Origin of the sequence: Pseudonocardia sp. NPDC049154, assembly GCF_040648315.1 — a bacterium.
GTDB lineage: Bacteria > Actinomycetota > Actinomycetes > Mycobacteriales > Pseudonocardiaceae > Pseudonocardia.
This window is the reverse complement of record NZ_JBEZDN010000009.1, coordinates 1-55,694: the sequence shown is the minus strand read 5'-3', so window position 1 is coordinate 55,694 and position 55,694 is coordinate 1. Positions and strand designations below refer to the sequence as shown.

The 55,694-nt window shown below is 71.1% G+C and carries 56 protein-coding genes and 2 pseudogenes (1 of these 58 running past the window's edge); 17 read left to right on the top strand and 41 right to left on the bottom strand.

Annotated elements, in window-relative coordinates:
• The 3 genes in view from AB0B41_RS07565 to AB0B41_RS07555 are tightly spaced (at most 32 nt apart) and all read right to left on the bottom strand, a layout consistent with a single transcriptional unit that may run on beyond the window.
• Window positions 1-346: the start of an NAD(P)-dependent oxidoreductase gene (locus tag AB0B41_RS07565; RefSeq protein ID WP_358200124.1), read on the bottom strand. It extends 515 nt beyond the left edge of the window; the window shows 346 of its 861 coding nt (coding positions 1-346); the start codon lies at window positions 344-346; its stop codon lies beyond the left edge, outside the window.
• Window positions 343-2,514 (bottom strand): 3-hydroxyacyl-CoA dehydrogenase NAD-binding domain-containing protein, encoded by a 2,172-nt coding sequence (locus tag AB0B41_RS07560; RefSeq protein WP_358200122.1) that lies wholly within the window; start codon window positions 2,512-2,514, stop codon window positions 343-345. The genes AB0B41_RS07565 and AB0B41_RS07560 overlap by 4 nt, the downstream gene beginning before the upstream one ends.
• 32 nt (window positions 2,515-2,546) lie before the next feature.
• A complete protein-coding gene (locus AB0B41_RS07555) occupies window positions 2,547-3,773 on the bottom strand; it encodes an acetyl-CoA C-acetyltransferase (RefSeq protein WP_358200120.1) in 1,227 nt (408 codons plus the stop codon).
• Between the two features lie 126 nt (window positions 3,774-3,899).
• On the opposite strand from AB0B41_RS07555, the gene AB0B41_RS07550 reads away from it, so the two are divergent.
• Window positions 3,900-5,075, top strand: a complete 1,176-nt coding sequence (locus AB0B41_RS07550) for a TetR family transcriptional regulator (RefSeq protein WP_358200118.1) — start codon at window positions 3,900-3,902, stop codon at window positions 5,073-5,075.
• 10 nt (window positions 5,076-5,085) lie between these two features.
• Here AB0B41_RS07550 and AB0B41_RS07545 read toward each other — a convergent pair whose 3' ends face one another.
• Together AB0B41_RS07545 and AB0B41_RS07540 are read right to left on the bottom strand one after the other, a co-directional pair.
• Window positions 5,086-6,312 (bottom strand): FAD-dependent oxidoreductase, encoded by a 1,227-nt coding sequence (locus tag AB0B41_RS07545; RefSeq protein WP_358200116.1) that lies wholly within the window; start codon window positions 6,310-6,312, stop codon window positions 5,086-5,088.
• An 86-nt stretch (window positions 6,313-6,398) separates the two neighbouring features.
• Window positions 6,399-6,584, bottom strand: coding sequence for a hypothetical protein (locus AB0B41_RS07540; protein ID WP_358200114.1), 186 nt, complete (start codon window positions 6,582-6,584; stop codon window positions 6,399-6,401).
• Between the two features lie 206 nt (window positions 6,585-6,790).
• Between AB0B41_RS07540 and AB0B41_RS07535 the strand changes: the two are divergent.
• From AB0B41_RS07535 to AB0B41_RS07515, 5 genes and pseudogenes are all read left to right on the top strand, one after another.
• Window positions 6,791-7,090: pseudogene (locus tag AB0B41_RS07535) on the top strand (wax ester/triacylglycerol synthase domain-containing protein); the annotation flags it as partial.
• 62 nt (window positions 7,091-7,152) lie between these two features.
• Entirely contained in the window at window positions 7,153-7,860 is a 708-nt protein-coding gene (locus AB0B41_RS07530) for a WS/DGAT domain-containing protein (protein WP_358200112.1), read from the top strand.
• Between the two features lie 170 nt (window positions 7,861-8,030).
• Entirely contained in the window at window positions 8,031-8,825 is a 795-nt protein-coding gene (locus AB0B41_RS07525) for a coniferyl-alcohol dehydrogenase (RefSeq protein ID WP_358200110.1), read from the top strand.
• Between the two features lie 259 nt (window positions 8,826-9,084).
• A complete protein-coding gene (locus AB0B41_RS07520; RefSeq protein ID WP_358200108.1) occupies window positions 9,085-9,849 on the top strand; it encodes an enoyl-CoA hydratase/isomerase family protein in 765 nt (254 codons plus the stop codon).
• A gap of 94 nt (window positions 9,850-9,943) precedes the next feature.
• A complete protein-coding gene (locus tag AB0B41_RS07515; protein ID WP_358200106.1) occupies window positions 9,944-10,594 on the top strand; it encodes a PaaI family thioesterase in 651 nt (216 codons plus the stop codon).
• 38 nt (window positions 10,595-10,632) lie between these two features.
• Here AB0B41_RS07515 and AB0B41_RS07510 read toward each other — a convergent pair whose 3' ends face one another.
• The 3 genes from AB0B41_RS07510 to AB0B41_RS07500 form a co-directional block, all read right to left on the bottom strand.
• Window positions 10,633-11,400: a LuxR C-terminal-related transcriptional regulator gene (locus tag AB0B41_RS07510; protein WP_358200104.1), complete on the bottom strand. Its 768-nt coding sequence runs from the start codon at window positions 11,398-11,400 to the stop codon at window positions 10,633-10,635.
• Between the two features lie 132 nt (window positions 11,401-11,532).
• Window positions 11,533-11,763, bottom strand: coding sequence for a hypothetical protein (locus tag AB0B41_RS07505; RefSeq protein WP_358200102.1), 231 nt, complete (start codon window positions 11,761-11,763; stop codon window positions 11,533-11,535).
• 19 nt (window positions 11,764-11,782) lie between these two features.
• Window positions 11,783-12,235, bottom strand: a complete 453-nt coding sequence (locus tag AB0B41_RS07500) for a hypothetical protein (protein WP_358200100.1) — start codon at window positions 12,233-12,235, stop codon at window positions 11,783-11,785.
• A 92-nt stretch (window positions 12,236-12,327) separates the two neighbouring features.
• Here AB0B41_RS07500 and AB0B41_RS07495 point away from each other — a divergent pair, with 92 nt between their 5' ends.
• Window positions 12,328-13,122, top strand: coding sequence for an enoyl-CoA hydratase/isomerase family protein (locus tag AB0B41_RS07495; protein ID WP_358200098.1), 795 nt, complete (start codon window positions 12,328-12,330; stop codon window positions 13,120-13,122).
• 74 nt (window positions 13,123-13,196) lie between these two features.
• Window positions 13,197-13,793, top strand: coding sequence for a TetR/AcrR family transcriptional regulator (locus AB0B41_RS07490; RefSeq protein ID WP_358200096.1), 597 nt, complete (start codon window positions 13,197-13,199; stop codon window positions 13,791-13,793).
• Here the strand turns inward: AB0B41_RS07490 and AB0B41_RS07485 are convergent.
• Entirely contained in the window at window positions 13,777-14,616 is an 840-nt protein-coding gene (locus tag AB0B41_RS07485) for a hotdog fold thioesterase (RefSeq protein WP_358200094.1), read from the bottom strand. The genes AB0B41_RS07490 and AB0B41_RS07485 overlap by 17 nt on opposite strands.
• Window positions 14,617-14,853: 237 nt before the next feature.
• On the opposite strand from AB0B41_RS07485, the gene AB0B41_RS07480 reads away from it, so the two are divergent.
• A complete protein-coding gene (locus AB0B41_RS07480; protein WP_358200092.1) occupies window positions 14,854-15,348 on the top strand; it encodes a nuclear transport factor 2 family protein in 495 nt (164 codons plus the stop codon).
• Window positions 15,349-15,394: 46 nt separating this feature from the next.
• Here the strand turns inward: AB0B41_RS07480 and AB0B41_RS07475 are convergent, their stop codons facing one another.
• From AB0B41_RS07475 to AB0B41_RS07445, 7 genes are all read right to left on the bottom strand, one after another.
• Window positions 15,395-16,369: an alcohol dehydrogenase catalytic domain-containing protein gene (locus AB0B41_RS07475; RefSeq protein WP_358200090.1), complete on the bottom strand. Its 975-nt coding sequence runs from the start codon at window positions 16,367-16,369 to the stop codon at window positions 15,395-15,397.
• Between the two features lie 170 nt (window positions 16,370-16,539).
• A complete protein-coding gene (locus tag AB0B41_RS07470) occupies window positions 16,540-17,052 on the bottom strand; it encodes a hypothetical protein (RefSeq protein WP_358200088.1) in 513 nt (170 codons plus the stop codon).
• A gap of 8 nt (window positions 17,053-17,060) precedes the next feature.
• Entirely contained in the window at window positions 17,061-18,203 is a 1,143-nt protein-coding gene (locus tag AB0B41_RS07465) for a phosphotransferase family protein (protein ID WP_358200086.1), read from the bottom strand.
• 70 nt (window positions 18,204-18,273) lie between these two features.
• Window positions 18,274-19,437: an ABC transporter substrate-binding protein gene (locus AB0B41_RS07460; RefSeq protein ID WP_358200084.1), complete on the bottom strand. Its 1,164-nt coding sequence runs from the start codon at window positions 19,435-19,437 to the stop codon at window positions 18,274-18,276.
• Between the two features lie 162 nt (window positions 19,438-19,599).
• Window positions 19,600-20,061 (bottom strand): Zn-ribbon domain-containing OB-fold protein, encoded by a 462-nt coding sequence (locus tag AB0B41_RS07455; RefSeq protein ID WP_358200082.1) that lies wholly within the window; start codon window positions 20,059-20,061, stop codon window positions 19,600-19,602.
• Window positions 20,058-21,230 (bottom strand): acetyl-CoA acetyltransferase, encoded by a 1,173-nt coding sequence (locus AB0B41_RS07450; protein WP_358200080.1) that lies wholly within the window; start codon window positions 21,228-21,230, stop codon window positions 20,058-20,060. The genes AB0B41_RS07455 and AB0B41_RS07450 overlap by 4 nt, the downstream gene beginning before the upstream one ends.
• Window positions 21,231-21,262: 32 nt before the next feature.
• On the bottom strand, window positions 21,263-22,912 hold the full coding sequence (locus AB0B41_RS07445; protein WP_358200078.1) for a class I adenylate-forming enzyme family protein: 1,650 nt from the start codon (window positions 22,910-22,912) through the stop codon (window positions 21,263-21,265).
• A 174-nt stretch (window positions 22,913-23,086) separates the two neighbouring features.
• Here AB0B41_RS07445 and AB0B41_RS07440 point away from each other — a divergent pair, with 174 nt between their 5' ends.
• Window positions 23,087-24,247 carry an acyl-CoA dehydrogenase family protein gene (locus AB0B41_RS07440; RefSeq protein ID WP_358200076.1) on the top strand — a complete coding sequence of 387 codons (1,161 nt, stop codon included), beginning with the start codon at window positions 23,087-23,089 and terminating at the stop codon, window positions 24,245-24,247.
• Between the two features lie 29 nt (window positions 24,248-24,276).
• Complete coding sequence (locus AB0B41_RS07435) at window positions 24,277-25,221, top strand: SDR family NAD(P)-dependent oxidoreductase (protein ID WP_358200074.1); 945 nt, start codon at window positions 24,277-24,279, stop codon at window positions 25,219-25,221.
• A gap of 71 nt (window positions 25,222-25,292) precedes the next feature.
• Here the strand turns inward: AB0B41_RS07435 and AB0B41_RS07430 are convergent, their stop codons facing one another.
• Genes AB0B41_RS07430 through AB0B41_RS07420 form a run of 3 tightly spaced genes read right to left on the bottom strand, consistent with a single transcriptional unit; the run spans window position 25,293 to window position 28,800 of the window.
• Window positions 25,293-26,012, bottom strand: coding sequence for an ABC transporter ATP-binding protein (locus AB0B41_RS07430; protein WP_358200072.1), 720 nt, complete (start codon window positions 26,010-26,012; stop codon window positions 25,293-25,295).
• On the bottom strand, window positions 26,009-27,940 hold the full coding sequence (locus tag AB0B41_RS07425) for an ATP-binding cassette domain-containing protein (protein ID WP_358200070.1): 1,932 nt from the start codon (window positions 27,938-27,940) through the stop codon (window positions 26,009-26,011). The genes AB0B41_RS07430 and AB0B41_RS07425 overlap by 4 nt, the downstream gene beginning before the upstream one ends.
• A complete protein-coding gene (locus tag AB0B41_RS07420) occupies window positions 27,937-28,800 on the bottom strand; it encodes a branched-chain amino acid ABC transporter permease (protein ID WP_358200068.1) in 864 nt (287 codons plus the stop codon). Before AB0B41_RS07420 ends, AB0B41_RS07425 begins: the two co-directional genes overlap by 4 nt.
• Window positions 28,801-29,016: 216 nt before the next feature.
• On the opposite strand from AB0B41_RS07420, the gene AB0B41_RS07415 reads away from it, so the two are divergent.
• Window positions 29,017-30,222 (top strand): TetR/AcrR family transcriptional regulator, encoded by a 1,206-nt coding sequence (locus AB0B41_RS07415; RefSeq protein WP_358200066.1) that lies wholly within the window; start codon window positions 29,017-29,019, stop codon window positions 30,220-30,222.
• Here AB0B41_RS07415 and AB0B41_RS07410 read toward each other — a convergent pair.
• From AB0B41_RS07410 to AB0B41_RS07370, 9 genes are all read right to left on the bottom strand, one after another.
• Entirely contained in the window at window positions 30,203-31,726 is a 1,524-nt protein-coding gene (locus AB0B41_RS07410) for an AMP-binding protein (RefSeq protein ID WP_358200064.1), read from the bottom strand. The two genes, AB0B41_RS07415 and AB0B41_RS07410, sit on opposite strands and share 20 nt — an antisense overlap.
• 68 nt (window positions 31,727-31,794) lie before the next feature.
• Window positions 31,795-32,958: a TetR family transcriptional regulator gene (locus AB0B41_RS07405; RefSeq protein WP_358200062.1), complete on the bottom strand. Its 1,164-nt coding sequence runs from the start codon at window positions 32,956-32,958 to the stop codon at window positions 31,795-31,797.
• Window positions 32,959-32,990: 32 nt separating this feature from the next.
• On the bottom strand, window positions 32,991-33,602 hold the full coding sequence (locus tag AB0B41_RS07400; protein ID WP_358200060.1) for an SDR family NAD(P)-dependent oxidoreductase: 612 nt from the start codon (window positions 33,600-33,602) through the stop codon (window positions 32,991-32,993).
• A gap of 66 nt (window positions 33,603-33,668) precedes the next feature.
• On the bottom strand, window positions 33,669-34,874 hold the full coding sequence (locus tag AB0B41_RS07395) for a cytochrome P450 (protein WP_358200058.1): 1,206 nt from the start codon (window positions 34,872-34,874) through the stop codon (window positions 33,669-33,671).
• 159 nt (window positions 34,875-35,033) lie between these two features.
• Entirely contained in the window at window positions 35,034-35,861 is an 828-nt protein-coding gene (locus AB0B41_RS07390; RefSeq protein ID WP_358200056.1) for a sugar phosphate isomerase/epimerase family protein, read from the bottom strand.
• On the bottom strand, window positions 35,858-36,964 hold the full coding sequence (locus tag AB0B41_RS07385) for an NAD-dependent epimerase/dehydratase family protein (RefSeq protein WP_358200054.1): 1,107 nt from the start codon (window positions 36,962-36,964) through the stop codon (window positions 35,858-35,860). The genes AB0B41_RS07390 and AB0B41_RS07385 overlap by 4 nt, the downstream gene beginning before the upstream one ends.
• 46 nt (window positions 36,965-37,010) lie before the next feature.
• Window positions 37,011-38,255, bottom strand: coding sequence for a cytochrome P450 (locus AB0B41_RS07380; protein WP_358200052.1), 1,245 nt, complete (start codon window positions 38,253-38,255; stop codon window positions 37,011-37,013).
• Window positions 38,256-38,264: 9 nt separating this feature from the next.
• Entirely contained in the window at window positions 38,265-38,726 is a 462-nt protein-coding gene (locus AB0B41_RS07375; protein ID WP_358200050.1) for a nuclear transport factor 2 family protein, read from the bottom strand.
• Between the two features lie 7 nt (window positions 38,727-38,733).
• The gene (locus tag AB0B41_RS07370; RefSeq protein WP_358200048.1) at window positions 38,734-39,309 is read right to left on the bottom strand and encodes a hypothetical protein; all 576 of its coding nucleotides are present in this window, start codon (window positions 39,307-39,309) and stop codon (window positions 38,734-38,736) included.
• 205 nt (window positions 39,310-39,514) lie between these two features.
• On the opposite strand from AB0B41_RS07370, the gene AB0B41_RS07365 reads away from it, so the two are divergent.
• The gene (locus tag AB0B41_RS07365) at window positions 39,515-39,991 is read left to right on the top strand and encodes a MarR family transcriptional regulator (protein WP_358200046.1); all 477 of its coding nucleotides are present in this window, start codon (window positions 39,515-39,517) and stop codon (window positions 39,989-39,991) included.
• Window position 39,992: 1 nt separating this feature from the next.
• Here AB0B41_RS07365 and AB0B41_RS07360 read toward each other — a convergent pair whose 3' ends face one another.
• From AB0B41_RS07360 to AB0B41_RS07335, 6 genes are all read right to left on the bottom strand, one after another.
• A complete protein-coding gene (locus tag AB0B41_RS07360; protein ID WP_358200044.1) occupies window positions 39,993-40,856 on the bottom strand; it encodes an enoyl-CoA hydratase/isomerase family protein in 864 nt (287 codons plus the stop codon).
• Complete coding sequence (locus tag AB0B41_RS07355; RefSeq protein WP_358200042.1) at window positions 40,856-41,563, bottom strand: enoyl-CoA hydratase/isomerase family protein; 708 nt, start codon at window positions 41,561-41,563, stop codon at window positions 40,856-40,858. Before AB0B41_RS07355 ends, AB0B41_RS07360 begins: the two co-directional genes overlap by 1 nt.
• A 5-nt stretch (window positions 41,564-41,568) precedes the next feature.
• Window positions 41,569-42,501, bottom strand: coding sequence for an enoyl-CoA hydratase/isomerase family protein (locus tag AB0B41_RS07350; protein WP_358200040.1), 933 nt, complete (start codon window positions 42,499-42,501; stop codon window positions 41,569-41,571).
• On the bottom strand, window positions 42,498-43,739 hold the full coding sequence (locus AB0B41_RS07345; protein ID WP_358200038.1) for a CoA transferase: 1,242 nt from the start codon (window positions 43,737-43,739) through the stop codon (window positions 42,498-42,500). Before AB0B41_RS07345 ends, AB0B41_RS07350 begins: the two co-directional genes overlap by 4 nt.
• Entirely contained in the window at window positions 43,736-45,913 is a 2,178-nt protein-coding gene (locus AB0B41_RS07340) for an acetate--CoA ligase family protein (protein ID WP_358200036.1), read from the bottom strand. Before AB0B41_RS07340 ends, AB0B41_RS07345 begins: the two co-directional genes overlap by 4 nt.
• A 66-nt stretch (window positions 45,914-45,979) precedes the next feature.
• Window positions 45,980-47,212 (bottom strand): cytochrome P450, encoded by a 1,233-nt coding sequence (locus AB0B41_RS07335; protein WP_358200034.1) that lies wholly within the window; start codon window positions 47,210-47,212, stop codon window positions 45,980-45,982.
• 173 nt (window positions 47,213-47,385) lie between these two features.
• Between AB0B41_RS07335 and AB0B41_RS07330 the strand changes: the two genes are divergently transcribed.
• From AB0B41_RS07330 to AB0B41_RS07320, 3 genes are read left to right on the top strand one after another with little or no spacing between them, the layout of a single operon-like run.
• Window positions 47,386-47,916 carry a VOC family protein gene (locus AB0B41_RS07330; protein ID WP_358200032.1) on the top strand — a complete coding sequence of 177 codons (531 nt, stop codon included), beginning with the start codon at window positions 47,386-47,388 and terminating at the stop codon, window positions 47,914-47,916.
• Window positions 47,913-48,329: a hypothetical protein gene (locus AB0B41_RS07325; protein WP_358200030.1), complete on the top strand. Its 417-nt coding sequence runs from the start codon at window positions 47,913-47,915 to the stop codon at window positions 48,327-48,329. The genes AB0B41_RS07330 and AB0B41_RS07325 overlap by 4 nt, the downstream gene beginning before the upstream one ends.
• A complete protein-coding gene (locus tag AB0B41_RS07320) occupies window positions 48,302-48,895 on the top strand; it encodes a ferredoxin (RefSeq protein ID WP_358200028.1) in 594 nt (197 codons plus the stop codon). The genes AB0B41_RS07325 and AB0B41_RS07320 overlap by 28 nt, the downstream gene beginning before the upstream one ends.
• Before the next feature lie 252 nt (window positions 48,896-49,147).
• On the opposite strand, the gene AB0B41_RS07315 is transcribed toward AB0B41_RS07320, so the two are convergent.
• From AB0B41_RS07315 to AB0B41_RS07285, 7 genes are all read right to left on the bottom strand, one after another.
• Window positions 49,148-49,429 (bottom strand): hypothetical protein, encoded by a 282-nt coding sequence (locus AB0B41_RS07315; protein ID WP_358200026.1) that lies wholly within the window; start codon window positions 49,427-49,429, stop codon window positions 49,148-49,150.
• A gap of 226 nt (window positions 49,430-49,655) precedes the next feature.
• Complete coding sequence (locus tag AB0B41_RS07310) at window positions 49,656-50,225, bottom strand: hypothetical protein (protein ID WP_358200024.1); 570 nt, start codon at window positions 50,223-50,225, stop codon at window positions 49,656-49,658.
• A complete protein-coding gene (locus tag AB0B41_RS07305; protein ID WP_358200022.1) occupies window positions 50,222-50,620 on the bottom strand; it encodes a hypothetical protein in 399 nt (132 codons plus the stop codon). Before AB0B41_RS07305 ends, AB0B41_RS07310 begins: the two co-directional genes overlap by 4 nt.
• Entirely contained in the window at window positions 50,617-51,420 is an 804-nt protein-coding gene (locus tag AB0B41_RS07300) for an SDR family oxidoreductase (protein ID WP_358200020.1), read from the bottom strand. The genes AB0B41_RS07305 and AB0B41_RS07300 overlap by 4 nt, the downstream gene beginning before the upstream one ends.
• A 68-nt stretch (window positions 51,421-51,488) precedes the next feature.
• A complete protein-coding gene (locus AB0B41_RS07295) occupies window positions 51,489-52,754 on the bottom strand; it encodes a cytochrome P450 (RefSeq protein WP_358200018.1) in 1,266 nt (421 codons plus the stop codon).
• Between the two features lie 51 nt (window positions 52,755-52,805).
• Window positions 52,806-53,795: an NADP-dependent oxidoreductase gene (locus tag AB0B41_RS07290; RefSeq protein WP_358200015.1), complete on the bottom strand. Its 990-nt coding sequence runs from the start codon at window positions 53,793-53,795 to the stop codon at window positions 52,806-52,808.
• A gap of 78 nt (window positions 53,796-53,873) precedes the next feature.
• The gene (locus tag AB0B41_RS07285) at window positions 53,874-54,335 is read right to left on the bottom strand and encodes a MaoC family dehydratase (protein WP_358200013.1); all 462 of its coding nucleotides are present in this window, start codon (window positions 54,333-54,335) and stop codon (window positions 53,874-53,876) included.
• Window positions 54,336-54,450: 115 nt separating this feature from the next.
• Here AB0B41_RS07285 and AB0B41_RS07280 point away from each other — a divergent pair.
• Window positions 54,451-55,599, top strand: a pseudogene (locus tag AB0B41_RS07280) (2-oxoacid:acceptor oxidoreductase family protein); the annotation flags it as partial.
• Window positions 55,600-55,694: the final 95 nt, after the last annotated feature.

The window sequence follows — 55,694 nt, the reverse complement described above, 5'->3', positions numbered from 1 at the left end:
TCATCGGCAGCTTGCCGAGCGGGGCCAGCGCGATGGCAGAGGCGTTGTTGACCACGATGTCGAGCCCGCCGAAGGTGTCGACGGTCCTCTGGACCGCGCCGGCGACGGACTCCTCGTCCCGGACGTCGCCGACGATGGCGAGGCCCTGGCCGCCCGCGGCCTGGATCTCCTCGACGGCGGTGTGCACCGTGCCGGGCAGTCGGGGGTCGGGGGTGTCCGTCTTGGCCAGGATCGCGATGTTCGCGCCGTCCTGTGCGGCCCGCACGGCGATGGCCAGGCCGATCCCGCGGCTCCCGCCGGACATCAGAATCGTCCGGCCTGCCAGCGGCTTGTCGGTGGCGCTCATGCGTAGGTCTCCCCTCGGTCTGCCTTCTCCACGAGCGACAGCGGCGGGTCGAAACGCTCGCCGTAACGCTCGGCGAGCTGCCGCGCGCGGGCGACGAACCCGGGCAGGCCGCCCTCGTACTGGTTGATGTACTGCAGGACCCCGCCCGTCCAGGCCGGGAACCCGATGCCCAGGATCGAGCCGACGTTGGCGTCGGCGACCGACCGGAGCACCCCCTCGTCGAGACAGCGGACGGTGTCCAGCGCCTCGGCGAAGAGCATGCGCTCCTGCATGTCGACGAACGGCACCTCGCTGGTCGGCCCGAAGTGCTCGACGAGCCCCGGCCACAGACCCGCCTTGCGGCCGTCGGCGTACTCGTAGAAGCCCGCGCCGCTCGAGCGGCCCCCGCGACCGAAGTCGTCGATCATCGCATCGATGACGGCGTGCGCCGGGTGCGCGGGCTTCTCGATGCCCACCGCCCGGTAGCCTTCGATGGTCTCCTGACGGATCTTGCGGCACAGGGTGAGGGTGAGCTCGTCGACCAGGGCGAGAGCGCCGACCGGGTAGCCCGCCTGGGTGGCCGCCTGCTCCACCGACGCCGGGTGCGCGCCCTCACCGACCATCGACACAGCCTCGTTGACGAACTCCAGGATGACCCGGCTGGTGAAGAAGCCCCGGCTGTCGTTCACGACGATCGGCGTCTTCGCGATCTGCCGGGCGACGTCGACGGCCTTCGCGAGCGTGGCGTCGCTGGTCTTCTCCCCGACGACGATCTCCAAGAGGGCCATCTTGTCGACCGGCGAGAAGAAGTGGAGCCCGACGAAGTTCTCCGGCGCGGGCAGCCCCTCGGCCAGCCCGGTGATCGGCAGCGTCGAGGTGTTGGAGGCGATCAGCGCGTCGGGCGCGAGGTGCGGCAGCACCTCGGCCAGCACCCGCTTCTTGAGCTCGGGGTCCTCGAACACGGCCTCGATGACGAGGTCGGCGCCCGCGGCGTCGGCGACATCGGCGCTCGGGTGGATCCGGGCGAGCAGGGCGTCGCGCTTCTCGGGCGTGCTGCGGCCCTTCGCGACGGCCTTGTCCAGGATCGCGGCACTGTAGGCCTTGCCCTTCTCGGCGGCCTCGATCGACACGTCCTTGAGGACGACCTCGAGGCCCGCCTTGGCGCTGACGTAGGCGATCCCCGCGCCCATCATCCCGGCGCCGAGCACGACCAGCTTGCGGGCGGTGTGCGGCGGGTAGCCCTCCGGCCTGCTCGCGCCACGGTTGATCGCCTGCATGTCGAAGAACATCGACTTGATGATGTTCGCCGACACCTGACCGCAGATCAGGTCCGCGCAGTAGCGAGACTCGATGATCAGGGCGTTGTCGAGGTCCACCTGAGCGCCCTCGACCGCCGCGGCGAGCAGCGCCTGTGGGGCGGGCGAGGGGGCACCGCGGGACTGCTTGCGCAGGACGGCGGGCAGGCTCGGCAGGACTGCGGCGAGCTTCGGCGACGACGGGTCACCGCCCGGGATCCGGAACCCCTTCACGTCCCAGGGCTGGGTGGGCGACGGGTTGGTCGCGATCCATCGTCGGGCGGCGGCGAGCAGCTCGTCAGTGCTCGTGACGACCTCGTCGACCAGTCCCTTCTCCGCCGCCTCGGCGGGTCGGAACTTCTTCCCGGTCAGCAGGACGTCTTGCAGGGCGGGGATCAGTCCGAGCATGCGGACCGTCCGGGTGGTGCCACCCCCGCCGGGCAGCAGGCCCAGCGTGACCTCGGGAAGACCCACGGACACCCCCGGACCGTCGAGTGCCACGCGGTGATGGCAGGCGAGCGCGATCTCGTAGCCGCCGCCGAGCGCCGCCCCCGCGATCGCGGCGACCACCGGCTTGCCGAAGGTCTCCAGGCGGCGCAGCTCGGACTTGACGCTGTCGAGCATCGCGCGGACGTCGTCGAGCTGTTCGGCTGTCGCACGCATCATCATGCCCAGGTCGCCACCCGCGAAGAAGGTCTTCTTCGCCGAGGTGACGATCACGCCGGAGATCGCCTCGCGTTCGGCGTAGAGGTGGTCCACCACGGCGGGCAGCTCGCGGCGGAACCGCTCGTTCATTGTGTTGGCGGACTGGTCTGGGTCGTCCATCGTCAAGGTGACGACGCCGTCCCCGTCGAGGTCCCAGCCGAACATCGGGTGCTCATGGGCGGTGCTCATGATCGGTGAACTCCTGTCTCCGCTGGTCCGGTTCAGATGCGCTCGATGAGCGTGGCCACGCCCATGCCGCCGCCGATGCAGAGCGTCACGACCGCCCGACGCTGCTGGCGGCGCTCGAGCTCGTCGAGCATGGTCCCGACGAGCATCGCCCCGGTGGCGCCGAGCGGGTGCCCCATGGCGATCGCGCCGCCGTTGACGTTGACCTTCTCCGCGGGCAGCTCGAGTTCCTTCGCGTACTTGAGCGCGACCGCGGCGAACGCCTCGTTGATCTCGAACAGGTCGATGTCGTCCACGGTAAGGCCCGCGGTGGCCAGGAGCTTGCGAGTGGCCGGGATCGGCCCGGTGAGCATGATCGTCGAGTCCGCGCCCGAGGTCGCGGTGGCCACGACGCGTCCGCGCGGGGTCAGCCCGAGCTCGGCGCCCGCCTGCTCCGTGCCGATCAGCACGAGCGCCGCCCCGTCGACGATGCCCGACGAGTTCCCGGCGTGGTGGACGTGGTCGATCCGCTCGATCCAGTGGTAGCGCTGCAACGCCACAGCGTCGAAGCCACCCTGCTTGCCCATGGTCGCGAACGACGGCTTGAGACTTCCGAGGGACTCCAGTGTGGAGTCGGGTCGCATCAGCTCGTCGCGGTCGAGCACGATGGATCCGTTCAGGTCTCGCACCGGGACGATCGACTTCTCGAAGTAGCCACCCGACCACGCTGCAGCAGCCCGCTGCTGGCTTTGCAGCGCATACGAGTCGACCGTCTCCCGGTCGAAGCCCTCGATCGTGGCGATGAGGTCCGCGCTCACGCCCTGCGGGATGAACGACGTCGAGAGGTTGGTGGCGGGGTCGTTCATCCAGGCGCCGCCATCGCTGCCGAGCGGCAGCCGTGACATGGACTCGACGCCGCCGGCGAGAACCATCTGGTCCCAGCCCGAGCGCACCTTCTGAGCAGCCGTGTTGACAGCCTCCAAGCCTGATCCGCAGAACCGGTTGATCTGCAGGCCGGAGACCGTGTCGGGCAGGCCCGCGGCCAGCGCGGCCGTCCGGGGCAGCACTGAGCCCTGGTCCCCGACCGGGGACACGATGCCCAGCACGATGTCGTCGATGATCGCCGGATCCAGTTCGGGATGACGGGCCCGGAGCTCGTCGATGAGCCCCACGACGAGCGAGACCGGCTTGATGGTGTGCAGGGAGCCCGAGCTCTTACCGCGACCACGCGGGGTGCGGATCGCGTCGTAGATCAGCGCTTCCGAGGCAGGTGCGGACATCATTGCTCCGTCCAGGCGGGTACGCGGTGCGAGGCACCGCAAGACGGGGGATACGGTAATCTAGGGAACGTTCACTAGGCAAGTTCGGACACGCCGTCCCGGGAGTGCCGCCGCTCCCACGACCCTTCCGTGGAGGCCCGTGTGACTCAGGCCCGCATCTCGACCAGGCGACGGTCCCCAGAGCGGCGAGTCGAGCTCGCAGCAGCAGCAGCCGAGCTCTTCTTCCGGCGGGGCTACCACCGGGTGTCGGTGGCGGACGTGGCCGCCGCCGTCGGGGTCACGGCGCCCGCGGTATACCGGCACCACGCGGGCAAGCAGGCTCTGCTCGCCGCCGCGGTACACAGTGGGCTCGATGTCGCCGAGGCCGCGCTCGAGGAGGGCGGCGACCTCGACCGGGTACTGGAGAACCTCGCAGGTGCCGCGTTGGAGCGCCGGGACGTGTGGGTGTTGCTCTCACGCGAGCTCCGCTTCCTCGCACCAGAGTCCCGCGACGAGGTCCAGCGGCGGGTCGACGGAGTGGCCCACGTCCTCGACGAGGCGGTGGTGGCCGAGCGGCCGGCCGCACCGGCTGGCGACCGTCGCCTGCTGGTGACGGCCGCGCTCGCGGTCCTCTCCGCCCCGTCGCTGTGGCAAGCGCAGCTGCCCCGGGCCGAGTACCGCCGCGAGCTCGCGCGGGTCGCGGCCGCCGTGTGTCGGGCCGAGCTGTCCCAACAGGTCCCAGAGGCGCCAGCGCGGCCCGCGCGGCGCCGGGCCCGACACCGCGGCGAGGAGCTTCTGGAGGTCGCCATCGAGCTGTTCCACGAGCGCAGCTACGACGCGGTGAGCCTCGACGACATCGGCGCGGTCGTGGGCATCGCCGGTCCGAGCATCTACCACCATTTCCCGACGAAGGCGGACATCCTCGTCGCGGCGTTCAGCCGCGCCACGGAGTCGCTCTCGCGGAGTGGGAGCGCGCCGGCCCCGGTCGACGCCCGGTCCGTCCTGGCGGAACGGGTCGCCGACTACACCGCGCTCGGCATCGACCAGCGCGCGCTGTTCGGTGTGTACGTCTCGGAGGCCATCCACCTGCCGCCCGAGGCGGGCAGGCGGATCAACGCCGCCCTGCGCGCGGACTTCGAGGACTGGGTGTCGGCCCTGCGGGCGTGCACCCCGGCGCTGGACGCGGACCAGTGCACATTGCGGGTCGGCGCTGCCCGGTCCATCGTGAACGACCTGGTGCGCCTGGGCCGGTTCCACGCCCGCCCGGCCATCTCCGCGGAGATCAGGCAGCTCGCCCTCGTCGCGATGTCGTCGCCGGCCGGGTGAGGCCGCCCGGTCAGCGCGCGGCGCGGGCGCGGGCGAACTCGAGCGCCTCGGTCCAGGTGGCCCGCTTCGCGATCTGCTTGCGGTACTTCATGATCTCGGCCTGCCGGTTCAAGGTGAGCGCACCGGTCAACCGGTCACCGGTTCGGTAGAGGGCCACGAACGAACCCTCCTCCGGCCCGCCGGAGACGACCTCGACCTCGTCGCTGCCGGGGATCCCCACGAACTGGATGCGGCTGTCGTACCAGTCCGACCAGAAGTAGGGCACGGTCTGGTACGGCTTGGCGGCGGTCGGGTCGAGGGCGTTGCGGGCGGCGCTCGCGCCCTGCTCCGCGGCGCTCGTCCAGTGCTCGATCCGCATCGCGGCGTCGAAGAGCGGGTTGTGCCAACGAGCTACGTCACCCGCGGCGTACACGCGTCCCACGCCCGTCCACAGGGTCTCGTCGCACACGATGCCGTTGTCGAGCGGCAGCCCCGCTGAGGCCAGCCAGTCGGTCTCGGGGAAGGCCCCGATCCCGACGACGACCAGGTCGGCGAGCAGGACCGTGCCGTCGGCGAGGCGCACGCCCCTCACCCGGCCGTCGGCCTCCTCGAGCCCGTCCACGGCGACTCCGCACCGCACCTCGGTGCCATGCGCGCGGTGCAGGTCAGTCAGCGCCTCTCCCATGGCGGTGCCGATGGCCCGGACCAGCGGGGTCGGCATCGCCTCGACGACGGTCGCGGACAGGCCGCGTTTCCGCGCGGCCGACGCCACCTCGGACCCGATGAAGCCCGCCCCGATCACCACGGTGCGGGCGCCGCCGTCGAGCGCGGCACGCACAGCGAGCGCGTCGTCGAGGGTGCGCAGCGTGTGGACGCCCGCGAGGTGGTCGGCGCCCGGCAGCGTCCGCGCCCGCGCGCCGGTGCAGAGCACGGCGGCGTCGAAGGGCACCTCGCGGTCGCCCACCGCCAGGGCGCCGCGGTCGGCGTCCAGCGCGGTGGCGGGCTCGCCGAGCAGGAGCTCGACCTCGAGCTCCGCGAGGCTCTCCTGCTCGCGGTAGGTCACCGACGGCGCGTCGGCGGCGTCGAGGCACGCCTTCGACAGCGGGGGCCGGTCGTACGGGAGGTGCTCCTCGGCCCCCACCAGCGTCAGCCGCCCGTCGAAGCCCGCCCTGCGCGCGGCCTCGACCGCGCGGAGCCCCGCCAGGGAGGCTCCGACCACCACCATGTCGCGCACCGGTCCGGTTCGCTCGTCCGTCATGCTCTCCCTCGCTCCGTCGCGTCCGACCCTCGGCCCTCGAAGTTAACCACGGCTAGCCTGACCGCGGTCGCCGCCAGTGCCCGTCCTCACCCGCGTACGGTCAGCCCGCCCTGCGGGGCTGGGCGCGACCCGCCCCTGGCGAGGATCGCGCCGGAGACCGCCACCGGATCGTTGATCATCGAGATGTGGCCGACCCCGCGCAGCGCCACGAGTTCCGCGCCGGGCAGCGTCGGCGCGACCATCGTGTGGTGGCACTCCAGGAGGGGCAGCATCGGCTGACAGGCCCGCCAGGACATCCCCAGCCCGTGCAACAGCACCTGTGTGGAGCCGGACTCCGGAATGGACGTTGAAGGCCACGACGACCCCCTTCGTGACCGACTGGTAATGCACAGGACCGTAACGTCGATCCACCGTTCGCGTCCCCTGATGGAATCCGACCGAACATCGCGTTTCACTGTTCTTCCGCACTAGGCCGAGCATGATTTCCGACCGCCGGGCCGGTCAGAGGGGACCCGACGGGGCACACATCCCGCCGACGGACGCGTTCTACCTGTATGGCGAGTCCGAGAGCTGCTCGAGCTCGCGGCGACCTTCCACGAGGCCCCGCTCCCCCGACCGCCCGATGTGGGAGGCGCGGCTGCTCGAGGGCCTCGCCGACGGCCGGTTCGCGCTGTCCACGTCGTTCCACCACTCGCTGTTCGACGGCGTCACCAGGGGCCGCCAGCTCCTCGGTGGGCTGTCCACGGACCCGGACGACGCTCCTGCAACCCGGCCTGGATCGAGCCGTCGCGGACCTCGACGGGCGGCAGCCGACCGGCTGCCGCCTCCGCCGGTGACCTCGTGCGCGGGGTGGCGGTCAGCACGCTGGCCCTGCTCAGGTCCGCACCCGCGCTGGTCAGGGCGTGTGTATCCGCGGCGGCCGGGCCGCCCGAGTCCCCCTGCCGTTCTCCGCGCCGCCGACCATCCTCACCGTCTGGTCCGGTCCGGTCCGGTCCGGTCCGGTCGGGGCGGCGCGGAGGTCCGCGGGAGACGGCTGGGACCGCAAGCGGCTCCGCGAGGTCGCCCGTTGCTCCGGCACGACGTCGAACGACGTGGCCATGGCGATGTGCGGCGAAGCCCTCCGGCGCTACCTCGCCGAACAGTCCTCCCTCCCCGACGACCCGCTCGTCGCCATGGTGTCGGTCGCGTTCGACCCGTACCGGAAGGACGAGGGGGGGGCGAGGCAATGCGTGGACGGTTGTGCTCTGCAACCTGGCCACCGACGTCGAGGACCCGCTCGAGCGCCTGCAGCGGGTGCACCGCTCGATGCGGTCGAACAAGCAGCTGCTGAGCGGCCTCGACCGCACCACCGCCACCACGCTGGGCGCCCCGACGATGGCCGGCGCCGCATTCGCCTGTTTCCCGTGCTCCCTCAGCCGCCGCGCCCCGCCTTCAACCCCGATCATCTCGAACGTGGCTCACCCTCTACCTCGACGGCTGCCGCCTCACCCACAACAACCCGTCCACCTCGACGCCGGGCCCGCGGCGCTCGAGAAGGAGACGACCTGAGCGCGCGGACCGCGGCGCGGCGCTGGCTTGACCATGTGACATAGATCAGTCTATGTTGCGGACGACCATTCGAGTCCTTCCGTTCGGCGCCGAACCGCGATGACGTCCTGACACCCGGGCAACGCTGCCGACGGCGAACAACCGCGTTCTCCACGCGGGAAAGGATGTCCATGGACGTACAGGGACTGCGCTGCCTCGTCACCGGCACCGCGTCGGGAATCGGCGATGCGGTGGTCCGCAGGCTGACCGCCGGCGGCGCCGAGGTGGTGAGCCTCGACCGCAACAAGCCGACCGCGGATGTCGCCCAGCACGTCGAGGTGGACCTCGCCGACCCGGCGAGCATCGACGCCGCGCTGGCGCAGATCGACGGCGAGTTCGACGTGCTGGCGAACGTCGCGGGCATCCCGGGCACGCTGCCCGGCGAGCTCGTCTTCAAGGTCAACTTCCTCGGCATGCGACACCTGGTCGAGTCGATCTTCACCCGACTCCGGACCGGCGGCTCGATCGTGATCGTGTCCTCCACCGCGGGCTTCCAGTGGCCGGAGCGCGTGGACCTGCTCAAGGACCTCCTCGGAGCCGAGACGTTCGAGGACGGCGTGAAGTGGTTCGCCGAGCACGCTCCGTCGGGCAACGCCTACAACTTCTCCAAGGAGGCCGCCACTTTCTACACCCTCGCCATGGGTGGAGCGGTGCGCGACATCAACGAACTCCGGATCAACGCCGTGCTTCCCGGGCCGGTGGAGACGCCGATCCTGGCCGACTTCGAGCAGTCGATGGGCAAGGACACCCTCGACGGCGTCAAGGCCTTCCTGGGCAGGCACGCCACCGTCGACGACATCGCTCCGGCCATCGTGTTCCTCGCGTCGCGGGACTCCCGGTGGATCAACGGCACCTCGATCATCGCGGACGGCGGTATCTCGGGCGCCCTACTGACGGGGCTTGTCCCGCCCCCGGACGACTTCTGAGCAGGCACATCAGTCGAAGGGGCCCCAGAACGCCGGGGCGTCGCGGTGGCCGGACCCGCGGCGCCCCGGGTCTGTGACCTCGCCCACCGGCGCCCGGGAATGCGGCGAACCGCCGTCCAGGCGGCTTGCGGCGCAACCTAGTAGACATTAACTTACAGAGCCGGAACCAGGCTTTCCGACGCATCCGGTAGCCGACTCATGCGGCACCAGCGGATCCGCCTGACGACGACCGACCTGACGACGACGAAGAGGTATCACCGTGACCGAAGACGGAGCTGTCCGGGCGAGTGTCGCCGACGGCGTCGGCACCATCACCTTCGACCGGCCCAAGCGGCGCAACGCGCTGAGCCTGGAGCTGTTCGGGGCGATGGCCGACCAGCTCGACGCCTGGCGGAACGACGACGAGGTCGCCGCAGTCATCCTCACCGGCGGCGACGACGTCTTCTCCGCCGGGCTGGACCTCGACCTCCAGTCCGGGTTCACCCAGGAGAGCCGCAAGGTCTACTCCGAGACGTGCCTGCGGGTCTACGGCACGCTGCTGGACTACCCGAAGCCCACGATCGCGGCCTGCGCGGGCCCCACCCTCGGCGGCGGCTGCGACATCGCGGTGTTCTGCGACATCCGGATCGGTGCCGAGAACGGGATCTTCGGGTTCCCGCAGATCAAGTTCGGTCTCACCCCGTACTTCTCCCCGCTGTGGAAGATCGTCGGACTCAGCCAGGCCAAGCTGCTGACCTTCTCCGGCGACCGCATCGACGCGCACGAGGCGCTCCGCATCGGTCTCATCGACCGGCTCGTCCCGACCGGCGAGGTCGTCGCCGCCGCCACGCAGCTCGCTCAGTCCATCGCGGGGACCACGACCAAGTCCGCGATGTTCAATAAGGAGATGGCGCTGCGCGCGCCCGCCATGGACCCGATCAGCGCGCTGTCGTTCGAGACCAGCATGTACCGCGAGATCATCTGGCACCCGGACATCGTCGACCGGATCGGCGAGGCGTTCGGGAAGATCCACAAAGGCGGCTAAGCCCCCTCGCACCACCCCCGGGGCGCACGTCCGCGGCGAGACAGCGCCGGCTCGCCATGCACGTGCGCCCCGCACCTCCCCGAAGGGACGAATCGTGACCTCCGAGATCGCGGCGCGCGTCGAGTCCGCACCCCTCGTCCGGACGAACGAGACGAGGTGCGGGCCCCGCACCCGGGCCGGGACCCCGGTGCCGCCGGGCTACCTCGGTCTGCTCGACGAGGTGCGCACGCTCCTCGACCTGCTCGGTGGCGCCGTGCCGAGCGCGCCGCTGGTGCACGAGGCCACCACGCGGATCGCGGCCCTCAACGGCGCCCTCGCCGAGTGCCAGGTCGAGGAGGAGGCCCAGCTCTCCGGCCGGCTGGTCGAGGCGCGCGGCCGCGGTCAGCTCCTCATCCCGCCGCTTGTGGTCGACACCGTCGACGACACGTCCGCGACCGGGCGCGTCGTGTTCGGACGTCACCACCTCGGGAACGGCGGGGCCGTGCACGGCGGCGCCGTCCCGCTGCTCTTCGACGAGCTACTGGGCAGGCTCGCCCTCGTCGGTGGCCGGCCGCGCTCGCGCACGGCGTTCCTGAACGTCGACTACCGCTCCGTCACGCCGATCGACCGCGAGCTGCGGGTGGCGGCCAGGGTGGATCGGGTCGAGGGCCGGAAGCACTTCCTCTCCGGGACGGTCCACGACGGTGAGCGGCTGTGCGCCGAGGCCACCGCCCTGTTCGTGGCGCTGCGCCCCGGCCAGCCCTGAGCCACCCTGACCGCACCGGCCCTGACGCACCGGGCCCGTCAGCGGCGCAGCAGCAGGGCGAGCTCCGTGCGCGACCGGCACCCGGTCGCCGCGAGCCCCGCGCTCACGTACTTCTTCACTGTGTCCTCGCTCAGCCCGAGCCTGCGAGCCGCGTCGGCGTTGGTGCACCCGACGGCGACGAGCTCCACCACCTCGCGCTGGCGGTCGGTGAGGTCGGCGAGGCCGTCGGCCGGGCGGTGCCGCGGGAGCAGCCGGGTCAGGGCCGAGAGCCTGCGGGACAACAGGATCGGCACGGCCGGGTGCACGTCGACCGGCTCGGCGGCGCCGCGGGTCCCGAACATCCCGACGATGCCGACGCCGTCGTCGCGCAGGTCCAGCAGCATGGAGGCCGAGCGTTCGAGCCCGCGCGGCGCGATGAACTCGCGGACGTAGACCTCGGCCCGACCCGGCAGCGGCCCCAGGCTGGTCAGGGTCGCGGCGCCGACCCGACGCATGCGGCGCACCGCCGCGGGCGTGGCGTAGACGTCCGACAGGCTCCAGCGCTCGTGGTACTCCGCGAGCCAGCGCTGCTCGCGGCTCCCGCAAACCATGACGACGGCGGGATCGAGGAACGCCTCGTCGAGCCCGCGCCCCTCGAAAAACGTCGCGATGCGGACCCCTAGCACCAGCTGCAGAGCTTCGACCAGCTGTTCCTTGAACTCCGGCAGCGACCCCGCCCGGTCGCAGCGTTCGAGCACCGCGTTCACCCGGTCGTAGTCGCCGACCGTCAGGCCCGTCCGGCCCGGCTCTCCCCGCAGCTCCGTCATGCGCACCTCGTTGTCGCCACATGCCCGCCGCATCCACGGTGGTGCCGAGCCAGGTTAACCGCTGCTAGGGGCGGCGCGCACCACCGGCTCGGCAGATCGCGCCGCGTGCCAAGAAGGGCCTGTTCATCCGGTTCAGCCCGGTGTCAGGAGACGGCGCAGCGCCGCCGCCTCACCGAACTCGCGGGGGTCGCGGGGGTCGCGGACCGTCGCGGCGATGCCGCTCAGGCCGTTCAGCAGGGCGTACCCCGCCCGACCGAGCGCCCTCCGGCCGGTCGTCGCGCAGAGGGACTCCGGCGCCAGGTCGACGACGCTGTCGACCAGCAGGCGGAACGCGTCCAGCGTGGGCCGGAGCTCGCGTCGCAACCCCTCCGTACGACGCGCCTCAAGCTGGACCGTCAACGCCATGGGAGCGAGCGTCGGGTCGCCGATGTGCAGCGCTCCCGCCGCGTAGATCATGCGATCGAGCGCGTCGGCGAACGAGTCGGCGGGGCGCGGTCGCCTCCGACAGCGCGGTGATGAATTCTGCGTACACCTCCTCCGCCACCGCCAAGAACAGCCCGGACTTGCTGGCGGAGTGGTGGTAGAGGGCTGCGGGCTTGACCCCAGCCTCGTCGAGCACCGTCTGGATCGCGGTGCCCGAGGCCGTCCCGGGCGAAGGCCGCCCGGCCCGCGTCGAGCAACCGCCGCCGAGTGCGATCCGCCGGACCTCCGGGACGGCGAGCCGCGTGTTCAGCGGCACCGGGACCAGGCCGGCGCGCTGGGCGGCGATCTGGATCTTGAGATACTCGATCTCGTTGACTACACCATGCGTCGACGATGGACTACGCTCGCCCATCGAACACGTTGTTTGATAGTGTTCCGGAAAGCTTCGGCCCACCATCGGATACACTGTTCGATACGCCCCGGGTCGCCGGAAGGGACCGTGTGATGACTGAGTACCGCTACCTCCTCACCTCCGTCGCGAATGGGGTCGGCATCCTCCAGCTCAACCATCCCGAGAAGCGCAACGCGCTCGGCTGGGAGCTGCACGAGGAGATCATCGCCGCGCTCGACGCCTGGGCCGAGGACGACGACGTCGCGTGCGTGCTGTTCATCGGCACGGAGGAGTACTTCTGCGCGGGCTGGGCGCTCGACGTGCTGCAGGACACCAGCGGGGACGCCCGCACCCGGTTCACCGACCTGGCGCTCAAGCTCATGCTGGCCATCTACGACTACCGCAAGCCGACGGTGGCGGCCGTAGCCGGTGTCGCGCCCGGCTACGGCATGGACGTGGCGAACATGTGCGACATCACGATCGCGTCGGAGAACGCCGCCTTCGGCTCGACGCAAGTCAAGTACGCAATGAACGGCTTTTACCACGGCATCCTGCGCAAGACGAACACCCAGCGGGCCCGCCGGATGTTCTTCACCGGCGACCCGATCGACGCTCAGGAGGCGCAGCGCTGCGGGCTGGTCGACGAGGTCGTCCCGGTCGGCACCCTGCGCGAATCGGCGCTGCGGCTTGCCGAGCAGATCGCCGAGCACGGCGCCGAGCTCACGACCGTGCTGAAGGAGGTCGCGCTGCGCGCCTCGAACATGGACCATATCGGCGCCACCGCCTACGAGCTGCGGGTCACTCACGACCTGCTTCAGCGCGGCCTGTTCACCCGCCGGATCGCCGAGGGGCTCGACCGGCTCAAGTCCGGGACGAGCAAGGCCACCGAGCGCCTGGCGAACTCCTGACCGGCCCGGTCCGCACGACCGGCGGGGCGGCGGGCGGGACGTCCGCCACCCCGCAGGCGAACCGGCGCGAGCTGATGACCCACAGGCTCGCGGAGGTGCTGGAGGAGCTGTTGGCGGGCGGCGCGGACTTCGGCTCGCTCTCGGTCGACCGGATCATCCGCGGCGCGAACATCGCGCGCTCGACCTTCTACATCTACTTCGCGGACAAGGGCGAACTGCTCGGCACGGTCGGCGGACGGGCGGTGAGCGCGGTCATCGAGGCCTCCCGCGACTGGTCCGCCTTCCCCGACGACGGCACCCGGGACGAGCTGCGGGAGATCTTCGCCGGGCTGGTGCGCACCTACCGAGCCCACGCCAATATCCTGCGGGCGATGGACGACGCGGCGCCCTCGGCGCCCACCGTGCGGGCCGAGCTGAAGCGGCTGGTCCGCATCGGCACTCTCGAGCTGACCCGGCACGTGGCGGCGGCGCAGCAGCGCGGCGCCGTCCGGCCGGACCTCGACCCGGCGGCGACCGTCGCGTGGCTCGTCTCGATGGTCGAACGCGGGCTCTACCAGCACACGCGGGACACCACGGACCCGGACCGGGCGAGCGACGCGCTGGCCGGAATCGTGTGGTTCACCCTCTACGCGGACACCCGCGCCGAGCGCGCGCTCAAGGTCGGGCCGTGACCGTGCCCCGCACGCAGACCCGCTCGTCGAGGTCCCGGCCCTCCACCTGAGCGACGCCGAGGCTGCGGCCACGGTGCACCTGCTCGGCCCGCATCCGCACCGTGTCCGTGCGCCCCGGGCGCAGGAACGCGAGGTGCAGGTGGGAGGGCTGCAGCGGTCGCTCTCCGGAGCCAAAGAGGTCCGCGGCGGCGATCTCGGCGAGCATGGCCCAGACACCGCCGTGCAGCGACCCGTGGGCATTGGTCCAGTCCGCTGTGCGCAGCCCCGTCAGCTCGACCGACGTACCGACGGCCGTCGCCGTCACTCCGAGCATGTCGACGAGCGGCCGCCCCGACAGCGGCAGCGGCTCGACCGCGGGGGTCCACACCGGCAGAGCGGGCCGTCCGTGCGAGGGGGCGTAGGTCGTCCACGCCGATGCGGTCGCCACCAACCGGCCGGCCTCGTCGGTGATCTCGGCGCACGAGTGCGTCGCCCGGAAGTCGTCGTGATCCTTGCGGGCGCGCGCGGTGAGCACCTCGCCGTGCCACGGCGGCGGGACCAGGACGTCGAGGCTCAGCTCGACGGTGAGGGGGAGGAAGCCCTCGGGCTGCGGATGGTTCCCGACCTCCCCGAGGATGTGGTCCACCAGCACCGCCAGCCCACCGATCTCCTCCTGCCCCGGCCGCGTCGAGGGCCAAGCGTCGGAACGCGCCGAGCAGTACCGGTAGTGCTCGTCGACCTCGCAGCCGAGCACGCCGAGCCGCGGTTCCACGAGTCCCGTGTCGTCGAGCGAGCACGACGGCCGTCGACCCGTGCCCCGTTCGGTGCCAGTCTCTGTGCTCATGGTCCTCCCGACCGCGTCGACCTCGAGTCGAGTTAATCACGACTAGCCTGACGGCAACGGCGGGGCCGGTCATCGTCACACCCGACCACCGAGCGGTCCGGCCATACCCGACTTTCGGTTCAGGGCGGCTAGGTGTGATGGCTAGGCAGGGCGGTTAATCACGACTAGGGTTGGGTCATCCCAGCACTTGCCGCGCCGGCGCCGCCGCGCGCTGGAGCCGTGAGGAGAACGATTGCGATGAGCACCCCGGTCGACGAGGAGTTCCTGCAGGACTACGCGCAGCGTTGGCTCGCGGCCTGGAACTCCCACGACACCGAACGCCTGCTGGAGATCCTGCACCCGGAGATCGAGTGGGAGGACCTCGTCTTCTGGCCCGAGGTCATCCACGGGCACGCGGACATGCGGACCTACATCGACAAGATCTGGGAGGTGATGCCGGACGTCCACTTCGAGGACGTGCAGGTGTTCACCGCCCCCGCCGCCGGTCGTGCGCTGTGTCTGTTCCGACAGTCCGGGCACGGCCCGAAGGGCCCGGCCGCCGACCAGACCTTCAGCACCTACGGCTGCGACATCTTCCTGGAGTTCCGGGACGGGCGACTCAAGCGCTACCTCGCCCAGTACGAGATCTCGGAGATGATGCGTCAGCTGGGCATGCTGCCCGCACGCGACGGTCGCGTAGGCGGCGCCTACCTGATGTCCCTGCTGGGACGCGGCCAGGCCACGCGGGCCTGACCGGCCGGGGCGGCGGAGCACCGGTCGGGGTGCTCCGCGCGCCTCGTCAGCCGAGCGCGGTCGGGCGAGTGAAGAGCCTGCCGTGGACCTTGCCCGCCCGCAGCCGCGCGTAGGCCTCGTTGATCTCAGCGAACGGGACCTCCTCCAGCCGCGGCAGGAGCTCTCCCCGGGCCAGCAGGGCGATGATCTTGTCGTAGTCGTCGGCGGCGAAGGCGCCCAACGACCCGACGAGGGTCTTCTTGCCCAGGACCAGGCCGATCGGGTCGAGCCGCAGCTCGCTCGCGCCGAGCCCGACCACCACCACCCGGGCACCCACCTGCACGGCCTCCAGAGCGGCGGCGGTGGTTGCCCCGCCGACGAAGTCCACCGCCAGGGTCGGCCGCACCTCCCGCAGCTCCGCGACGTCGGTCACGCAGCGGACCGCGCCCGCCGCCTCGGCCTCGGCGAACCGCGCGGTGTCGATGTCGACGCCGTAGACCTCCGCCCCGGCGAGCACCGCGACCCGCACCGCGCTCATCCCGAGGCCCCCGAGCCCAATGATCATCACCCGGTCCGACGGCGCGACCGCACCTGCACCGGTGACGGCGGCGTACGCCGTCTGGATGGAGTCGGTGGCCACCGCGGCTACCGCCACGTCCACCTCGGGGGGGACGCGGACCAGGTTCGCCGCGGGTACGGCGCAGAACTCGCCGAAGCCACCGTCGATGTGCATCCCCGGCGTGGCGCGCGGGACCGCATGGCCTCCCGCTGCAACCACCTCGCCGACGAGTTCTGGAGGGACGTCGTCGCCCACCTTCACGACGGTCCCGGCCACCTCGTGACCGAGCACCCGGGGCCGGTGCACGGTGTAGTCGACCCCCGTGCTTGCCGAGAACTGCACGCCCTCCATCACATGGATGTCCGTGTGGCACAAACCCGCCGCCTCGACCCGCAGCAGTGCCCAGCCGACGGGCACCTCCGGCTCCGACACCTCCTGGATCCGCAGCTCGTGTTTTCCGTCCAGCAGTCGCGCGGCATACACCGTTGACCCCATCCTCTCGCTCGGCACTCGGCACTCGGCGTCCGGTCCAGTGTTCGACCTAGTGAGAGTTCACCAGTTCGAGGAGCGCCTCCGAAACGGGGTGTGCCGCTCCTCTCGTGAGGGCCGCAGGCGCGCGGCGTTCCGTCCACAGCCGTCTCCACGAACGTCGCTCAGCTGTCATCGACATGCACCGCGGTGAGCACGTGGGCGAGTGTCGCCGAGCTGGTCGTGGCACCGGTCGGCGCGAACAAGGCGCGCTCGCGCTCCACCTGCCGGTCAGCCAGTTCGCGCAGCACCTCGAGCGCTCGTGCACGGTCGTCGCCTCGGGCGAGCACGGTGAACACGCGACCGACGAGCTCCTTGCACATGCGCACGTGATCGGCGAGCGCAGCCGGGCTCGGCCTCGGGTCCGGAGTGGGCAGTGGCACCGCCGTGGCCCCGGCGAGCGGGTCGACCAGCTCGTGGTCCGTGGGCAGGATCGCGGCGAGCTCCGTCAGCGCCCGTCGGTAGTCGTGGGCCTCAACCAGGTCGTAGCGGTACTCGAGGTGTGCGACCGCCTCGAGCAGGTCGAGGGCCTGAAGCACGAACTCGCCCTGCTCCCGGGCGAAGTCGGCGTCGGCGGGGAGGGCCGGGAGCACGGTCTCGGAGAGGCGACGGCGGATCGTCGCGAGCCGTTCCGCCACGGTCGGGTTCACAACCGGGCCCGGGCGGTCGCGGCATTCAACGCGGCGGCGGACATGACGCCCTTGCCCATCATCGTCTGGTACATCACGTCGAGCTGGGTCATGCCCGCACGCGCGTTACGCAGCCCCGTGCCGAGCATCGAGACGTTCGACCAGTACATGTTGAAGACGAAGTAGTAGGCGAGCCGTTCGGCGTCGATGCCGAGCCCGGACTCCGCCTCGTAGCGGCGGGTGAAGTCGCCGGACTCGACGAGCCCCGCCACCAGGAAGCGGCCGTCCTCGCGGTCGCCGAAGGAGCGGAACATCGTGTAGGCGAGGTCGGCATGCCGGTCCCCCACCCAGGTCATCTCCCAGTCGATCACCGCGGTGATCCGGCCGGACTCCTCGTCGAACAGGAAGTTCCCGTTGCGGTAGTCCCCGTGCAGCAGCGACACCGCGTCGACCGGCGGCCTGTTCTCCCAGAGCCAGTCCCGGGCGAGACACATCGTCGGGTGCTCCTCGATGCGGTCCTCGTCCCAGAGCCGACCCCAGAAGGTCAGCCGCCAGTCGAGCGCATCGGTGGTCCCCGGGCGCGGGCGCTCGAAGCCCTCCGGCAGGGTGTCGGTGGGCCGGGCGTGCAGCGCGGCGACGTGGCGCACGAACTGTGGGCCCAGCGACGAGCGCAGCGGCTCCGGGTAGCGGGTCCCCATGCCGCTGGCCCGCACCGGCTGCCCCCGAGGTGCCTGAACGCCGAGGGCGAAGTCCGTCAGCATCGCCGGTGCACCGAAGTAGGCGGGGTCCTGTGTGTACAGCCGCGGGGGTGGGACCGGCATGACCTCGGCGGCGACCTCCATCATGCGGCACTCACGGCCGACGTGGGTGAGCACGCCGGACCCGGGGGTCTTGATGCGCAGCACCGCACGCTCGCTCTCCGTCCCGGACTCCAGAACCACGGAGTACAGCTCGTTCGTGCCCGCCCCGGACATCCGCACCAGCGGCCCGATCCCGGTGACCTGCGGCAGGAAGCGTCCCAGCCACGTCTCCAGGCCCCGGCGCACGTCGGCCTCCGATCGGTGCGCCCCCAGTGCGGGCGGGTCGGCACGCAACCTGCCCCGTTCGTCGAGGAGCTCCACCAGCTCCGCCTCGATGTGGTCCTCGGGTCGAGTCCGCACCCGTCCTCCTCGATGGATCACGCGGGTGTAGCCCCGTCCGCCGGACGGGGCCACACCGGACCGCGGTCGGTCAGGGCTGCTGCTGCAGCTCCACCGGCTTGCCGTTCTCGAACTTGAACGCCACCAGGCAGAGGCTGAACGCGCTGTGGCTCTTGGCGAACCCGACCTGGCAGCCCTCCTTGCCCGCCACCGAGTCGGTGTAGGGAGGCAGGCCCTCAAGCGCCGCCTTCATCTTGTCGCCATCGGTGTCACCGTCGGTCGCGTCCAGGGCCTCGTCGATCAGCTTGAACGCGTCGTATGTGGCACCGGCCTGCTCGGACAGGTTGAGCGTCGCGGCGTCGACCCCGTTGGCCTTCGCGTAGTCCTGCACGAACTGGGCGTACTGCGGCTTGGACGGCTGCTGGTTGGCCAGCGTGTACACGGCGGGCAGCCGCGTGTACCCGCCTCCCCCGATCCGCTGCGCGTCGGGCGAGATGATCGAGCCGAACCCGACCATCGGGATCATGACGCCCTGCTCGGCCATCGTCTTGATGATCAGGCCCGCGTCCGCGCCCGACGACCCGGTCGTGATGACTGCATCCGCACCGGACGCCTTGAGCTGCGACACCGGACCGGAGACGTCCGTCGCATTAAGCGAATAGCGGATGGTGTCCGTCGGCTGCAGCCCGGCCGCCGTGGCCGCCTCCTTGATCGGCCCGTCCAGAGTGGCGCCCGTGGGGCCGTCGTCGGCCAGTACCGCGGGCCGCGTGAAGCCCAGAGACTTCAGCAGGGCGATCATCTGCACCGGGTAGTCGGTCTGCTCGTGGCCGACGCGGTAGGTGTAGACGGCGTCCTTAAGGAACGCGGGCGAGATCGTGGACGAGCTCATGAAGATGGTCTTCCGCGGCTCGGTGACCTGCCGGATCGCCAGACCCTCGATCGTGGTGTACGCCCCGATGATCACCTCGGCCTTGTCGACTGTGACCGCACGCTGCGCGATCCGTGCCGACTCGTCCGGCGTCAGGCGGTCGTCGTAGCTGTTGACGATGATCTTCCGACCGCCGGCCCCGCCGTCCGCGTTGATCTGGTCCGCAGCGAGCTTCGCCGAGTTGACCATCTCCTGCGCCGCGGCGCTGTTCCCGCTCGTCAGCGGAACGGGGACGGCGACGACGAGGTCGCTCTTGCCTGCGGCGGACGCTCCGGAGTCGGAGGCCCCGCCGCATCCCGCCAGCAGCACGAGCGATGCCAGGCCCATAGCGTACAAGTGACGTCTTTTCACGGAATCGCCCTTCGTTGTGACGACTAGTCAGACGTGAGTGGTGGAGGCCAGGAATCAGTTAACCTGGCAAAACGTCTCGGTACTGTGGCAGCGGTCACTCGGATTGTCAACAGTTTCCGAGGGCCTGGCCGGATGGGCTCAGGATTCGGCCAGACGCCACAGCGGGATGGCGATTTCCTGCGTCGCCCGAAGCATGTACGCCTGCACCCGAGCGCCGACGGTGACCGCCGTCGGATCGCAGTCGGTGATGTTGCCCATCAGCCGTGGGCCCTCGTCGAGGTCCACCAGCGCAAGCACGTACGGAAGCATGTCCGCGAACGGCGGGGTCCCGCTCTGGCGGACGATCGTGAAGCTGTAGACGGTGCCGGTCCCGGCGACCGGGACGAGGTCCGGCACGGCCCCGCAGGCCATGCAGATCCCACGCGGGTAGTGCTGGCTGCTCCCGCAGTCGGCGCACCGTTCGATGCTCAGCGTGCCCTCGGCGCACCGCCGGAAGTATTCGACCGCGAGCGGGTCGGTGCCCGGCGTCGGTCTGGTCCAGTCGGTGTCGTCGACGATCTCCAGCAGCCCGGGCGCCTGCCCGGTACCCGACGTGCTCATGCCGCGTTCCTCCCCAGGATCGAGACTCCGATGGTCGACAGCCACCCGCCGGAGCCCGCCGCCAGTGCCACGTCGCAGCCCGGCACCTGGACGTCCCCGGCCTGCCCGCGCAGCTGGCGCGTCGCCTCGATGAGCAGGAAGATCCCGCGCAGACCCGGGTGACAGGACGACAGTCCGCCCCCGTCGGTGTTCAGCGGCAGGGAACCACCCTTGCGCAGGTGGCCCTCCTGCACGAAGCGCCCACCTTCACCCCGTGGGCAGAACCCAAGGCTCTCGAGGAGCATCAGGACCGTGATGGTGAAGCTGTCGTACAGCATCACCATGTCGATGTCCGACGGCGACAGCCCGGCCTGCGCGAACGCCTCGGGTCCGGCGAGGTCACCGGCGGTGGTGGTCAGGTCCGGCGCCTGGCTGACCGACCAGTACCGCGAGCGTGCCGCGGTCCCCAGGATGTGCACCGGCGGCTGCTTGAGGTCGAGCGCCCGCTCCTCGGTGGTGACGATCACCGTGCCGCCGCCGTCGGTGATGGCACAGCAGTCGAACATGTGGAGCGGGTCGGACACCATCCGCGAGTTGACGACGTCGTCCACGGTCAGCGGCTTGCGGTAGATCGCGTTCGGGTTGTACTGGGCGTACTCCCGGACGCCGACCGCGATCTCCGCGAGCTGTTCCGAGGTGGTGCCGTACTCGTACATGTGCCGTTGCGCGGCGAGGGCGTAGGCGGACACCGTGGGGTTGCCGAAGGGCACCTCGTACTGCTGCGCGCCGACCGGTGGTCGGCTGTAGCCCGTTCCAAGGGTGCGGCCCATCCGGGTCAGCAGGTCGCTGCCGTAGGTGAGGACGATGGTGTGGGCGAGCCCCTGCTCAATTGCCGCGGCCGCGTGCTGCAGGTGGTACTCGTAGGCCGAGCCGCCTGTGTACGTGCCGTCCAGCCACTTCGCGTCGATGCCGAGGAACTCCTGGGTCTCGGGCAGGTCCGAGCCCGGCACCCCCGGGATCCAGGCCTCGGCCACCGCGAGGCCGTCAATGTCCTGCTTGCGGACGCCGCTGTCGGCCAGCGCCCGCTGCAACGACTGGGCCTGGTGCCTCCGGGCGTCGAGGTGCGGTGCCTTGGGGTAGTCGGACAATCCGATTCCACAGATCACCGGCGTGCGATCCTTGCGTCTCACGGAGAACCTTTCGTCGTACGGTCTATCGGTTCTTAGGTTTGGCGTTCGGTCGAACACCTTGCGTGATGCTCGAGGAGGAGATGTTTCTGTATCTTTCCGCTCGCAGTGGAAGGCAGCTGGTCGAGGACGTACCACCACGTCGGGAACTTCTGCTTGGTCAGTCGCCCGCGTTCGAGGTGCTCGAGCACCTCCTCGGGTCCGCCCCACTCGGCCCCCTCCGCCAGGGTGACGAAGGCACCGACCGCCTCGCCGAAGCGGTCGTCGGGCACACCCACCACCGCGGCCCGGTCGATCGCGGGGTGCGTGGCGACGGCCTCCTCGATGTCCCGGGAGGAGAACTTCTCGCCCCCGCGGTTGATGATGTCCTTGACCCGCCCGGTGACCCGTAGCCAGCCGTCGGCGTCGACGACGCCCACATCGCCGGTGTAGAACCAGCCGTCCTCGTCGATCTGGTCGCGGGTCAGCTCGGCGAAGGTGTAGCCGAGGAGGGCCTGCACTCCCCTGGTCCGCAGCTCGCCCTCGGTGCCCGGCGGCAGTGGCTCCCGGTCGGGGCCCACCGCTTGCAGCTCCGTCCCGTCGATCACCTGGCCGTCGTAGTAGGCCCGACGGCGCAGGTCGCTGTCGCCGCGACAGAACGCGATGCCGCCGCCGGTCTCCGTCATCCCGTAGCCGCGCATCGCCGCGAAGCCGAGCTCGTCCGCCGCCTCCACCAACGCGGGCGGGGTGGCGGCGCCGCCGCTGGTGAACCGCGTGATGAGGTGGCCTGTCCCGATGCCCTTGCGGTAGGCCGCGACCAGGTCGTGCAGGAAGACCGCCGCGGCGGTGGTGAAGGTGACCCGCTCGCGCTCGATCAGCCGGGCCGCCTCCTCGCCGTTCCACTTCGGCATGATGACGACTGGGCGCCCCATCCCGAGCGGCCAGGCCAGGCCGCTGACGAAACCGGCGAGGTGGGACAGCGGGGCGCAGCAGAAGAACACCTCGTCCTCGTCCCACGCCATCCGCTCGGCCACGAGCTCGGTGTTGACCAGGAACGAGCGGCCGGCCAGCATTACGCCCTTGGGTGCGGACGTGGTGCCGGAGGTGTAGAGGATCAGCGCGCACTCGTCGGGCCCCAGCGGGTCGGGCAGGTCGGCGCCGTCGTCCGCGCGGTCCGCGGCGTCCCGGCCCGGGAGTCGCCGCCAGCCCTCGCCCACCACGCCCTGCCCCACGACGTACCTGACCGCGGGCCGCAGGCCGAACCCCTCCAGGTGGGCATCGAACTCCGCCCACGGCTGGCGCGAACCGAGCGCGTCCGCGGTGATGACCGCGTCCGGGGCGCAGTCGCCGATGATGTGTCGCATCTCGTGCTCACGGTAGATGGGCACCACCGGCACCGAGACCGCCCCGATCCGGAATGCGGCTGCCTGCGCGATCAGCGCCTCGACCCGGTTGGGCAGTTGGATGAGGACCCGGTCGCCCCGCCGGACCCCGTTCGCCACGAGGTCCCGACCGACGGCGGACACCCACGCGGCCACCTGGCCATAGGTCAGCCGGAGGTCATCGATGATCACGAATTCGCGGTCGGGGTGCCTGCGAGCCGCGCGGTGCAGGGCCCAGCCGAGCCCCTCGTCGGGCGCGAGGCCCCACCGGGCCGCGGTCTGCACGGCGGCCGCGGGATCCTCCGCTGCAGGAATGGTCGTCACTGACGGTCCCTCCACTCTCGATGCGTCGACGGGTCGAGACGGGTTGATAGTTTGCCTTGTTAATGAAATCCTGGCAAGGCCCAGTCAGGGCCCCGCGAACGACGCCGACCGCCTCTCGGTCGGCTGCGTCGCGTTCCGTGGAACCCAGCGTTCCCGCACTACGGAAGGTCGCCAGTGGACTTCGACCTCAGTCCGGAGCAGGCCGACTTCACCCGCCTCGTGCGGGATTGGGTGAACAGGCATTATCCCAAGGAGCGAGCCCGGGACCTGGAGGCTCGGGACGACGTCTTCCCCCAGGAGCTCTGGGACGACCTCGCCCAGGCGGGCTTTCACGGCATCGGCATCGGCCCCGAGTACGGCGGCGAGGGTGGCGACGCCATCACCCAGTCGATCCTGTCCCGTGAGCTGACCCGCAACCTCGGCGGCCTGTCCGGCGTCTGGGCCGTCTCCTCCTTCGCCGGAGCCAAGACGTTCGTGACCTACGGGTCGCAGACCCAGCGCGAGCGGTACCTGCCCGCCATCGCCAAGGGCGAGATCCGGTTTTCTATCGCGATCACCGAACCCAGCGGCGGGACCGACCTGCTGGGCGCGATGCGGTCTCGGGTGGACAAGGTCGACGAGGGCTGGCGGATCAACGGCCAGAAGGTCTGGTCCTCGGGAGCGAACTCCTCGGACTACCTGGTGGTGCTCGCCAAGGATGCCGGGATGGGCGACTCGCGCACGGCCGTGACCGCGCTGGTCGTCCCGACCTCGACACCGGGCCTGGAGATCCGGCACATCCCGAAGCTCGGGATGCGTTCGTTCGCCGCCTGCGAGGTGTTCCTCGATGACGTGGTGGTGTCGGAGGACATGCTCGTCGGCGAGCGCGGACGGGGCTGGCACCAGCTGCTCCCCACTCTCAACAACGAACGCATCCTCACCGCCTCGGCCGCGCTCGGGGTCCTGGACGGGGTCCTCGAGGAGGCGCTCGCCTACGTGACCGCGCGGACCGCGTTCGGCAAGCCCATCGGGCAGTTCCAGACGCTGCAGAACTACATCGCCGACATCGTCGCGTGGCGGGACCAGTCCCAGCTGCTGGTCCGCCGCGCGGCCTGGCTGCAGTCCCTCGGCAGGCCCTGCGGCCTGGAGGCCACCCTCGCCCACTACGTCTCGGCCGAGTACGCGAACAAGGCCGCCGACCTCGGGATCCAGATGCTCGGTGGCATGGGCTACTCGATGGAGACCCACATGCAGCGGTACTGGCGGGACTCGCGGCTGTACCGGATCGCCCCGATCACCGGCGAGATGGCCCGCAACATGGTCGCCCAGTCCCAGGGTCTGCCCCGCTCGTTCTGAACCACCCGTCAGCAGAGGAGAACACGTCGATGCCGGATACGCCGGAGAAGTCGCAGGAGCGGTCATTGGTCGGGACGGTCGCGATCGTCACGGGCGCGGGCCAGGGGATCGGGGCGAGCGAGGCTCGCGGGCTCGCTCGAGCCGGCGCCCACGTGGTGGTTAACGACGTCGGCCGGGTGGCGGACGACCCGACCGCCTACAGCGCGGACCGGGTGGTCGCGGAGATCCTCGCGGAGGGCGGGTCGGCCGAGGCGAACCACTCGGACATCACCACCCCGGAGGGCGGGCAGGAGCTCGTCGACCAGGCGATCGCCGTCAACGGGGCTCTCGACACCCTGGTCTGCAACGCCGGTATCGTCCGCGACCGGACCATCGTCAAGATGACCGCGCAGGAGTGGGACGCGGTCATCAAGGTGCACCTGCACGGACACTTCCACCCCATCCACGTCGCCGCCCAGCACTGGCGCGAGCGCGCCCGCGCCACCGGTGAGCCGGTGCGGGCCTCGATCGTCACCACCTCCTCGGAGGCGGGCCTGTTCGGCAACTTCGGCCAGCCCAACTACTCCGCCGCCAAGGCGGGCATCATCGCCCTCACCCAGGTCGCGGCCCGCGAGCTCGCCTCGTCCGGGGTCACCGCCAACTCGATCTGCCCGCGGGCCCGCACACCGATGACGGAAGGCGTGGTCCCGGGGATCGAGCCGGTGCCGGGCGAGGTCGACGACTGGGACCCCGAGGGCATCGTGCCGTGGATCGTGTTCCTCGCGGGCCCGCAGGCCCGGGAGATCAGTGGCGAGATGTTCGTGGTGTACGGCAACACCGTGCGGCGCATGGCCCCGTGGGCCCCGGTCGCGGAGATCAAACGGGACACCCACTGGGACCAGGAGTCGCTGGCCAAGGCCGTGCTCGAGCTCGGTGGGGGCAGCTCGCGCATGGTCCTGCCGGAGTTCCTGGAGCTGCGCGACCGGGTGCTGTGAATCCGGACCGGGCACGACGAGGAGGGGCCGCACCGTGGTGCGGCCCCTCCGACGTGTCGGGTCCTGCGGGATCACCCGAAGTAGGCGGCGTTGAGCGACTCCCCGGTGATCTCCGAGGGCAGCCCCTCGGCGACCACCACGCCCTCGCGCAGCACGACCAGCCGGTCACACGACGCGGCCACGCGCTGACTGTTCTGCTCCACGACGAGCATCGCGATGCCCTGCTCGCGCAGCGCGCCGAGCGACTCGTAGATCCGGTCGATCACCTTGGGCGCCAGGCCCAGCGACGGTTCGTCGAGCAGGAGGACCTTCGGTCCCTGGACGATCGCCCGCGCGAGCGAGAGCATCTGCTGCTCTCCCCCGGACAACAGCCCGGCCAGCTGGTCCCGCCGCTCGGCGAGCACCGGGAACAGGTCGTGGATCAGGCCCATGGTCTCGGTGAGTCGGGCGTTCACCGCGCCGCGGCCCAGCCTCATAGTCGAGATCTCGAGGTTCTCGCGCACCGTGAGCCGCTTGAGCGTCCGGTGTCCCTCCGGAAGCAGGACCAGACCCGCGCGGGCCAGCTCCGCGGTCGACCGGCCCGCGAGCGGCGCTCCGTCGAACGTGATCTCGCCCCGACGGGGTCTGAGCGCGCCGGACAGCGCCCTCATCAGCGTGGTCTTCCCGGCGCCGTTCATCCCGACCAGACCCAGGATCTCGCCGGCCCGCAAGGTCAGGTCGACCCCGTGCACCACCGGGACCAGCCTGCCGTACCCGACGCTGAGGTCGCGGACCTCCAACAAGGCGTTCACTCGGGTACCCCCAGATAGGCGGAACGGACCCCGGCCTGGGCGAACACCTCGGCGGGCGGGCCGTCGGCGATCACCCGGCCCGCGTCCAGGACGTAGATCCGGTCGCAGGCGGCGTTGATCAGCGGCAGGTTGTGGTCGACGAGCACGACACCGATCCGGCGCGAGCTCAGGGTCCGGATGGTCGCCGCGATCTCGGCGCGCTCGAACTCCGTGAGCCCCGCCCCCGGCTCGTCGAGCAGGATGAAGGACGGGTCCAACATCAGGTTGCGGGCGACCTCGACGAGCCGGAGCACGCCGTAGGGATGGTCCGCGGCGCGGTGGTGCGCGCGGGCCGCCAACGAGAAGTCCTCGAGCAGGGCCATCGCCCGATCGCGGGTCTCCCGCTCGACCCGCCGTGCCTTCGGCGACGCGACGAGCTGACGCAGGGTGCCGACGCCTCGGTCACCGTCACCCGCGAGCATCAGGTTCTCCAGCAGCGTCAGCTCCTTGATCACCTTGGGGCTCTGGAACGTGCGGCCGATTCCGCGCTGCACGACTTGCGGCTTGGCCAGCCCGACGATCGACTCGCCGTCGAGCAGGACCGATCCGCTCGTGATGGCAACGTCCCCGGTCACGGCGTTGAGCAGCGTCGTCTTGCCGGCCCCGTTCGGTCCGATGAGGCCGACGACCTCGCCGGTGCGGACGGTGATGCTCGCGTCCGCCACCGCGACCGTGCCGCCGAACTCGACCCGCACCTGCGCCGCCTCCAGGCTCCGGTCCGGCCGCTCGGCGCCGAGTTCGGCCACGGCGGCGCCGGTGGCTCCGGTGACTCCGTCCACCTCGGCCCCGACCGGACCGTCGCGCCGCCCTTCCGGATCGGCCCCCGGGGGCGCCCCGATCTCCGGCTCGGCGACCCGGCGTCGCCCGCGGAGCCGGTCGACGCCCCGTTGCACGGCACCGGCGATGCCTCCGCTGGTGAGCAGCACCAGCACGATCACGCCGACGCCGTACACGAGGTCCTGTGCCGAGCTGGTCGCCAGCGACAGCTCGTCCATGACCATCAGCGCGATGACTCCGAACACCGGCCCGTACAGGTATCCCGCCCCGCCCAGGATGGTGGCGAGCAGAAGCGCGGTGAGCCGGGCGAAGTTGAAGGTCTCGAGGTCGACGACCATCTGGAAGTGGGCGAACAACGCGCCCGCGAGGCCGGCGAGCGCGCCCGACGCGGCGAAGGCCATGAGCCGGGTCGAGGCGGGCGAGACGCCGACGGCGGCGAGCACGCGCGGCCCCTCGCGCAACGCGACGAGCCGCCGACCCACGTCGGACGTGTGCAGCCGGTACATCAGCAGAGCGACCACGAGGACGACGACCGCGACCAGCCAGAAGTAGCCGGGCAGGCCGCCGACCAGCGGGATCCCGAAGATGGTCGGGGACGGGATCATGTAGACACCCGTGGTCCCGCCACTGAAGTCGTCCCAGTTGTGCAGCAGCTCGGCCAGGGCGAGCCCGAAGGCCAAAGTCTGGATCGCCAGGAACAGCTCGCTGAGCCTGCTGCTCGGCAGCGCGATCAGCACCGACAGCGCCGCGGTCACCAGCATCGCGACGAGGATCGCGATCCAGAACGACATGCCCAGGTGCGTCTCGAGGTAGACGCTGGTGAACGCGCCGAGCCCGTAGGTCATCACGAGCGACAGGTTGAAGATCCCGCCGTACCCGTAGATCAGGTTGAACGAGGCGGTCAGCAGGTACGAGATGCCTGCGGCGGTCGCGAGGTGCAGCAGGTAGTCGTTGCCGGAGGTCACCGCGCCGACCGCGACGATCACGATGACGGGCCCAAGGATGTGCAGCAGCGAGCGCGGCGCCCGCCGGCGCCGTCCGCGTGGCTTCCGGGCCTGTGACGTGGACGGCGTGTCCGCCCGGTCGGTGGTCCGGTTCACTGTCGAGCTCATACGCGCTCCGCCGTTCCGCGAAAGGTGAACAGGCCCTGCGGTCGCAGCACGAGGGCCAACGAGAGGATCACGAACATGGCCACCAGGTGGTAGCCGGGGGCGATGAAGGCGTCGGTCAGGGTCATACCGATCGCGGCGACCAGTGCGCCTCCGACGGCGCCGAACAGACTCCCGAGACCCCCGATGACCGCGCCGACGAGCGCGTAGACCAGCAGCGTCGGGGCGACGTCGACCGACACGCTCGCCAGCGTCGCCTGGAACATCCCACCGATCATCAGACAGACGCCCGAGACCACCCAGGCGAGCAGCTCGAACCGGCGCGCCCGGACCCCGTACATCGAGGCGAGATCGGAGTCGTCCGCAACGGCGATCAGGGTGCGACCGACCATCGTCCGGTCGAAGAGCAGGTACAGCAGGCCCACCAGGAGCAGCGCGAGGACGATGACGAGCAGGCGCTGGTTGGCGGACTGGAAGCCGTTCACCGTGAAGGAGCCCGGCCACCACGGCTGGATGATCGAGGGCTCGCCGCCGAACCCGACCCGGGTCAGGAACGTGAGGAGCAGGCCGAACCCGAGCGTGGAGAGCGTCAGTCCGATCGGCGGGACACCGCGCCGCTGGGCGGGCAGGATCGCGATCAGGTAGCACAGCCCGCCCAGCACCGCGCCGAGCAGCAGGGTGACGACGACACCCAGCAACGAGTTCGTGGCACCGATGGAGGCGCACGCGGCGCCGGCCAGGACGCAGAATCCCCCAGTCCCGAAGTTGACCACGCCGCTGACCCTGTACACCAGGCTCACCGACATCACCAGCGGCACCAGTACCGCGGTCACCGACAACGCGGTGATCGCAAGCGAGACCATGCGGACCTCCTCGACGAGACCAGACCTCGCGGTCGGTGTTTAACGTGCCTAACGGTCACGAGACTGACGTCACAGGAGATCCGAGTCAAGGGCGGGCGCCCGATTCCCGCACAGAATCGACGACCCGCGCGGGGACGCGTAGAGAGAGCGGAGCCAGCGTTTACTTAATCTGATGTACGATTTCGGTCTCATCCCGCCCTCGAAGGGAGCCAGGCCGTGCCGCAGGACGCACCGCGCCGCCGCGGCCGCCCCCCGAACCCGCACCGGCGCGCCGAGGTGGTCCACGCGGCGGCCCGCGCCTTCCATCGGCACGGGTTCGCGGGCACGTCCATGAAGGAGGTCGCCGCCTCGCTCGGCATCACGGCGTCCGCGCTGTATCGACACTCGGCGGGAAAGATGGACCTCCTCGACGCCGCCCTCGAGACCGGGCTGGCCGACGTCGAGGCCGCACTCGGCCCGCCGGAGACACCGCTGGCCCCGACTCTGCGTGCCCTTGCGCGGTCGGGGCTGCGCCGGGCGGACTTCTGGACGCTGATCCGCCGGGACGTCCGCCACCTCGGGTCCGAACGGCAGCGGGTGGTCCGGCTGCGCATGCGGGAGGTCGTCGACGGGGTCGGGATCCGGCTTCGGCGAGAGCGCCCCGGGCTCGGTGAATCGGAGCTCGCCCTCCTGACCCGGGCGAGCCTGGCGACGTTGTCGGTGCCGTCGCAGTTCGGCAGGCGGGGCGTCGCCGGACCTGTGGAGTGCCTGCTGGCCGACCGCGCGCTCGCCGTCGCGATGCTTCCGATTGAGGCCGCGCCCGAGCCGTTCCCGCTGCGGGTGGCCACGCCCTTCGATCCGGATGCCTCGGCGCGTGAGCGCCTGATGAGCTGCTCGGCGCGGCTGTTCGCCCACTCTGGCTTCTCGTCGGTCAGCCTCGCCGAGATCGGTGCCGCCGCCGGGATCGCGGGGCCCGGGGTGTACCGGCACTTCGCCGGCAAGACCGACCTTCTGGTCGGCGTGCTCCGGCGAGCCTCGGAGTGGGTAGCCCTGGACCTCGAGGCTGCCCTGGCGCTCGACGACCCGCTGGCCGCCCTGCACCGGATGGTTCACGATCACGTCGAGATCGCCGTGCGCAACTGGGAGCTGTTCCGCGTCTTCCAGATCGAGTCGCGAGAGCTCCCACCCGCCGACCGCGCGTGGATCCTGCGGAGCCATCGGACGTTCACCGACAGCCTGGTCGCGCAGCTGCGTGCCGCCCGCCCGGAGCTCGACGAGCATGCGGCCCGCGTCGCCGGGCTCGCGGCGATCGCGATCGTCAACGACCTCGCGGGCTCGCCGCGGTTGCGGGCTGAGTCCTCCTTCCCGCCGCGCCTGGCTGCGACCGTCCTGGGCTGTCTCGGGGTGCCGACGGCCGGACCGCTCAACCACGGGGCGCGGTAAGCGAGGTCCGCAGGTCCCGTTTCAGGATCTTGCCCGAGGGGTTCCGCGGCACCGGTCCGTACTCGACCCGACGCGGCAGCTTGTAGTCGGCGATGCTGCGGGAGCAGTGCTCACGGATCTCCTCGAGCGTCGGCGCCCCCTCGCCCGCCGGGGTGACGAGCACGACGACCGATTCGCCGAAGTCCTCGTCCGGGACGCCGTAGGCCGCGCAGTCCGCCACCCCGGGATGGGTCGACAGGGCGTTCTCGATCTCGATCGAGTAGATGTTCCGGCCGCCACTGATGATCATGTCCTTGAGCCTGTCGACGATCGTCATGCCGCCGTCGAGGTCGACCCGGACGACGTCCCCGGTCCGTACCCACCCGTCCGCCATGGTCTGTGCGGTCGCCTCCGGGTTCTGCCAGTACCCCTTCATGGCGGTCTCGCCACCCAGCAGCACCTCGCCGACCCCGCCGGGCCCGACGTCGACGCCCTCGGGATCGACGACGCGCACGGTCATCAGCGGGTAGCCGCGGTAACCCGTGACATCCGGCCGCGCTGCGACCTCCTCCGGGGTCGCGAAGAACCCGCTCGGTCCGGTCTCGGTCAGGCCGTAGCCCGAGAACAGGCGGACCCCCGAGAACGTCGCCTGCATCCGCGCCGCGTCCTCGGGCGACATCGGCGCCGCCCCGAACAGGCCTCGGCTCCAGGCCGAGAGCTCCCGCGGACGGCGTGCCTGCTCCGCGACCATCAGCCGGTACATGGTCGGGACGCCGAAGAAGATCGTCGTGCGCTCACGCTCCATCGTGTCGAGGACTGTCGCCGCGTCGAAGCCCGGGAGAACCACGTGGGTGGCGCCCAGCAGCGTGCCCGGGAGGAGCATCATCGTGAGTTGGCCGGAGTGGTACAGCGGCGCGGCGTGCACGAGCGACGCGCCCTCGGTCATCCCGACCGTCGCGATCGGCACGGTCACCCCGGTCCAGATCAGCCGGTGGTGGTCCATCAGCACGCCCTTGGCGTACCCGGTGGTGCCGCTCGTGTAGAGGATGGCCGCGTCGTCGGACTCCTCGATCCGGGTCCCGAGTCGGGTCTCCTTGGCCCACTCGGCCTCAGCGAGGACGTCGGGCACCACCGCGGACGGGCCCAGCGCGAGCACCTCGGTACCCGACTCTTGTGCGGCGGCCAGCCCGACTTCGGCCAGCGGCGGATCGACGAGCAGCACCGCGGCGCCCGAGTCCCGAAGGACGTGGGTGACCTCGGGGCCCGCCGAGCGGGGGTTCACCGGGACGAAGATCGCACCGAGCTTCGCCACCGCGTAGAGGGCTACGATGAAGCCACCGCAATTGGGTGCCATGACCGCACACCGGTCCCCGCGACCGACGCCGTGCCGGGCCAGAGTGTGCGCGAGCCGGTTGACCCACTCGTCCAGCTCGCGGTAGGAGTACCGGTCCGGCCCGACGACGAGCGCCGTGCGCTCGGGCACTCGGTCGGCGGAGCTCTCCAGCGTGCTCGCGAGGGTGACCATCGCTTTTCTCCTGTGTCCGGACTGCTCGATTGCGGCGGACGGGTCGGTGGGACGGGTCGGGGGTCGGGTCAGGGTTCGTGTGCGTCCGGGACGCCGAAGCACCCGCAGACCGCGGCGAGCGCCCGAGTGCGGATGTTCGGCTGGACGCGGAGGTCGGCGGAGCGGGCGAGGTCGTGCACGACCGACAGCGCCGCTCCGAGCCGCACGTCGACCTGGACGGCGTCCAGGTCGGGCCTGGCTCCGCGCAGCGCCGTCTGCCACGCGTCCATCCAGGCCCGCCGCTCCAGCCGGAAGGCGCGCAGCGGCCCCGGAGCGAGGTATAGCCACTCCTCGGTCAACACTTGACACAGCCACGGCTCGCGCAGCGCCAGCGCGACACGGAGGGCGGCGTTGTCCCGGAGGCCCGCTGCCGGTCCGCGCCGGTCGCGGGCCACCCGGGTCCGGCTTCGCTCGACGCGGTCGACGCCGTCGCGGACGATCCAGGTGAGCAGGTCGGCCTTGCTCGGGAAGTAGTGGTACACCCCGGCTCCGGTGAGCCCGGCACGGCTCGCGACGTCCTCGACGGCGACGGAGCCGAAGCCGTGTCGGACGAACAGCTCCGCGGCGATCCGAGCGATCTCGGCGGGCCGGTCCGTAGCGGCCGAAGAGGTCGGCTCCGGTGCGGGCGGTGGAGCCTCGCCGGGCGGCGCGTGCACGACCTCGGCCGCGACCTCCGCCAGCGCGAAGGTCAACGCCTGCCGCGCCCGGCGTCGGGGGAACCGGCCCGGAACCTCCAATGTGGAGCGGACGACGTGGGCGCGCAGCACGGCGTCCTCGGTCGCGATGCCCGGCCACCGTCGTTCGATGACGGCAGCCAGCCTGGTGACCACCTCGTCGGCGCGCCGCCATGTGGCGGCCCGCTCGTCGGGCTCGAGGTGGCGGGACTCGCGCAGGAGCAGCGCCCATAGGCTCCGGCACTCCACGGACAGCTCACCGAGACGCTCGACGAGGCGACGGTCCTCCTCGAGGGCGGCCTCGCGCAGGACCTCGGCCAGCAGGTCGAGCCCTGCCCGGACACACGCCCGGAGCACGTCCTGCTTGCCGTCGTACCGCCGGTAGACGACCGGCACCGCCACGCCCGCCGCGGCGGCGATGTCGCGCACCGCCACCGTGTCGTAGCCGTGCTGGTGGAACAGGTCCGCCACGACCCGCTGGACGGACCGCCCGCCCGCATCCTCGACCCCGTACCTCACGTGTCCGTGCTCCCCCGCCTCCGGCGACCTCGCTAGCAGGCCATCCTCCCCCCGTCCACGTTGACGATCTCGCCGACCACGTAGGACGCCAGGTCCGAGGCCAGGGACAGCGCGACCTTGGCGATCTCCTCGGGCCGCCCCAGCCTGCCCAGCGGAGCGGGCGCGGTACCGCCGAAGACGCTCTTCGAGCGCCTGCTCATCGGGGTGTCGATGACACCGGGGGCGACGGCGTTGACCCGGATCCCGAAGGGTGCCAGCTCCTTGGCCGCACTGCGAGTGAGCGCGTGGACCCCGCCCTTCGAGGCGCTGTAGTGCACCAGTCCGCCGAGCCCATGGACGGCGGCTTCGGAGCCGACGAGCACGATCGCACCGGCCCGCCGGTCGAGCATCCGACAGGCGGCGCTGCGCAGCACGTGGAAGGTGCCGTCGAGGTTCACCGCCTGCATGCGACGCCAGGCATCGGCGGTGACGTGGGGCAGGGTCAGAACGGGCTCACCCGCACGGGTCTGCTCCGCCACCAGGGCCTTAACCTGCGCGTCGTCTACCCCGGCCGCATGCACCACGACGTCCGGCGCCCCGAGCGTCTCCGTGACCTCGGCGAACGCACGCTCGACGGCGTCGGCGTCGGCGACGTCCGCAGCCACCGACAGCAGCTCCGGGCCGTTCGCCCGCCCCGGTCACCACCGCAACGGAGCCCTCCAGCATCCCGCTCAGGGCCTGCCCGCCCGCCGGTCCGCCACCACGTTCAGCGGGCTGAACGAACGCGGCATGTACCCGCGGTAGCGCGCGGGCTCGGCATCGGTGTCCCACCGGAGGTTCTCGTAGCGGTCCAGCAGCTGAGCGATGACCTCGAGCTCTTCACCACGGGACAGGGCCGCGCCGACGCAGTAGCGCGGGCCGACGTTGAAGGCGACGTGGTCCTTGATCCCGCGCCGCTCGACGTCGACGACGTCCGGGTTCGGGTAGTGCTTGGGGTCGCGGTTGGCGGCGCCGTTGACCGGGTGGACGCGGTCGCCCTCCCGGATCAGCTGCCCTGCCACCTCGACGTCGCGCGTCGCGACCCGCACCCGAAACTGCACCGGGGCGAGGTAGCGCAGGACCTCCTCACCGAAGTCCGCGACGGCCCGCTCGTCGCCACGTAGCCGGTCCTGCAGCTCCGGGTGCTCGAGCAGGACATAGATGGCGTTCTTCAGGAAGTGCGAGGTGGTGTCGGTCCCGGCGAAGAACAGCACGCGCGCCTGGGCGAGCACCTCGGCCTCACCCCACGGCTCGATGACGCCTGGACCCTGGCGCCAGAGCAGCGAGATGAGGTCGTCCGCCTGGGAGTCCTTGCGCGCCCGGATCACCGGGAGCAGGACCCGGTTGAGGTTCTCGGCGGCCGCCTTCGCCTCGGCGAAGGCCGAGTCGTCCTCGCCGAACGTCTCGGTCCACCGGAACATGGCGATGTTCCAGGTCCGGCAGTCCGCCATGGTCTGCTCGTCGCGCCAATCCAGACCCAGCATGGCCGCGATGACGTCGCTCGGGATGATGTTCGCGTACTCGGTCGCCAGGTCGAACCGGGTGCGCTCGCCCAATGCGTCGAGCCTCCGGGACACGAGATCGGCGATGAACTCGGTCCGGTAGCCGTTCACCGTCCGCGGGCTGAAGTGCTTGAGCAACATCCCGTGGACCGCGTGGTGCTGCTCGCCCTGCAGCAGCAGGACCCCGCGGGGGCCGCCGTAGACGTCCGCGGCTCCGTTGAGCTCGAAGTAGGGGTGCTTGAACACGTCCTCGCGCCGCTGCACCTCGCGACACTCGTCGTACCCGACGACGATCCACGCGTTCATGCCCTCGTCCCAGTGCACCGGGCCGGCGGCCAGTCGTTCCGCGAAGAACCCGTATGGGTCCTGGTCCCGGGCTTCCTTCAGGCTCTGCATGGACCTGCCTCTCCTCTGATGACGGGCGCACCACGGAAGGTCCTGTGGTGGAGCGAAAGGGGGTCGACCGCGCCGGTCGGCGCACAGGGTGCACCGTTCCCAGCCAACTTCATTAACGTGGTAAAATGTAAGCTTCTACCTTAATGGGTGTCAAGCGCATCACACCCCGCGGACTGCGGCGTGCGCGGCGTCGACCGAGGTCAGACGGTCGAGCGCATCGGAGTAGATCTCCACCGACACCGGTCGAGGATCTCCCGGCGGCCGGACGACGTCGAGGAACCGTCCGAGGGCGAACTCGCCCCGCCCGACGCAGCGCCGGCGTGAGACGGCCTCCGCTCGGACGTCATCGGTCTCCGGCCGTAACGGACCGTCGTTGACCTGAACCATCACGATCCGGTCCGCAGGCACCGACGACAGCGCGGCCCAGTCCGCGTCGCCGCGGAAGAAGTGCCACGAGTCCACGCACAGGCCACCGTTGGCCCGCCCGGCCGCGGTGACGACCCGGTCGGCCGTGGAGACGTCCGGGATGTTGGTGTAGGGCACGAACTCGAGCGCGACCGTGAGGCCGTGCGGACCCAGCCGGTCGCACAACTCGCCGAAGGAGTCGACCACGCGTTGGTCCACCGGTCGGTCATCGAACGTGCCGACCGCCTGGACCAGCGGGACGCCGAGCTCGTCGCCGAGTTCGACCACCGCCCGCTCGACCTCGGGATCCGCGTAGACCATCCCCGGTCGGCCGGGCACGTTCGCGGGGCCGGGCGGCGCACAGAACCCGAACAGCACCTCGGCCTCGGCGGCCACGATCCCGTGGTCGTCGAGGACCGCGCGCAGCTCGGCCGGGCGCCACCCCTCCGCCCGCAGGCGCCGGTAGTACGGGACGGCCAGCCCGATCCCCGAGTAGCCCGCCGCCGCGGCGGCGGCGACCCGGTCGGGGAACGCGGCGTAGCGGACGGTGCCCCAGGCGAGGACGGGTGCCTGCCGGGTCACGTCGGCCGTCCGGCCGGGTCCGGCAGGATCCGGCGACGCTGCAGCTCACCGATCGCGTCCCGGAAGGACTCCTCGGTGTCCCAGACCGTCGTGAAGCCGGCCTTCTTGATCTTGACGGTGCTGACCAGCGCAGGGGGCGGCGGCGTGGTCGCCCCGTGGTGGAAGGTGTAGTCGGCGTAGAGGTGCGACTGGCCGAGCACCGCGCCGAGGTCGCGGACCGCCAGGCCCTGCTCGTCCGCGACAGCGGCCCAGTCCTCCGCGTGCGCGGGCAGGAAGGCGGCGAGGCTGCGGGCCACGGGCTCGGCGGGCTCCACCCCGAGTGCGTCCGCGAGCGCGGGCCACAGCTGCGGCCAGGAGAACACCTCGCCGTTGGTCAGGTTGAAGTGCTCGCCGTCCGCGGACTCGGCCGCCGCGGCCCAGACAAGCGCATCCGCGACGAGCCGCACGTCCACGACCTGTTTGGGAAGATCGACCGGGTACCCCGGGAACCCGAAGGGCTCCCCGGTCCGGCGACAGATCGCCGCCATCGCGCCGATCACCGGCGGCATGCAGTAGCCGACCCCGTACGCGGGCCCGACCACCTGCACGGGGCGCAGCACCGTCCACCGGAACCCGGCCGACGCCGCGTACTCCCGCAGCAGATCCTCCTGGTGCCAGTAGAAGTTCTCGTGCGGGTCCCGCGGGTGCCGCTCGCGGGCGGGCAGCGGGATCGGATGCAGGTGCACCCCGTAGGCCTTGGTGCCCTGCATGATCGTGACCTGCGCCAGCAGATCGGTCGCCAGGAGCGGACGCAGGACGTTGTCCAGCATCGCCTTGTTGACCGCCATCTGCTCGGGGTCCGACCAACCGGCCACCAGGCCCGGCTTCTCGAAGACCGCCGCATGGACCAGGTGGGTGATGGGCGGGAGGTCGGCGAGGGCCGCGGCCGCGGCCGCGGCGTCCCGCAGGTCCACGGCGAGCTGCCGGTAGCGCGGCTCACCAGGCACCTGCGGTGCGCCGCGGGCGGCCCCGACGACCTCCCACCCGGCGGCCAGGAAGGCCCGGACCGCCTCGCGGCCGATCAGCCCGGAGGCACCGGTCACGAGCACACGATGTTCGGTCACATCCACACCTTCGTCGGACGTCGTCGGGTCGACTGCGGCCCCGTCGTCAGGCGACGACGCGCAGCTCGGCCGTGGCCCGCATCTTCAGCCCGGCCTCGTGCGGGACGAAGTCCGGCGCGAGCCGCAGGTCGGGGAACCGGTCGAGCACCGCACCCAGGGCGACGGTCAGCTCCGCCCGAGCCAGCATCGCCCCGAGGCAGAAGTGCCGTCCGTGGCCGAACGCGAAGTGCTCGCCGCGGGCCGAGAACGCGTCCTGGTGCGACAGGTCGGTGCGGTGCATGTCGTAGACCTCCGGGTCGGCGAAGCGCCGCTCGTCCCGGTTGGCCGAGGCGATCACGAGGTACACCGTCGAGCCCTCGGGCAGCACGCCGCCCTCGATCTCCACGTCCTCCGCCAGGACGCGCCCATTCATCTGCGAGGGCGGGGTGAGCCGCAGGGTCTCGCTGATGGCCGGGACGACCAGCGACCGGTCGTCATGCACCTCCTCGTAGCGCTCGCGCTCGATGAGCAGGTGGGCGAAGAGGCTGCCGATGGTCTTGTCGGTCGTCTCCGAGCCGGCGTTCAGGAGCTGGGTGACGTGGGTCATGATCTCGTCGTCGCCCAGCGACTGGCCCTCGAACTCGGCCGTGGTGAGCACGGAGATCAGGTCGGAGCCCGGGTCCGCTCGCCGCGCGGCGACGATCGGGCCCAGGTACTCCCGCAGCTCCCGAGTCGCCCGGACGCCCGCGTCGTGCACGACCGAGTCCCGGGCCAGGTTGGACAGGAAGGCGATCATGGCGTTGTACCAGCCCCAGAACCGACGGTAGTCGGAACGGGGCAGGTCCAGCATGTCGGCGATCACGAACACCGGTAGGTAATGCGCGAAACGCGTCAGCAGGTCGAATTCCTCGCCCGACTGCACGGGATCGAGGAGAATGTCGACCGCGCGCTCCACGGTCCCGTCCAGAATCTGCGCCACATTGCGGTGGATCGTCCCCGACCACGCGTCCAGCCCGGCGCCGCGGAAGTGCGGGCTGACCAACGCGCGCTTCCGGGAGTGCTCGCCGCCGCCCATCTGCAGCAGGCTCCGCCCGAACACGGGCTCGAGCTGCCACTCGTAGTTGCGCGTGGTGAACGCCGGGTGCCGGTAGCCCGTCGAGACCGCCGCGTGCCGGGTGAGCAGATAGGCCTGCGCACCCTCGTCCCAGTGCAGCGGGGCCTCGGCCCGCAGCCTGCGGTAGAACGCGTACGGATCGCGTGCCACCTCGGCGGAGAGCAGGCCGGGGAAAGACGTGTCAGCCAGGATCGCCACGGTGGCCCCTCAGAACGGCTCGAGCAGCTTGATGTCCTGGCCCTCGCTGACGAACCACCGCTTGACCAGGCGCTCCGCGATCCGCCACGTGCCGTCCCGCCGCTCGTAGCGGTCGACGTAGGTGGCCGAGACCAGGCTGACCTTCCCGTCGTGGTGCTCACAGACGGCGAAGCAGTCGCTGCGGCCGGTGGCGACGTCCGGGTTCTCGAACGCGACGGTGTGGTTGGTCGTCCAGTGCTTGGTGGACGACCAGGCCTTGCCGATCACGACCTGGGACTGGCGGATGCCCTCGGTGCCGTGGAAGTCTCCGCGCCCACCCGGGATGAGGTAAGCGGCGTCGGAGTGCCACAGGCTCATGAACAGCTCGAGGTTGTCGTGGTCGACCCCCTCGCAGTAGCCGGCGACCAGCGCGGAGATCGCCGTGCGGCTCTCCTGCTCGTCCAGGCGCTCCTCGATGGTGCGAGTCGTCATCGAACCCTCACTTCGTCCGGAACTGCGCCGGGTAGTTCTCCGGCAGGTCGTCCTCGGAGATGGGGACGACCTGGTGGTTCATCACGTACCGGTCCTCGCCCTTTGCGAGGTCGTTCTCGTCGAACTCCCAGAAGACGACCGTCCGGCCGGCCAGCACGTAGTGGGACGCCTGCGGGGACGAGTCGTCCACATAGCCCATCTTCCGCGCCACGGCGGCGGTCAGGATCTGCCGGTACGTACCCTCGGTGACGATCTCGTTGTCCGACACCACCACCCGGGTCTTCTTGGACTCGATCACGTACGAGCCGTTGTTGACCATCTCGGTGTAGTTGGCGAGCACCGCCTCGCGGCCCTTCGGCCCGGTGTCGTCCGTCCGACCCGCCAGCACGCCGAACTCGTGGTACTGCGGGTCCGGCGAGAGAGTGGGGAGCACCATGTCGAGGTTCGCGAGGACCTCGCCCTTCGAGTGGTGCACGACGGTCTCGAGGTGCTTGCGCTGCTTCGGGGTGGTGGCCTTGTGCATGTGCGGCTCGAAGCTCGTGTACGTCAGCTCCGGCTTCAGATCCTTCACGAGATCACTCACGACGCCTCCCTGCGGTGGTGGTGCACATCAGATATCTAACATGGCAAAATAATCGCTGCGATCCATGTTCCGCAACCTTTGTCCATCACTCCGCAGTCCCCCGATCCGGCCACGTCCCCGACCCTTCCCTTATCATGGAGAGCCGACCATGTCATTCGAACTTTCCGGGCATATCGCACAACTCCCGGAGGAGGGTGCGCCGAGCATGGGCACGCCGGCCACAGAGCAGCCCCCGGAGGACGACGAGTCCATCCGCGGGATCAGCGACGTCGACATCACCCGGCTCCGCATGACGCTGGGCAGGCTGGGGCGGGTGCTCCGGCAGCAGAACGACGAAGGCCTGTCCTACGCACTCATCTCGCTGTTGTTCGCCATCCACCGGATGCAGCCCGTCACCGCGGGTGATCTCGCGGCTAGCGAGGGTGTCACTCCCCCGTCCGTCACCAGGAGCTTGAACCGACTCATCGAGATCGGCTACGTCCTCCGACTCGCCGACCCGGCGGACCGCCGCACGGCGGTGATCTCGTTAACGCCCGCGGGCGAACTCGAGCGACTTCGGATCCTGCGCACTCGTGAGAACTGGCTGTCCGATCACCTCTCCCGACTGAGTGCGCGGGACGTCGAGGCCCTCCTGGCGGCGATCCCAGCCCTCGAACAGCTCTGCGACCCCGCTCTCGACTGACTCACGGGACCTCCGAGGCGGTGAGCCGCGCGCGCGAGCGCGCGAGCGCCTCGTCGGCGCCGTTCCGACGGACCTCCGCGAGGAAGTTGAACTCCTCCGGCTGGAAGTGGATGTTGCTGAGCGAAGCGCCCACGACGGTCGCGGCGGCGAAGGAGTGGTCCACGCCCATCTTGGCCAACGAGGCGAAGACGGCGTACTTCTCGGTCACGATCCCGTCCCGCATGATCGACGCGCACATTCCCGCAAGGGTGTCGACCGCCGTGTCGACGTCGTCGGCGACCTCGTCCACCAGGCCGATCCGCTCGGCCGTGGCCGAGTCCCAGATCCGCCCGGCGAACGCCAGCTCGGAGGTGCGCTTGAGGCCCACCGTCGCGATCAGCAGCGAGAGGTCGCCATCGGCACCCAGGCTGTGCCAACGGGGTACGGCGAACCGGGCTCCGACGTCGGCCACGACCAGGTCGGCGCACAGCGCCAGGAACAGGCCCGTCTCGAAGCACTCCCCCACCGCCTTGACGACGGTGACCTTGCGGCAGTGCAGCAGCCGCCGGTAGAGCCCGCGATCGCCCCACCAGGACTCGTCGAACGCCTCGAGCCGGGCGCGCTGGCTCGGGTGCTTACGGACCGCGCCACCGGGGGCCTCGACGTACTGTCGCCAGGCCTCGTCGGGGTCCCAGCCGCGGGACAGGTCCGGGCCGGAGCTCTCGATGACGACGACCTTGACGTCGTCATCCGCGTCGATCGCGTCCAGGTGCTCGACGATCCGCCGGGCCATCGCCCGGGTGACGAAGCTGCGGCCGAGCCGGATCACCGCCCGGTACTCGGCGCGGTCGAGCAGCAGCTCGACGCTCTCGGTCTCCTCCGCCATCATCCGCTCCCCACGGCACGCGCGCTCATCGCATAGTGCGGCGCGAGGTCGAACTCCCGGCCCACGCCGTGGGCGTCGAGCACGGCCTGGCGCAGCATCGTCGTCATCGCCACCCCGTCCAGTGGCATCTCGGCGACGTCGGCGGCCAGCCGCGCCGCCGCCGCGGGCAGCGCCGCCCGCGACACGACGTCGTTGATCAGGCCCGCCTCCTGGGCCCGGTCCGCACCGAGGAGCTCCTCGGTCACCGCCCACGCCTTCGCCCGGTTGAGCCGCATGGTCAACGCGGCGAGCACGAAGTTCGACTCGGGCAGCGCGAGGAACGGCGAGCCGAACCGCGCGTCGTCCGCGGCGACCGTCAGGTGCGAGCAGAGCACGAGCATGCTCCCCGCACCCGTGCAGGACCCGGCGACCTCGGTCACGACCGCCTTCTTGGCGAAGCACAACGACTGGTAGAGGCCCTTCGCGCCGGCGAACACCCGCCGCCACCGCGCCGACGGGGGTGCCGAGGCGGAGACGGGGCCCGTCACCTCGGGTGCGAAGTCCGGCCCGGTGGCCCGCAGGTGGATCACCTTGACCAGGTCGTCGTCGGCGAGGGCCACGACGGTGTCGCGCAGCTCCCAGCCGAAGTCCGCGTCGAACCGGGAGAGCGGCGCGAAGTCCGCCACCTCGACCGTCGCCACCCCGGCGCTCACCGACACGTCGATCATCCCGCTCACGGTGCCCCCTCCGTCCCCGCCGCCACCCGCGACCGTGGGTCGGCGGCGCCCTTGCGGGCCTTGTCCGCGTCGAGCGCCCCACCGACGCCGACCTCCTTGGCGGTGCGCCAGAAGTCCAGCTCGTCCTGACCGGGCTGCAGGAAGTGCGACACGAGCAGCCCCGTGATCGACGGGACGCTGGTGTCCATCAACCCCTCGGCCGCGCGCAGCCGCGCGGTCAGGTGGTCGACCTCCGCGGACGACCGCGCGCCGATCGGCCGCACGACCCGCTCCGTGAGGGCCGCCAGCTCGGCGGCCGGGGCACACTCGTACACCAGCCCGAGCCGCTTCGCCTCGAGCCCACTCATCGGCTTCGCGGTGTACCCGGTGCGACGAGCGGCCTTCATGCCGATGATCCGGTTGATGTGCACGCTCGCCACCGCGCCCGCGGGCCCGAGGAACCGAGCCTCCAGCGCACCGATCCGGGCGTCCTCGGCCGCGAGCACGAGGTCGACCTTGCAGGTGATCATGAAGTACGCGGCGGCGGCGCAGTAGCCGTGGATCTGCGCGACGGTCACCTTGGTGCACCGCGAGACGGCCTGGCTGAACCCGAGCCTGCCCCAGGCCATGTCCGCGCCGTAGCGGTAGCCCACGTTGAGGGTCCGCCGGCGCTCCTGCGGCAGCCGCTGGCCCCACTCCTCGTTGATCTCGTTGCCGCTGCAGAAGGACTTGCCGTTACCGCGGAACACCACGACGCGCACATCGTCGTCCTCGTCCACCTCGGCGAGCAGGTCGACGATCCGGTCCCGCATCGGGACGCTCAGCGCGTTGTGCTTCTCGGGCCGGTTCAGGGTGATCGTCGCGATCCCGGTCTTCCGGTCGACGTCGTAGAGCACCTGGTCGACGGCGGCGGCGCGGGACTCGTCGGTCCCCCATCGGCGCGGCTTCACGGCGCCACCTCCTCGTCCGGAGCCTCGACCACACCGGCCTCGACCAGCGCACGAATCTCGTCCGGGGACAGACCGAGCGTGGCCAGCTCGGCCCGGGTGTCCTCGCCGAGGGCGGGTGTGTGCTCGCCGACCCGCCCGGGCGTGGCGCTCATGTGGAAGGGGTGCCCGATCGTCCGGACCTCGCCGAAGACGGGGTCCTGCTGGGTCACGACGTAGCCGTTCGCCAGCACGTCGGGATCCTCGGTCAGGTCCAGGAAGGTGTTGACCGGCGCCACGGGGACGTTCGCGGCCCGCATCCGCTCGACCCAGTCGTCCCGGTCGCGGGTGCGGAAGACCTCCTCCAGCATCGGCTCCAACACGGCGCGGTTCTGTTCGCGGATCTTCCCGTAGGCGAACCGCTCGTCCGAGAACAGGTCGGGGCGCTCCAGCGCACCGGTGAGGTTGCGCCACAGCTTCTGGTCCGTGGCGCCGATGACCACCCAGCGGTCGTCCCGGCAGCGGAAGGCCCCCGAGGTGGACGTGACCCGGCCCTGCGGCCGGTAGATCCTCTCCTCGTTCAGCGAGATGGTCAGCTCGGCGGTGTGCATGCCCAGACACGCCCCGACCAGGCTCGCATCGACACGCTGCCCCTCCCCGGTGCGCTCGCGGACGTACAAGGCGGACACCACGGCCATGGCCAGGAACATCGCCCCGGCCGAGTCCGCCATCCCGCGGGTTGCCAGCCGCGGCACGCCCTCCGGGCTGCGCATGAAGTCCGAGACCCCGGAGACCGCCTGGGCGACCATGTCGTACATCGGCTCACCACTGTGCGGCCCGGACGGGCCGTAACCCGAGGCGCCGGCATAGATCAGCCGCGGGTTGACCGCGTGCAGCTCCGCCCAGCCCAGCCCGAGCCGGTCCAGGACTCCCGGCCGGAAGTTCTCGATCACCACGTCGGCCTCGCGGGCCAGACCCAGCACGATCTCCCGACCCTGCGTGGTCGTGATGTCGACGGCGAGCGAACGCTTGCCCCGGTTGAGGCCGTGGAAGAAGCCGTGGAACCCGTTGGCCGCGGGCCGCAGCCTGCGGTCCCACTCGCCGCCGGGCCGTTCGATCTTGAGCACCTCTGCGCCCATGTCGGCGAACAGCCGGGTGGCCAGGGGTCCCTGCATGAACCGCGTGAAGTCCAGGACACGGACGCCGGCGAGGGCACCGCCCGGGTTGTGGGTGCGGTCGGGCGCCCGCTCGGGCGGGCTCACCGCCGGTCCTTCGTGAGGACCAGGGCGTCGAGGCCCTCGGCCCCCGACGCCGTGGCCAGCAGCGGGTTGACCTCGAGCGTCTCCAGCCGGTCACCCAGCGACAGCGCGGCCCGGCTGATCGCGACGATGGCCTCGGCGAGCGCGTCGAGGTCGACCGGCTCCGCGCCGCGGGCGCCCTGGAGGAGCGCGGCGGCCTTGAGCCCCGTCAGCATCTCCTTGACCGTCGCCGCGTCCACCGGCAGCACGCGCAGGCTCACGTCCTTCAGCACCTCGACCCAGATCCCGCCGAGCCCGACGGCGAGGACCGCGCCGAACGTCGGGTCGTGGGTCACACCCACCAGGAGCTCCACGCCACCCGCGGCACGCATGGGCGAGACGAGCACGCCCCGCACCTCCGCCTCGGGCGCTAGGGTCGCGGCGGCCTCCCGGATCCGCTCGAACGCGGCGCGAGCCTCGGCCTCGCCGCGCACGTTCAGCACCACCCCGCCGATGTCCGACTTGTGGGCGATATCGCGGGAGCAGACCTTCATCGCGACCGGACCGTCGACGGCGGCCACCGCACGCGCGGCCGCGTCGACGTCCTCGACCAGGACGGCGGGCACCATCGGTGCGCCGTGCTCGGCCAGCAGCGCCCGGCCCTCGTCCTCGGCCCACGCACCGACCGGCTCGTCCGCGCGGGCGACGACCTCGGGTCGGACGGGCGGCTCCGCGGCCAACACGCGACCGCGCAGCGCGATCCAGCGCACCATGTTCCCCACCGAGGCGAGCCCCAGGTCCGCGCCCGGCAGCAGGAACAGCTCCGCGCCCTCCAGCAGGCCGCGCGGGTAGTCCGCGACGTCGAGGCACGTGTTGGAGGCCATTACAACCGGCACGGGCGAGTCCCGGACGATCTGTCCCAGGATCTCCAGCCTGCTCTCGATGAACGTCGGGTCCTCCGGCCGGGCGCTGGGCAGCGGCGTCATCATCGTGAACATGAAGTCGATCCCGCCGTCCTCGACGGCGATCTCCATCAGGTCGTCCTCTGCCTTCGTCGGCCGCGGCCTGGCACGCGCGTGCCCGAAGCCGGTCGTGTCCAGGGGGTTCAGGATGGACGCGAACGGGGGCAGCTGCTCGGCGAGCTTCGCGACGGTGGCCGGCTCCCACGCGGGCAGCTCCAGCCCGTGGACGCTCGCGAGGTCGGCGATGATGTTGCACCCACCGCCCGACGAGGTGACCACGCCCATCCGGGTCCCCTTCGGCCGGACCTTCTGGTAGCCGAGCAGCCCGGCCGTGGAGACCATCTCCTCGATGCTCTCCGTGCGGACGATACCGGCCTGCGCGAACGCGGCGTCGACCACCGCGTCGTCCGTCGCCACGGCGCCGGTGTGGGCCATCGCCGAGCGCTTGCCCGCCTCGCTGCGGCCCGCCTTGAACGCCACGATCGCCTTGTCCAGCTCCAGCGCCCGGCGCCCCAGCGCGAAGAGTCGCTCCGGTTCGCGGACCGTCTCCAGGAACAGCGCGACCGAGCGGGTGGCCTCGTCCTCCAGCAGGTACTCGAGGATGTCGAGGCTGGTCAGGATGGCCGAGTTGCCGACCGAGGCCCAGAGGCTGCAGCCGACCCCGTGCGCCTGGGCGAACTCGTAGGTCGCCCGCGCCATGGAGCCGCTCTCGAACACCGCGCTGACCGGACCGCGCATCGGCGGCCGCTCGCTGGCCACGGCCCAGGGTGCGATCCCGAGGCTCGCGTTGACGTAGCCGATCGTGTTCGGACCCATGATCGTGATGTCGAGCTCGCGGGCGACCTCGCCCAGCCGCTGCTGGCGCTCGCGCCCCTCGTCCCCGGTCTCGCCGTAGCCCGCCGCGAGCACCACGGCGTTCTTCACGCCCGCCGCGGCGGCGTCCTCCAGCAGCGCCTCGACGCGTGACGGGCCGACCATCAGGAACGCCAGGTCCGTGGGCTCGTCGAGGTCGCGCATCGACGGAATGGTGGGCCTGCCGAACAGCTCGGGGTACTTGGGATGGACGAACGCGAGATCCTTGACACCGCCCGCCGCGTCCAGGTTGCGCATCAGGTTACGTCCCCAGTTCGACGTCTCGGACGCGCCGACGACCGCGAGCCGCCGCGCGCCGAAGAAGTGCCGCAGCCGGTCGGGGGTGACCAGCGCCTGGCGCCGGTCGTACTCAAGAGTTGTCATGTGGCCCTTCTTCCCGCGCGGCCACGCCACGCACGTTCTCTCCAGCCCTTGCCTGACGGTCCGGCACTACAGAACGACCTCCAACGACTCCGGCGAGCGCATCTTCAGCCCGCGGTCACGCGGTACGAAACCCGGTGCGAGCCGCATGTCCGGGAACGCGTCGAGGAGCGCGTTCAGTGCCACCTCCAGCTCGCTGCGCGCCACCGATGCGCCGAGGCAGAAGTGTCTACCGAAACCGAAGGCGAAATGGCCGCCGACCCCGTTGAACGCCGAGGCGACGTCGAGGTCGGCGCGGCCCGGCACGAACTCCGCGGGCTGGGTGAAGCGTCGCTCGTCCCGGTTCGCCGACGCCATCACCAACAGCACGAACGAGCCCGCCGGGATCGGAACGCCCGCGATCTCCACGTCCTCGGTCACGACCCGACCGTTCATCTGTGACGGCGGCGTGAGCCGCAGCGTCTCGACGATCGCGGGCAGCACGAGGGAACGGTCGTCCCGCACGGCGGCATACCGCTCCGGGCGCACCAAAAGGTGGCGGACGAGGTTGGTCAACGTGCGGTCGGTGGTCTCGGACCCCGCGTTGAGCAGGTGGGTCGCGTGGGTCATGACCTCGTCGTCGTCGAGCAGCCTGCCGTCGATCCGCGCCGCGGCGAGCATCGAGATGAAGTCCCCGCCCGGCTCGATCCGGCGGGCCTGCACGAGTGGGCGCAGATAGTCACGCAGCTCGGTCAGCGCCGCCGCCCCACGCCGCTCCACCTCGGGGTCGCGGGCGAGGTTCGACAGGAACTCGCTCTGCGCCTGGTACCAGCCGTAGAAGAGCTCGTAGTCCGACCGGGGAAGCCCCAGCACCTCGGCGATCACCCAGACCGGGAGGCGGTGACTGAACGTGGCCGCGAGATCCACCCGGGTACCCGGAACCAGCCGCTCGACGAGCCCGTCGACACCGTTCCGGATGGACTGGGTCATCAGCTCGACGATCGTGCGATGGATCAACGGAAGCCAGGCTTCGAGCCCCCGTCCACGGAAGTACGGGGTCATGACACCGCGGATGCCGGAGTGCTCCCGACCAGACATCTGCAGGATGGTCCGACCCATCGCGGGCTCGAGCTGCCAGGCGTAGTTCTCGGTGCCGAACGCCGGGTTGCGGTAAGCCGCGCTGACGTCCGCATGCCGGGTGATCAGGTACGCCCCCGCCCCGGCGTCGTAGTGCACGGGAGCGTGCTCCCGCAGGTGGGCGTAGTAGGCGTGCGGGTCGCGCTCGGTCTCCTCGGACAGCAGGCCGCGGTCGGACAGCAGCATCGCACCTCCCCGGCCTCGTCGATGTGCGGAGCGGCCCTTCGCCGCGCCGCGAGAAACTTAACCTCACTAAGGATTAGAACAGCGGTTCCGCGGGGCGTCAACCGGACCGACGAACCGTCGAGACGAAAAGCTTAGTCATGTGTACTATCTCGTCCGACGGACGAGGAGGACACATGTCGGACCCCGCGATGCTGCGGCTCTACCACACCGGCCTGATCGTCAACGACCTGGAGCGGGCCATGAAGCAGATGGGGGGTGCGCTGGGTCTGCAGTGGGCGCCCCCGAAGGAGTCGACGACCCCGCTGCTCGGCCCGGACGGGCTCGTCGGTCGGCACGTACGGTTCACCTACTCGCTACAAGGCCCGCACTTCGTCGAGCTGCTCGAGCAGATCGACGCCGGTCCCTACGTGAACCTCACCGGTGGCCGCTACATCCACCACCTCGGTTATTACACCGAGGACCTGCCGGGCGCGTCGGCCGCGCTCGAGAAGCAGGGCTACCGCCGCGAGCTGTCCGGGGACGAGGAGGACGGACGGATCACCCGTGCGGCCTTCCACTACAACGACGAGACGCCCGGCATGTGGATCGAGCTGGTGAGCCACGAGATCGCCGCCGAGATCGGGGACTGGATCGCCGAGTCCGCGGCCGCGGCCGGAATCCCGTACGTCTCGCCGTTCGCCTGCCGGGCGGGCACACCACGATGACGTGGGACAGGGCGTTCCTGACATTCACGAGGCTGCGCGAGGACCGGCACATCGAGTACAACGCCTGGCACCAACTCGACCACCTGCCCGAGAACCTGCGGCTGCCCGGAGTGGTCTGGGGTGACCGGTGGGTCTGCACCCCGGACTGCCTGCCGTGGGTCACGGGGAGCGACGCGGACGCCGGGCACCAGTACGCCGTCGTGTACTGGTTCCGCACACCGCTCGACGAGTCGGTGCGCGACTGGACCGAGCTCAACCAGCGCGCGCACAGTGGTGGGGACGACGGCCCGAGCTCGCCTACACCGACCGCCGCCCGGTCGGCTTCCTGTCCCCCGTCTCGGCCCACGCCGCACCGCGGGTGCTCGTCGAGGCGGGGGCGGTCCCGATGCGTCCGCACCGCGGCGTCCACCTGACCGTCTCGCGGTTCGGCCACCCCCTCGACCCGATGGCGGGCCTACGGTTGGCCCGCTTCGAGGCCGAGACGGTCCCCGCGCTGCTCGCCACCACCGGCGTCGCCGGGGTGTCCACCTACGCACTGCACTCGGACGGAGCGGGTTTCGGCGACGCGGGCGGGGCCGGCCGCGGCACACTCGTCCGGATCGTGCACCTGGACGGCGACCCCGTCGATGCGGCGCCCGCGGTCGGCGCGCTGCTCCGGCCGGACGCGGCGGCCACCGAGATCGAGCACGTCGTCTGGAGCGGTCCGCTGCGCACCATCACCCCGGGGAGTGGGACTGGTTCGGGTCGCCCTGACCCCACCGCCCGCCCCGGCCACCGAGGAGGACCGATGAGGATCGAAGTGGACCGCGACTGCTGCATCTCCGCAGGCGCCTGCATCCTGGAGGCGGAGGACCTGTTCGACCAGGACGACAACGGGGTCGTCGTGCTCCTCGTGGAGGCGCCGGACCCCACTCGGCTGAACGCAGCCCGAGCCGCCGCCGAGGCCTGCCCGGCCGCCGCGATCACGGTCGTGGACTGAGCCCGACTCCGGGCCGCGGACGCACACACTCTGGACAGGGTGTCGCACCACGGAGGTGTCGTAGTGCGCAGCAGCTCGCAGCCGGAGGAAGTAGTCTCGGTGGCGCTGCCGGACCGCCCGCGCGTCCGTCATGAGGTACGGCATCGGGTCGTCGACGGGTCGCTCGTCAAGGTCACGGACGTGACCCAGTCCAGGTCGACGAGCAGCCGCACCAGCGAGGCGTCGGCCTCCGGGGGTCTCGGGGAACGAGCTTCACGACATCGACTCCCACGCGAGGTCGTCGCGCTCGATCAGCCCCGCCCGGCTCCCCCGCGTCTGGGCGACGACGTCCGGAACGACCGCGCGGAACTCGTTGCTCTCCCACCCGGCACCGTCGGCCGCATCGGGACGGAGTGGAGCGTCCCGACGATCCGGTCGTCGCTCACCGCCATCCGTGCGCGGGCGAGCGGTGATCTCCTCGAACGCCTGGTCGGGATCGAAGACGGTGTGCGGGAGCGCGACCACGAACCTGACGGCCGCGGTACCGGTTTGCATTCCCCCGCCCGTGCGCGCCGATGTGCGACGCGGCGCCCGGAGCATCGCCCTGGACGGGCTTTTCGCGCGCTACACCGCGACGAGTCCGGAGCCTCCGCGGCCGGCTGAGCTACACCCTGACCGAGCAGCGCGACGCCCGGTGTTCGCCGCGAGGGCGTCACCCTCCGGGGCTCGATCGGGGCGGCGTCGCGTTCCCGACCGCGATCGTGACCATCACGAACCCGACCTAGGCCAGGGTGAGCCCGTGGCGGTGCGCTGCTTCGAGGGGCAGCAGGCCGGCCCGGACCACGAGCACCGGCAGGCTGTAGAGGCTGTACCCCATGAGCAGGGCTCCGACATTCGCCTGCACAACGGCGGGCAGCCGCAGCAGGTCCAGCCGGACGAGCGGCGCGGCGACACGTCCCTCCCACCAGACCCAGGAGACCAGGAGCAGCGGTGCCAGCCCGAGCGGCACGAGGACCGCCGGGTGCAGCCAGCCGAGGGCGTTGCCATGGCTGAGCCCGAGCAGACCAGCCCCGACGGCGACACTCATCACCAGCGCCCCGACCACGTCGGGGGTGCTTCGGATCCGCGCCGCGGCCCCGACGCCCGGGACCCCGAGCCGCAGACCGAGCGCCGCGCCCACCACCAGACCCGCCGCCCCCGCGTAGGCGGCGGGCGTGCCGAAGGCCTGCACCACCGCCGTCGTGATCGGATAGCCGATGCCAGCGCCGAGCGCCGTCGTGACCGAGAGCAGGGCGATCACCCCGCCCGCCCGCTGCACGGGCAGGTGTGCGCGGGCCGCGGCGATCGTCATCGCCACGAGGCACAGCGCCAGGCCCTGCAGTGTCCCGCCAGGAAGACCCCGAACGACCCGGCGACGGCGCTGAGCAGACACCCGATCGCAACCAGTGCCGCGATGGCGACGGCGGCGCCGCGCATGTGCCGCCCGTCGGTTACCCGCCCCAGCACCGGCGTCGCCACGGCGCCCACCAGCAGGGTCACCGTGTACGACCACTGCGCATGGTCCGCCGAGAGGCGGAACTGCTCCTGCAGGACGGTCACCAGGGGCGCCCCGAGGGTGACGACGACCGCCGCGACCAGCGCGGCCGCCACCAGGACCGTCGAGAACAGGACGGGGCGCGGCGCCGGTTGCGACGGGTCGCCCGTGGGGCGGGCGGAGGCCCAGTCGCCAACCGCGTCGGCGGTCAACTCCGTCCGCGCTGGTGGCCCGAGCCCCCGCCGGTCACCGGCATCAGGGCCTGAGAGAGGCCACCGTCGACAGTAATCTCGTTCCCGGTCACCTGGGCAGCGCCGGGGCCGCTCAGCCACAGGACCGCCTCGGCGACGTCGTCCGGGTGACCGATGCGGCGCATCGGGATCAGCGACTCGCGGTACCGCCGGTTCTCCACCGCCGCCTCGTCGGCCGCGTTGCCGAATGCGGCGAACGTCAGCCCGGTGTCGGTCGGGCCGGGCGCGACGGCGTTGACCCGCACACCGTCGGGCCCCCACTCGAGCGCGAGCTGCTTGACCAGCATCAGCAGCGCCGCCTTGGACGGGCTGTAGGCACCCATGGGCGGGGTGGGGTGCCGCGCGGAGATCGATGTCGTGGCGACGACCGAGCCCCGGCTCGCCACCAGCGCCGGGTAGGCCGCCTTCGCCAGCAGCCACGTCGCTCGGGTGTTCACTGCGAAGACCTGGTCCCAGGACTCGACGTCGAGCGAGTGCAGCGGTCCCCCGCCGCCCAGACCGGCGTTGCTGACCAGCGCGTCGATCCCGCCGAGCTCCTGCTCCGCGGCGCGCACGGCCTCCGCCGGGCCCTCGACTGTTGACAGGTCGGACTGCACGACGACCGGGCGTCCGCCCCCGGCGGTGACCGCCTGCGCCGTCTCGTCCAGCAAGGACTTGTCGCGGTCGACGAGGGCGATCACCGCCCCCTCGTACCGCGCGGTCGCCAGCCTGGCCACCGCCCCACCGATTCCGCCCCCGGCTCCGGTCACCAACAGTCGCATCATCGCCACCTCGTCATCGAGCGTCATCGGACAGCGGCGCCGGGCAGGCGCCGGTTCGGGCGGCGCCGTCAGGTCCCGACGGCGATCGGGAGCGCGATCGGGGTCCGCAGCGACCGACCGCCCCACACCACCGGATCGTCGGTCAGCCGGGCGCCCGGGAACTGCTCGGCCATGGCCGAGAACAGTGAGGCGGCCTCCATGCGCGCGAGACCCGCCCCGAGACAGAAGTGCGGTCCGAGCCCCAGTGAGACGTGCAGCTTCGCGTCCGGACGCAGTACGTCGAGCCGCTCGGGGTCCAGGAACACGTCCGGATCGCGGTTCGCCGAGGCCAGGACCCCGATCACCGTGTCGCCCTCCTCGATCAACACCCCGTCGAGCTCGCGTCGCTGGGCGGCCACGTACTGCAGGAAGTGGGCGGGGGTGACGTAGCGGAGCAGCTCCTCCACCACCGCGGGGGCCTTGGCCCGGTCGGCCACCAGCACCTTCCACTGCTCCGGGTGCTCGAGCAGTGCCATCATGCCGATGGCCAGGAGGTTGCTGGTGGTCTCGTGCCCCGCGAAGATCATGAGCGCGAGCATCGCCCGCACCTCGGTGCCGTTGACGACGCCGTCCGCCTCGGACTCGAGCAGGGCCGACACGAGACCGGTCGGCTGCCCGGACGCCCGGTGCCGCTCGACGAGCCGGTCGATGTAGGCCATCAGGCTCTCGTACGCGCCCGCGGCCTCGATGGACTTCTGCTCGGAGTCCGCGTTGAGCTTGTTCTCTGCGATCCGGAAGGCCCACGAGTGGATGTCGTCGAGGTCGCTTAGCGGGATGCCGAGCAGGTCACCGAGGACCTTGAGCGGCAGCGTGTAGGCGACCTGCTTGAAGTCCACCACGCCGCCACCGGCGCGCACCTCGTCGAGGGCCTCGCGGACCCGACCGTCCACCCTGGCCTGCATCTCCGTGCGCAGCGCCTTCGCCGAGAAGGGCGGGGTGACCACCCGGCGCACCCGCGGGTGGTCCGGCGGGTCGAGCCGCACGAGCTGGGTGAACTCGTGGTCCAGCACGGTGTCGAAGGCGGCCCGGCCGTGCGGGGAGAAGGTCTGCCGCGCGTTCTCGTAGCGGGCGGAGGTCTTCGTGCGGGCGCGACTGTAGAAGTGGTGGTTGTCCCCGAGCAGCTGCTTGACGTCACGGTGCCTGCTGAGCAGCACGGCGTCACCGAGCCGGACCACCGGAGCCTCGTCGCGCAGCCGGTTCCACACCGGGTAGGGGTCGACGAGCGCGTCCGCGTCCCCCGCCAGCAGCTTCTGAACCTGGTCGACGAGGCTCCCCTCACCGTCGGAATTGACCATCCGATACCCTCCGATCCCGTTCGATCCGGTTCCCGTGTGGCCTCGCGGCGCTCAGGTGGCGTCGACGACCAGCTTGCCGAAGGTCCGGCCCGCGACCATGTCGGCGAAGGCGGCCCCGGCCTCCGCCCAGCCGCGGACGAGGTGCAAGTCCTGGTCCAGCTTCCCCTCCGCCAGCAGGCGGCCCAGCTCGGCGACCGCCGTGGCGTTCTCCGAGGCGTAGTCCGCCGCCCGGAACCCGAGGATCCGCAGCGACCTGGTGACCAGGACGAACCAGTCGTCGAGCGGCAGGGGCGGGACGGCGTGCTCGCCGATCGCCGACATCTGACCGCACAACGCGACGCGGCCCAGCGGCCGGAGCCGCTCGACGACACGGGCGGACGTCTCACCCCAGACGTTGTCGAAGTAGCCGTCCGCACCGTCCGGGGCCCAGGCGGTGATCCTGTCGGCGAAGTCCGCGGCCCGGTAGTCCACCGCCTCGATGCCCTTGGCGCGCAGGGCCTGCACCTTGCGGTCCCCCCCCCCGGCGACGCCGAGGACCTCCGCACCGGCGAGCGCCGCGAGCCGGCAGGCGACCTGTCCGACCCCGCCGTAGGCGCCGCTCACCACGATCTTCTCGCCGGGCTCGGGGCGCAGCACCCGCGTGACCCCGAAGTACGCGGTGAGGCCGGTCAGCCCGAGGATCCCGACGGCGTGGTGGTCCGGCACGCCGGGCGGCGGTGTGTACGGCGTCGCGGCCGCCTCCGCGAGCACGGCCAGGTTCGACCACGTGCCAGACCCCGTCACCAGGTCACCGACGGCGAACCGGGTGCTCGCCGACGCCACGACCTCGCCGACAACACCCGCCGCCGGAACGGTCCCCGCCGGGCTGTGGCGCAGTCGGATCCGGTGCGACGGGTCGAGCGAGGCGTAGCGGACACGGACCAGCACGTGGCCGTCTGCCGGGTCTGGGTACTCCCGCTCGGCGAGCACGAACGACTCCGGGCCGAGGTCCTCTCCACCCGCATGAGCGAGGCGGACCTCCTCGGCCGTCCAGGCACCCATGTGACTCCTCCTCGGTGAGCGACGTGGGCGAGGTTAACATGGCTAAGTAATTCGCCCAAGGGCCTTCCCCACGGACTCTCAGACGAGCTGGCGGGAGAGGAACGTGGCCACGCAGCCGGGCTTCGGCTCCCCCTCCACCCCGATGGTGACGGTCATTGCGAGCTGGAGCCCACCCGTCACCTCGCGGACCTCGTCGAGGACGAGCGTCCCGGTCACGGCACTGCCGACGGGGACGGGTGCAGGGAACCGGACCTTGTTGCAGCCATAGTTCAGGGCCATTCGGAATCCCGTGACCTCCAGGACCTCCGTCAGCACCCGCGGAAGCAGGGAGAGCGTGAAGAAGCCGTGCGCGATCGTGCCGCCGAACGGGCCCGTCGCGGCGCGCTCCGGGTCGACGTGGATCCACTCGTGGTCACCGGTCGCGTCCGCGAACTTGTCGACGACCTCCTGGGTGATCGTGTAGGGGGCGCTGCGCCCGAGGGGCACACCGAGCGGGAGGGCGCGGACGCCGTCGACTCCGTCTGCGATGAGGGATGCCATGGGGGACCTTCCAACACTGGATCGGCGTGGCCCGAAAGTGGGCGACACGACTACTTCACTATGTTAACTTCCAAGTCCGAGGATGCACGCCAGTTTGCTCCGGGAGAAACGCACCATGACGATTCACGACAACGCCGTCGTGACGAAGGACCGGGTGGTCATCCGGTTCGCGGGGCGACTCGGGCGACGGCATGCAGCCCACCGGTGACCAGTTCACCTCGGAGACCGCGACCTTCGGCAACGACCTGTCCACCCTGCCGAACTATCCGGCCGAGATCCGGGCCCCTGCCGGGACCCTGCCCTGTGTCTCGTCGTTGCAGCTGCACTTCGCCAACTACGACATCCTCACCCCCGGCGACCGGCCGGACGTGCTGGTGGCGATAAACCCGGCCGCGCTCAAGGCCAACATCGCCGACCTGCCCCACGCGGGGTACTGATCGTCAACACCGACGAGTTCACCAGCGCAACCTCACCAAAGTCGGCTACCAGGCCAACCCCCTGGAAGACGACTCGCACGCCGACTACCAGGTGCACCCCGTCGCCATGGCCACCCTGACCCGGGTGCGCTGGAGGAGACCGGGCTGAGCAAGAAGGACGCCGAGCGGGCCAAGAACATGTTCGCCCTCGGGCTGCTGTCCTGGATGTACCACCGCCCGCACGAGGGCACCGAACGGTTCCTCCGCGAGAAGTTCGCCAAGAAGCCGGACATCGCCGAGGCCAACATCCTCGCCTTCCGCGCCGGGCACGCCTACGGCGAGACCACCGAGGCCTTCGCCGTCACCTACGAGGTCGCCCCCACCCGCCTCGCCCCGGCACCTACCGGCAGATCACCGGCAACACCGCGATGGCCTACGGCATCGTCGCCGCCGGACAGACCACCGGCCTGCACGTGTTCCTCGGTAGTTATCCGATCACCCCGGCCAGCGACATCCTGCACGAGTTGTCCAAGCAGAAGGCCTACGGTGTGACCACCTTCCAGGCCGAGGACGAGATCGCAGGCGTCGGCGCCGCCCTGGGCGCCTCCTTCGGCGGCTCCCTGGGTGTCACGACGACGTCGGGTCCGGGGATCGCGCTCAAGGCCGAGACCATCGGCCTGGCCGTCGCCCTGGAGCTGCCGCTGCTGGTGATCGACGTGCAGCGCGGCGGGCCCAGCACGGGGTTGCCGACCAAGCCCGAGCAGGCCGACCTGCTGCAGGCCATGTACGGGCGCAACGGCGAAGCCCCCTTGCCGATCATCGCCCCGCAGTCGCCCGGGGACTGCTTCCCGGACTGGCGGGTGGAGGGGGCGACCCCGGCCAGGCAGATCAGCGAGTCCGGGGTGGGGAACCGGCCGCGGGCGTCGCCGATCTCGGCGAGCAG

Excerpts from the sequence above, each read along its gene's own strand:
- AB0B41_RS07540 (WP_358200114.1), bottom strand. The coding sequence starts at position 6,584 with ATGCTGCCCCTCCTGGAGTGCCACCACACGATGGTCGCGCCGACGCTG.
- AB0B41_RS07510 (WP_358200104.1), bottom strand. The coding sequence starts at position 11,400 with ATGACGGAGCTGCGGGGAGAGCCGGGCCGGACGGGCCTGACGGTCGGC.
- AB0B41_RS07480 (WP_358200092.1), top strand. The coding sequence starts at position 14,854 with ATGAGCACCCCGGTCGACGAGGAGTTCCTGCAGGACTACGCGCAGCGT.
- AB0B41_RS07560 (WP_358200122.1), bottom strand. The coding sequence starts at position 2,514 with ATGAGCACCGCCCATGAGCACCCGATGTTCGGCTGGGACCTCGACGGG.
- AB0B41_RS07365 (WP_358200046.1), top strand. The coding sequence starts at position 39,515 with ATGGGCACGCCGGCCACAGAGCAGCCCCCGGAGGACGACGAGTCCATC.
- AB0B41_RS07485 (WP_358200094.1), bottom strand. The coding sequence starts at position 14,616 with ATGAGCACAGAGACTGGCACCGAACGGGGCACGGGTCGACGGCCGTCG.
- AB0B41_RS07375 (WP_358200050.1), bottom strand. The coding sequence starts at position 38,726 with ATGACGACTCGCACCATCGAGGAGCGCCTGGACGAGCAGGAGAGCCGC.
- AB0B41_RS07410 (WP_358200064.1), bottom strand. The coding sequence starts at position 31,726 with ATGGTCACCCTCGCGAGCACGCTGGAGAGCTCCGCCGACCGAGTGCCC.
- AB0B41_RS07325 (WP_358200030.1), top strand. The coding sequence starts at position 47,913 with ATGACGTGGGACAGGGCGTTCCTGACATTCACGAGGCTGCGCGAGGAC.
- AB0B41_RS07525 (WP_358200110.1), top strand. The coding sequence starts at position 8,031 with ATGGACGTACAGGGACTGCGCTGCCTCGTCACCGGCACCGCGTCGGGA.
- AB0B41_RS07545 (WP_358200116.1), bottom strand. The coding sequence starts at position 6,312 with ATGACGGACGAGCGAACCGGACCGGTGCGCGACATGGTGGTGGTCGGA.
- AB0B41_RS07290 (WP_358200015.1), bottom strand. The coding sequence starts at position 53,795 with ATGGGTGCCTGGACGGCCGAGGAGGTCCGCCTCGCTCATGCGGGTGGA.
- AB0B41_RS07435 (WP_358200074.1), top strand. The coding sequence starts at position 24,277 with ATGCCGGATACGCCGGAGAAGTCGCAGGAGCGGTCATTGGTCGGGACG.
- AB0B41_RS07295 (WP_358200018.1), bottom strand. The coding sequence starts at position 52,754 with ATGGTCAATTCCGACGGTGAGGGGAGCCTCGTCGACCAGGTTCAGAAG.
- AB0B41_RS07355 (WP_358200042.1), bottom strand. The coding sequence starts at position 41,563 with ATGATCGACGTGTCGGTGAGCGCCGGGGTGGCGACGGTCGAGGTGGCG.
- AB0B41_RS07360 (WP_358200044.1), bottom strand. The coding sequence starts at position 40,856 with ATGGCGGAGGAGACCGAGAGCGTCGAGCTGCTGCTCGACCGCGCCGAG.
- AB0B41_RS07310 (WP_358200024.1), bottom strand. The coding sequence starts at position 50,225 with ATGACGATCGCCGCGGCCCGCGCACACCTGCCCGTGCAGCGGGCGGGC.
- AB0B41_RS07500 (WP_358200100.1), bottom strand. The coding sequence starts at position 12,235 with ATGGGCGAGCGTAGTCCATCGTCGACGCATGGTGTAGTCAACGAGATC.
- AB0B41_RS07285 (WP_358200013.1), bottom strand. The coding sequence starts at position 54,335 with ATGGCATCCCTCATCGCAGACGGAGTCGACGGCGTCCGCGCCCTCCCG.
- AB0B41_RS07420 (WP_358200068.1), bottom strand. The coding sequence starts at position 28,800 with ATGGTCTCGCTTGCGATCACCGCGTTGTCGGTGACCGCGGTACTGGTG.
- AB0B41_RS07455 (WP_358200082.1), bottom strand. The coding sequence starts at position 20,061 with ATGAGCACGTCGGGTACCGGGCAGGCGCCCGGGCTGCTGGAGATCGTC.
- AB0B41_RS07340 (WP_358200036.1), bottom strand. The coding sequence starts at position 45,913 with ATGACAACTCTTGAGTACGACCGGCGCCAGGCGCTGGTCACCCCCGAC.
- AB0B41_RS07495 (WP_358200098.1), top strand. The coding sequence starts at position 12,328 with ATGACTGAGTACCGCTACCTCCTCACCTCCGTCGCGAATGGGGTCGGC.
- AB0B41_RS07490 (WP_358200096.1), top strand. The coding sequence starts at position 13,197 with ATGACCCACAGGCTCGCGGAGGTGCTGGAGGAGCTGTTGGCGGGCGGC.
- AB0B41_RS07425 (WP_358200070.1), bottom strand. The coding sequence starts at position 27,940 with ATGAGCTCGACAGTGAACCGGACCACCGACCGGGCGGACACGCCGTCC.
- AB0B41_RS07320 (WP_358200028.1), top strand. The coding sequence starts at position 48,302 with ATGCGTCCGCACCGCGGCGTCCACCTGACCGTCTCGCGGTTCGGCCAC.
- AB0B41_RS07460 (WP_358200084.1), bottom strand. The coding sequence starts at position 19,437 with ATGGGCCTGGCATCGCTCGTGCTGCTGGCGGGATGCGGCGGGGCCTCC.
- AB0B41_RS07395 (WP_358200058.1), bottom strand. The coding sequence starts at position 34,874 with ATGCAGAGCCTGAAGGAAGCCCGGGACCAGGACCCATACGGGTTCTTC.
- AB0B41_RS07335 (WP_358200034.1), bottom strand. The coding sequence starts at position 47,212 with ATGCTGCTGTCCGACCGCGGCCTGCTGTCCGAGGAGACCGAGCGCGAC.
- AB0B41_RS07330 (WP_358200032.1), top strand. The coding sequence starts at position 47,386 with ATGTCGGACCCCGCGATGCTGCGGCTCTACCACACCGGCCTGATCGTC.
- AB0B41_RS07555 (WP_358200120.1), bottom strand. The coding sequence starts at position 3,773 with ATGATGTCCGCACCTGCCTCGGAAGCGCTGATCTACGACGCGATCCGC.
- AB0B41_RS07300 (WP_358200020.1), bottom strand. The coding sequence starts at position 51,420 with ATGCGACTGTTGGTGACCGGAGCCGGGGGCGGAATCGGTGGGGCGGTG.
- AB0B41_RS07315 (WP_358200026.1), bottom strand. The coding sequence starts at position 49,429 with ATGCAAACCGGTACCGCGGCCGTCAGGTTCGTGGTCGCGCTCCCGCAC.